The 57,671-nt window shown below is 50.7% G+C and carries 47 protein-coding genes, 2 tRNA genes and 9 pseudogenes (2 of these 58 running past the window's edge); 31 read left to right on the top strand and 27 right to left on the bottom strand.

Annotated features, from left to right (window positions below; genetic code table 11):
- From trpB to ACQ86O_RS18425, 3 genes are all read left to right on the top strand, one after another.
- Positions 1-859, top strand: partial view of a tryptophan synthase subunit beta gene (gene trpB / locus ACQ86O_RS18435; protein ID WP_431222307.1) — the 3' portion only. 332 nt of this gene lie to the left of the window's left edge; only the last 859 of its 1,191 coding nucleotides appear in the window; the start codon falls outside the window, past its left edge; it ends in the stop codon at positions 857-859.
- Positions 859-1,665, top strand: coding sequence for a tryptophan synthase subunit alpha (gene trpA, locus ACQ86O_RS18430; RefSeq protein WP_431222306.1), 807 nt, complete (start codon positions 859-861; stop codon positions 1,663-1,665). Before trpB ends, trpA begins: the two co-directional genes overlap by 1 nt.
- Before the next feature lie 226 nt (positions 1,666-1,891).
- The gene (locus ACQ86O_RS18425) at positions 1,892-2,206 is read left to right on the top strand and encodes a BON domain-containing protein (RefSeq protein WP_431222305.1); all 315 of its coding nucleotides are present in this window, start codon (positions 1,892-1,894) and stop codon (positions 2,204-2,206) included.
- A gap of 42 nt (positions 2,207-2,248) precedes the next feature.
- Here ACQ86O_RS18425 and ompW read toward each other — a convergent pair whose 3' ends face one another.
- Positions 2,249-2,890, bottom strand: coding sequence for an outer membrane protein OmpW (gene ompW, locus ACQ86O_RS18420; protein ID WP_431222304.1), 642 nt, complete (start codon positions 2,888-2,890; stop codon positions 2,249-2,251).
- 284 nt (positions 2,891-3,174) lie between these two features.
- On the opposite strand from ompW, the gene ACQ86O_RS18415 reads away from it, so the two are divergent.
- Entirely contained in the window at positions 3,175-3,615 is a 441-nt protein-coding gene (locus tag ACQ86O_RS18415) for a YkgJ family cysteine cluster protein (protein ID WP_431222303.1), read from the top strand.
- Between the two features lie 32 nt (positions 3,616-3,647).
- On the top strand, positions 3,648-4,400 hold the full coding sequence (locus tag ACQ86O_RS18410) for a YciC family protein (protein WP_431222302.1): 753 nt from the start codon (positions 3,648-3,650) through the stop codon (positions 4,398-4,400).
- Between the two features lie 47 nt (positions 4,401-4,447).
- Here ACQ86O_RS18410 and ACQ86O_RS18405 read toward each other — a convergent pair whose 3' ends face one another.
- Positions 4,448-6,151: a SulP family inorganic anion transporter gene (locus ACQ86O_RS18405; RefSeq protein ID WP_431222301.1), complete on the bottom strand. Its 1,704-nt coding sequence runs from the start codon at positions 6,149-6,151 to the stop codon at positions 4,448-4,450.
- 344 nt (positions 6,152-6,495) lie between these two features.
- Between ACQ86O_RS18405 and ACQ86O_RS18400 the strand changes: the two genes are divergently transcribed.
- Together ACQ86O_RS18400 and yciA are read left to right on the top strand one after the other, a co-directional pair.
- Complete coding sequence (locus tag ACQ86O_RS18400; protein WP_431222300.1) at positions 6,496-7,035, top strand: septation protein A; 540 nt, start codon at positions 6,496-6,498, stop codon at positions 7,033-7,035.
- 73 nt (positions 7,036-7,108) lie between these two features.
- Positions 7,109-7,537 (top strand): acyl-CoA thioester hydrolase YciA, encoded by a 429-nt coding sequence (yciA, locus tag ACQ86O_RS18395; RefSeq protein ID WP_431222299.1) that lies wholly within the window; start codon positions 7,109-7,111, stop codon positions 7,535-7,537.
- A 67-nt stretch (positions 7,538-7,604) separates the two neighbouring features.
- Here the strand turns inward: yciA and tonB are convergent, their stop codons facing one another.
- Positions 7,605-8,360, bottom strand: a complete 756-nt coding sequence (gene tonB, locus ACQ86O_RS18390; RefSeq protein ID WP_431222298.1) for a TonB system transport protein TonB — start codon at positions 8,358-8,360, stop codon at positions 7,605-7,607.
- Positions 8,361-8,687: 327 nt separating this feature from the next.
- On the opposite strand from tonB, the gene ACQ86O_RS18385 reads away from it, so the two are divergent.
- Positions 8,688-8,984: a YciI family protein gene (locus ACQ86O_RS18385; RefSeq protein ID WP_431222297.1), complete on the top strand. Its 297-nt coding sequence runs from the start codon at positions 8,688-8,690 to the stop codon at positions 8,982-8,984.
- Positions 8,985-9,101: 117 nt separating this feature from the next.
- Here the strand turns inward: ACQ86O_RS18385 and ACQ86O_RS18380 are convergent.
- Positions 9,102-9,658, bottom strand: a pseudogene (locus ACQ86O_RS18380) (TetR family transcriptional regulator).
- 121 nt (positions 9,659-9,779) lie between these two features.
- On the opposite strand from ACQ86O_RS18380, the gene ACQ86O_RS18375 reads away from it, so the two are divergent.
- Both ACQ86O_RS18375 and ACQ86O_RS18370 read left to right on the top strand, forming a co-directional pair.
- On the top strand, positions 9,780-11,252 hold the full coding sequence (locus tag ACQ86O_RS18375) for an MFS transporter (protein ID WP_431222296.1): 1,473 nt from the start codon (positions 9,780-9,782) through the stop codon (positions 11,250-11,252).
- A gap of 193 nt (positions 11,253-11,445) precedes the next feature.
- Complete coding sequence (locus tag ACQ86O_RS18370) at positions 11,446-11,937, top strand: Dps family protein (protein WP_431222295.1); 492 nt, start codon at positions 11,446-11,448, stop codon at positions 11,935-11,937.
- A gap of 84 nt (positions 11,938-12,021) precedes the next feature.
- Here the strand turns inward: ACQ86O_RS18370 and ACQ86O_RS18365 are convergent, their stop codons facing one another.
- Positions 12,022-12,198, bottom strand: coding sequence for a YciY family protein (locus tag ACQ86O_RS18365; RefSeq protein ID WP_004945296.1), 177 nt, complete (start codon positions 12,196-12,198; stop codon positions 12,022-12,024).
- Positions 12,199-12,433: 235 nt separating this feature from the next.
- Between ACQ86O_RS18365 and cls the strand changes: the two are divergent.
- Together cls and ACQ86O_RS18355 are read left to right on the top strand one after the other, a co-directional pair.
- Positions 12,434-13,891: pseudogene (gene cls / locus ACQ86O_RS18360) on the top strand (cardiolipin synthase).
- Positions 13,892-13,947: 56 nt separating this feature from the next.
- Complete coding sequence (locus ACQ86O_RS18355) at positions 13,948-14,271, top strand: HI1450 family dsDNA-mimic protein (protein ID WP_431222294.1); 324 nt, start codon at positions 13,948-13,950, stop codon at positions 14,269-14,271.
- Positions 14,272-14,330: 59 nt separating this feature from the next.
- Here ACQ86O_RS18355 and oppF read toward each other — a convergent pair.
- From oppF to ACQ86O_RS18320, 7 genes and pseudogenes are all read right to left on the bottom strand, one after another.
- Positions 14,331-15,328: pseudogene (oppF, locus tag ACQ86O_RS18350) on the bottom strand (murein tripeptide/oligopeptide ABC transporter ATP binding protein OppF).
- The gene (locus ACQ86O_RS18345; RefSeq protein WP_431222293.1) at positions 15,325-16,341 is read right to left on the bottom strand and encodes an ABC transporter ATP-binding protein; all 1,017 of its coding nucleotides are present in this window, start codon (positions 16,339-16,341) and stop codon (positions 15,325-15,327) included. The pseudogene oppF and the gene ACQ86O_RS18345 overlap by 4 nt, the downstream one beginning before the upstream one ends.
- An 11-nt stretch (positions 16,342-16,352) precedes the next feature.
- Positions 16,353-17,231: an oligopeptide ABC transporter permease OppC gene (gene oppC / locus ACQ86O_RS18340; RefSeq protein ID WP_431225769.1), complete on the bottom strand. Its 879-nt coding sequence runs from the start codon at positions 17,229-17,231 to the stop codon at positions 16,353-16,355.
- Between the two features lie 41 nt (positions 17,232-17,272).
- Positions 17,273-18,193, bottom strand: coding sequence for an oligopeptide ABC transporter permease OppB (gene oppB, locus ACQ86O_RS18335; RefSeq protein WP_431222292.1), 921 nt, complete (start codon positions 18,191-18,193; stop codon positions 17,273-17,275).
- A gap of 82 nt (positions 18,194-18,275) precedes the next feature.
- Positions 18,276-19,913: an oligopeptide ABC transporter substrate-binding protein OppA gene (oppA, locus tag ACQ86O_RS18330; RefSeq protein ID WP_431222291.1), complete on the bottom strand. Its 1,638-nt coding sequence runs from the start codon at positions 19,911-19,913 to the stop codon at positions 18,276-18,278.
- Between the two features lie 150 nt (positions 19,914-20,063).
- Positions 20,064-21,699 (bottom strand): annotated as a pseudogene (locus ACQ86O_RS18325) (ABC transporter substrate-binding protein).
- Between the two features lie 689 nt (positions 21,700-22,388).
- Complete coding sequence (locus tag ACQ86O_RS18320; protein WP_431222290.1) at positions 22,389-23,033, bottom strand: YchE family NAAT transporter; 645 nt, start codon at positions 23,031-23,033, stop codon at positions 22,389-22,391.
- A 533-nt stretch (positions 23,034-23,566) separates the two neighbouring features.
- Between ACQ86O_RS18320 and adhE the strand changes: the two genes are divergently transcribed.
- Entirely contained in the window at positions 23,567-26,254 is a 2,688-nt protein-coding gene (adhE, locus tag ACQ86O_RS18315) for a bifunctional acetaldehyde-CoA/alcohol dehydrogenase (protein ID WP_431222289.1), read from the top strand.
- 148 nt (positions 26,255-26,402) lie between these two features.
- On the opposite strand, the gene ACQ86O_RS18310 is transcribed toward adhE, so the two are convergent.
- On the bottom strand, positions 26,403-26,987 hold the full coding sequence (locus ACQ86O_RS18310) for a thymidine kinase (RefSeq protein WP_431222288.1): 585 nt from the start codon (positions 26,985-26,987) through the stop codon (positions 26,403-26,405).
- Between the two features lie 689 nt (positions 26,988-27,676).
- Between ACQ86O_RS18310 and hns the strand changes: the two genes are divergently transcribed.
- Positions 27,677-28,084 (top strand): histone-like nucleoid-structuring protein H-NS, encoded by a 408-nt coding sequence (gene hns / locus ACQ86O_RS18305; RefSeq protein ID WP_024486694.1) that lies wholly within the window; start codon positions 27,677-27,679, stop codon positions 28,082-28,084.
- 170 nt (positions 28,085-28,254) lie between these two features.
- Here the strand turns inward: hns and ACQ86O_RS18300 are convergent, their stop codons facing one another.
- The 5 genes from ACQ86O_RS18300 to rssA all read right to left on the bottom strand — a co-directional run bounded on the left by ACQ86O_RS18300 (position 28,255) and on the right by rssA (position 33,775).
- Entirely contained in the window at positions 28,255-29,265 is a 1,011-nt protein-coding gene (locus ACQ86O_RS18300) for an NAD-dependent epimerase (protein WP_431222287.1), read from the bottom strand.
- Between the two features lie 9 nt (positions 29,266-29,274).
- On the bottom strand, positions 29,275-30,618 hold the full coding sequence (locus ACQ86O_RS18295) for a UDP-glucose dehydrogenase family protein (protein WP_431222286.1): 1,344 nt from the start codon (positions 30,616-30,618) through the stop codon (positions 29,275-29,277).
- Between the two features lie 42 nt (positions 30,619-30,660).
- Entirely contained in the window at positions 30,661-31,578 is a 918-nt protein-coding gene (galU, locus tag ACQ86O_RS18290; RefSeq protein WP_431222285.1) for a UTP--glucose-1-phosphate uridylyltransferase GalU, read from the bottom strand.
- 169 nt (positions 31,579-31,747) lie between these two features.
- The gene (gene rssB, locus ACQ86O_RS18285) at positions 31,748-32,761 is read right to left on the bottom strand and encodes a two-component system response regulator RssB (protein ID WP_431222284.1); all 1,014 of its coding nucleotides are present in this window, start codon (positions 32,759-32,761) and stop codon (positions 31,748-31,750) included.
- Positions 32,762-32,866: 105 nt separating this feature from the next.
- Entirely contained in the window at positions 32,867-33,775 is a 909-nt protein-coding gene (rssA, locus tag ACQ86O_RS18280; RefSeq protein ID WP_431222283.1) for a patatin-like phospholipase RssA, read from the bottom strand.
- A gap of 146 nt (positions 33,776-33,921) precedes the next feature.
- Between rssA and ACQ86O_RS18275 the strand changes: the two genes are divergently transcribed.
- The 7 genes and pseudogenes from ACQ86O_RS18275 to ACQ86O_RS18245 all read left to right on the top strand — a co-directional run bounded on the left by ACQ86O_RS18275 (position 33,922) and on the right by ACQ86O_RS18245 (position 37,975).
- A complete protein-coding gene (locus tag ACQ86O_RS18275; protein WP_431222282.1) occupies positions 33,922-34,383 on the top strand; it encodes a YchJ family protein in 462 nt (153 codons plus the stop codon).
- Between the two features lie 37 nt (positions 34,384-34,420).
- A complete protein-coding gene (gene purU, locus ACQ86O_RS18270) occupies positions 34,421-35,269 on the top strand; it encodes a formyltetrahydrofolate deformylase (RefSeq protein WP_431222281.1) in 849 nt (282 codons plus the stop codon).
- Positions 35,270-35,431: 162 nt separating this feature from the next.
- Positions 35,432-35,516, top strand: a tRNA-Tyr gene (locus tag ACQ86O_RS18265).
- 213 nt (positions 35,517-35,729) lie between these two features.
- Positions 35,730-35,814 (top strand) — tRNA-Tyr (locus ACQ86O_RS18260).
- 231 nt (positions 35,815-36,045) lie between these two features.
- Positions 36,046-36,618 carry a TIGR00730 family Rossman fold protein gene (locus tag ACQ86O_RS18255; protein WP_431222280.1) on the top strand — a complete coding sequence of 191 codons (573 nt, stop codon included), beginning with the start codon at positions 36,046-36,048 and terminating at the stop codon, positions 36,616-36,618.
- 102 nt (positions 36,619-36,720) lie between these two features.
- Entirely contained in the window at positions 36,721-37,527 is an 807-nt protein-coding gene (gene xthA, locus ACQ86O_RS18250) for an exodeoxyribonuclease III (protein ID WP_431222279.1), read from the top strand.
- A 44-nt stretch (positions 37,528-37,571) separates the two neighbouring features.
- Positions 37,572-37,975: pseudogene (locus tag ACQ86O_RS18245) on the top strand (pyrimidine (deoxy)nucleoside triphosphate diphosphatase).
- Here ACQ86O_RS18245 and ACQ86O_RS18240 read toward each other — a convergent pair.
- From ACQ86O_RS18240 to ACQ86O_RS18220, 5 genes and pseudogenes are all read right to left on the bottom strand, one after another.
- Positions 37,965-38,249 (bottom strand): DUF1496 domain-containing protein, encoded by a 285-nt coding sequence (locus ACQ86O_RS18240; RefSeq protein WP_431222278.1) that lies wholly within the window; start codon positions 38,247-38,249, stop codon positions 37,965-37,967. The pseudogene ACQ86O_RS18245 and the gene ACQ86O_RS18240 sit on opposite strands and share 11 nt — an antisense overlap.
- On the bottom strand, positions 38,246-40,171 hold the full coding sequence (locus tag ACQ86O_RS18235) for a DNA topoisomerase III (RefSeq protein ID WP_431222277.1): 1,926 nt from the start codon (positions 40,169-40,171) through the stop codon (positions 38,246-38,248). The genes ACQ86O_RS18240 and ACQ86O_RS18235 overlap by 4 nt, the downstream gene beginning before the upstream one ends.
- Positions 40,171-41,267: pseudogene (gene mnmH / locus ACQ86O_RS18230) on the bottom strand (tRNA 2-selenouridine(34) synthase MnmH). Before mnmH ends, ACQ86O_RS18235 begins: the two are co-directional and overlap by 1 nt.
- Positions 41,268-41,287: 20 nt before the next feature.
- Positions 41,288-42,331, bottom strand: coding sequence for a selenide, water dikinase SelD (gene selD / locus ACQ86O_RS18225; RefSeq protein WP_431222276.1), 1,044 nt, complete (start codon positions 42,329-42,331; stop codon positions 41,288-41,290).
- Positions 42,332-42,496: 165 nt separating this feature from the next.
- Positions 42,497-43,048, bottom strand: a complete 552-nt coding sequence (locus ACQ86O_RS18220; RefSeq protein ID WP_431225768.1) for an NAD(P)H nitroreductase — start codon at positions 43,046-43,048, stop codon at positions 42,497-42,499.
- Between the two features lie 160 nt (positions 43,049-43,208).
- On the opposite strand from ACQ86O_RS18220, the gene sppA reads away from it, so the two are divergent.
- From sppA to ACQ86O_RS18200, 4 genes and pseudogenes are all read left to right on the top strand, one after another.
- A complete protein-coding gene (sppA, locus tag ACQ86O_RS18215) occupies positions 43,209-45,062 on the top strand; it encodes a signal peptide peptidase SppA (RefSeq protein WP_431222275.1) in 1,854 nt (617 codons plus the stop codon).
- A 92-nt stretch (positions 45,063-45,154) separates the two neighbouring features.
- Positions 45,155-46,170, top strand: a pseudogene (gene ansA / locus ACQ86O_RS18210) (asparaginase).
- 17 nt (positions 46,171-46,187) lie between these two features.
- Positions 46,188-46,820 carry a bifunctional nicotinamidase/pyrazinamidase gene (gene pncA / locus ACQ86O_RS18205; protein WP_431222274.1) on the top strand — a complete coding sequence of 211 codons (633 nt, stop codon included), beginning with the start codon at positions 46,188-46,190 and terminating at the stop codon, positions 46,818-46,820.
- A 231-nt stretch (positions 46,821-47,051) separates the two neighbouring features.
- Complete coding sequence (locus tag ACQ86O_RS18200; protein WP_431222273.1) at positions 47,052-48,332, top strand: glycoside hydrolase family 18 protein; 1,281 nt, start codon at positions 47,052-47,054, stop codon at positions 48,330-48,332.
- 42 nt (positions 48,333-48,374) lie between these two features.
- Here the strand turns inward: ACQ86O_RS18200 and ACQ86O_RS18195 are convergent, their stop codons facing one another.
- Positions 48,375-48,647, bottom strand: a complete 273-nt coding sequence (locus tag ACQ86O_RS18195; RefSeq protein ID WP_431222272.1) for a YeaC family protein — start codon at positions 48,645-48,647, stop codon at positions 48,375-48,377.
- Positions 48,648-48,711: 64 nt separating this feature from the next.
- Positions 48,712-49,125 carry a peptide-methionine (R)-S-oxide reductase MsrB gene (gene msrB, locus ACQ86O_RS18190; protein ID WP_431222271.1) on the bottom strand — a complete coding sequence of 138 codons (414 nt, stop codon included), beginning with the start codon at positions 49,123-49,125 and terminating at the stop codon, positions 48,712-48,714.
- A 347-nt stretch (positions 49,126-49,472) separates the two neighbouring features.
- Between msrB and gapA the strand changes: the two genes are divergently transcribed.
- Both gapA and ACQ86O_RS18180 read left to right on the top strand, forming a co-directional pair.
- Positions 49,473-50,468 (top strand): glyceraldehyde-3-phosphate dehydrogenase, encoded by a 996-nt coding sequence (gene gapA / locus ACQ86O_RS18185; protein WP_431222270.1) that lies wholly within the window; start codon positions 49,473-49,475, stop codon positions 50,466-50,468.
- Positions 50,469-50,548: 80 nt separating this feature from the next.
- Positions 50,549-51,424, top strand: coding sequence for a D-hexose-6-phosphate mutarotase (locus tag ACQ86O_RS18180; RefSeq protein ID WP_431222269.1), 876 nt, complete (start codon positions 50,549-50,551; stop codon positions 51,422-51,424).
- 121 nt (positions 51,425-51,545) lie between these two features.
- Here ACQ86O_RS18180 and ACQ86O_RS18175 read toward each other — a convergent pair whose 3' ends face one another.
- On the bottom strand, positions 51,546-52,310 hold the full coding sequence (locus ACQ86O_RS18175; protein ID WP_431222268.1) for a MipA/OmpV family protein: 765 nt from the start codon (positions 52,308-52,310) through the stop codon (positions 51,546-51,548).
- 433 nt (positions 52,311-52,743) lie between these two features.
- Here ACQ86O_RS18175 and yeaG point away from each other — a divergent pair, with 433 nt between their 5' ends.
- Both yeaG and ACQ86O_RS18165 read left to right on the top strand, forming a co-directional pair.
- Positions 52,744-54,678: a protein kinase YeaG gene (gene yeaG, locus ACQ86O_RS18170; RefSeq protein ID WP_431222267.1), complete on the top strand. Its 1,935-nt coding sequence runs from the start codon at positions 52,744-52,746 to the stop codon at positions 54,676-54,678.
- A 118-nt stretch (positions 54,679-54,796) separates the two neighbouring features.
- A pseudogene (locus ACQ86O_RS18165) lies at positions 54,797-56,064 on the top strand (YeaH/YhbH family protein).
- 243 nt (positions 56,065-56,307) lie between these two features.
- Here ACQ86O_RS18165 and ACQ86O_RS18160 read toward each other — a convergent pair.
- Positions 56,308-56,433 (bottom strand): annotated as a pseudogene (locus ACQ86O_RS18160) (DUF2612 domain-containing protein); the annotation flags it as partial.
- Positions 56,434-56,673: 240 nt separating this feature from the next.
- Between ACQ86O_RS18160 and ACQ86O_RS18155 the strand changes: the two are divergent.
- Together ACQ86O_RS18155 and nqrE are read left to right on the top strand one after the other, a co-directional pair.
- Positions 56,674-56,982 carry a hypothetical protein gene (locus ACQ86O_RS18155; RefSeq protein WP_431222266.1) on the top strand — a complete coding sequence of 103 codons (309 nt, stop codon included), beginning with the start codon at positions 56,674-56,676 and terminating at the stop codon, positions 56,980-56,982.
- Positions 56,983-57,281: 299 nt separating this feature from the next.
- A protein-coding gene (gene nqrE / locus ACQ86O_RS18150) for an NADH:ubiquinone reductase (Na(+)-transporting) subunit E (RefSeq protein ID WP_431222265.1) crosses the window boundary here: on the top strand, positions 57,282-57,671 show its 5' portion. 207 nt of this gene lie beyond the right edge of the window; only the first 390 of its 597 coding nucleotides appear in the window; its start codon is at positions 57,282-57,284; its stop codon lies beyond the right edge, outside the window.

Here is a 57,671-nt window from a genome sequence, read left to right as displayed (position 1 = left end):
TGGTCAACATGGTGTGGCTTCTGCGCTGGCCTGCGCGTTGCTTGGCCTGAAATGCCGTATCTACATGGGGGCCAAAGACATTGAGCGCCAGTCGCCCAACGTGTTCCGCATGCGCCTGATGGGAGCAGAAGTGATCTCGGTGCACAGCGGTTCCTCCACGTTGAAAGACGCTTGTAATGAGGCCCTGCGCGACTGGTCCGGCTCCTATGAAACAGCCCACTACATGCTGGGTACTGCGGCGGGCCCGCATCCATTCCCAACGATTGTGCGTGAATTCCAACGCATGATCGGTGAAGAAACCAAAGCCCAGATGCTAGAGCGTGAAGGCCGCCTGCCGGACGCCGTTCTTGCCTGCGTGGGTGGCGGTTCCAATGCTATCGGCATGTTTGCCGACTTTATCGATGATACCAGCGTGGGCCTGATTGGGGTTGAACCTGCTGGCCTGGGCATTGAAACCGGCCAGCATGGCGCCCCGTTGAAGCACGGCCACGTTGGCATTTACTTCGGTATGAAATCACCGATGATGCAAACCTCTGAGGGGCAAATTGAAGAGTCCTATTCGATTTCTGCCGGTTTGGACTTCCCTTCCGTCGGCCCGCAGCATGCCTATCTGAACAGCATCGGCCGGGCAGAATATGTGTCCATTACCGATGATGAAGCCCTTGAGGCTTTCAAAGCGCTTTCCCGCCACGAAGGGATTATCCCGGCGCTCGAATCTTCCCATGCCTTGGCGCATGCGTTGAAAATGATCCGTGAGACACCGCAGAAAGAACAGATTCTGGTGGTTAACCTGTCCGGGCGCGGTGACAAAGACATATTTACCGTTCACGACATTCTGAAAGCTCGGGGAGAAATTTGATGGAACGTTATCAGCAACTGTTCAAACGGTTGGAAAATAATAAAGAAGGTGCATTCGTCCCATTTATTACCCTGGGCGATCCGAACCCGGCACTGTCGTTACAGATAGTCGATACCCTGGTGGAAAACGGGGCAGATGCGTTGGAATTGGGGATCCCCTTCTCCGATCCTCTGGCCGATGGCCCAACCATTCAAAGCGCCACATTACGTGCCTTCGCCTCTGGCGTTACACCGACACACTGTTTCGAAATGCTGGCGGCAATCCGCCAAAAACACCCTACCATCCCAATTGGCCTGCTGATGTATGCCAACCTGGTGTTCCATCGCGGCATTGATGCCTTTTATCAGCGCTGTGCGGAGGTCGGGGTTGATTCGGTATTGATCGCCGATGTCCCGTTCGAAGAGTCTGCACCTTTCCGTGCGGCGGCAATTCGCCACGGCATCGCGCCGATCTATATTTGCCCGCCGAATGCCGACGATGATTTACTGCGCGAAATCTCTTCTCATGGCCGTGGTTATACCTACCTGCTGTCACGCGCCGGGGTGACGGGTACCGAAAGCCGTGCGCAGTTGCCGCTGCATCATCTGGTGGAAAAACTGCGTGAATATCACGCGGCTCCGCCGTTGCAAGGTTTCGGCATTTCTGAGCCTTCGCAGGTCAAGGATAGCTTGCAGGCTGGCGCTGCCGGGGCAATTTCCGGTTCGGCCATTGTCAAAATCATCGAGCATAATCTGGCTCAACCGACAGAAATGCTGGCCAAGCTGGGTACGTTTGTTCGTCAAATGAAAGCCGCAACCCGCGTTTAGCCCCTCCGTTGCCTATCACCGGAAATATCTTGATATCTCCGGTGATAACATCTTGTTTACCTTCAATGTTGTTACAGAAAGTTGCGCAAACAGTTTGAACAAACCGAAAACCTGTCCCACAATCATAGGGGTTGATTAAGTATCCTGTTATTCGGTGAGTGCACTCAGTTACCTGATTGAAAATCAGTGTTTAGTTTCAACATTAACATAGCAAGGAGAGTCATTAATGAAGCTATTTAAAACCCTTTCGGCACTGTGCATGGCGGTTGTTCTGGCAATGGCGGTTTCCGCCTGCGCTCCAACGGCGAAATCCGAAGGAACTGGCGGCTACATAGACGATACGGTGATTACCACCAAAGTGAAGTCTGCACTGCTGGCGGACAAAACCATCAAGTCCACCGAAATCAGCGTCGAAACCTTTAAAGGCCAGGTGCAGTTGAGCGGTTTTGTCAGCTCCAGCGCAGATGCTAACCGCGCAGTTCAGGTGACTCGCGGCGTGGCTGGTGTTAAATCGGTAGAAAACGCGATGCGCGTGAAGTAATTGCAAGAGGGAGGCGCTGAACAGCGCCTCCTTAATACGGACTTAGAAGCGATAACCCGCGCCAAACATAAATACCCATGGATCCAGACGAGTATCGATGCTCTGATGCTGATCGCCTGCGTCAAAGCGAACTTTGGTTTCGATATTCATCCACCATACCGACATGTTCAGCATCCAGTGCTCATCCAGGTTGTAATCCAGACCGGCCTGACCAGCCACGCCCCAGGAATCTTTCAGATCCAGATTGCTCAGACCCGCACTCTTACCGTTGTCGTTGAACTTCTCATCAAAGAAGGTGGTGTAGTTCACACCGATACCCAGGTAAGGACGCAGTTTGTCCTGCTTGTCACCGAAGTAATATTGCGCCATCAGTGTGGGTGGCAGCTGACGAACCGTCGCAATATCACCGTTAACTACACTACCGTTCAGTGAAACCTTATGGCGGAACGGTGTCGCAGCCAATAATTCCACACCGATATTGTCAGTCACCATATAACCGAAGGTCAGGCCCAACTGGGTGTTGTTATTTGCGTTGAAAGACCCTTGTCCCAGAACATTATCCGAACCCGCATTAGGACGCACCGTTGCAGTACCTGCACGGAACAGGAAATCACCGGCCTGATGCGCACTTGCCAACATAGGAGCCATCATAGCTCCCAATACCACCAGCGTTGTCTTTTTCATTATCCATTCCATTTGTGTGGTTTACAGTCTCGACGAATATACCTATTAACAGGTATTTATGATCCAATCGAGATCACATCTTATGTGTAAAAATTTAAATTCCCACCAAAAACAAGGATACCCAAGTGACTAATAAGTCTGGAATTGATCTGAATCAATAAATTCAGTTTGTTGCAAAATTGATGCATGTTTAGATTTCAGTTGCTAAAAAAATGAGTGCTGAGTAATTTCATTATTCATGTTGGTTTTGGTTGGTGGCCGGTAAGGAGTCGGTGGCAATCAAGATGAGCGAAATTCAAAACCCCTGTACCAGCTGCGGTGCATGCTGCGGCTATTTTCGAGTGTCATTCTATTGGGCCGAAGCAGAAGATGGCGGCGGTAACGTTCCTGTTTCTATTACTGAACCCCTGACCCCTTTCCTGCGCTGTATGCAAGGCACCAACAGCGGCTCCCCGCATTGCCTGGCCTTACAGGGCGAAATCGGCCAGGCCGTTTCCTGCTCTATCTATCACAATCGGCCAAGCCCATGCCGGGAATTTGAGCAGTCAGGTGAGAATGGCCAGCGTAATGAAGCTTGCGATCGTGCCCGTGAACGTTATGGCTTGCCGCCGTTGCCTGTTTTGCTGCTATTATCGATTCCAGATACGATAATTGCGGAAGAAATCAGCGCAGTGCATCTCACGGGGTGCCACAGCGGCGCGGAACAAGGTACAATCGCCCACTGATTTATCTTTGTTCTCGACGCCAAGGAGTCTGCATGCCAATCACGGCCAACACGTTGTACCGTGACAGTTTTAACTTTTTCCGTAATCAGGTTGCCAGCATCCTGTTGTTGGCACTGCTGACCGCATTTATCTCTGTGCTGCTTAATCAGGCCTTTAGCCCGGATATTGAGCAATTGAAGATCTTGAGTGCGACAGAAAGTGATTTCACCTCAACTGCCGGTATGGGGATCCAGGAAATCATTCAGCAAATGACGCCGGAACAGCAAATGGTGCTGTTAAAAGTGTCTGCCGCCGCGACCTTCTCTGCGTTAGTGGGTAACGTATTGCTGGTTGGTGGAACGCTGACGTTGATCCGTCTGGTTTCTGAAGGCCAGCGAACCAGCGCGCTGCGTGCTATAGGCAGCTCGGCACCCCAACTGTTGGGTTTACTGTTGCTGCTGTTTATCTGCACGTTGCTGATCCAGCTTGGCCTGACGCTGTTTATCGTACCCGGCGTGATCATGGCGATTTCGTTCTCGTTGGCACCGGTTATCTATTTTGCCGATCGTAAGGGCGTATTTGCTTCCCTGAGATTGAGTTGCAAGCTGGCCTTTGCCAACGCACGGGTGATCGTGCCTGCCATGATGTTATGGCTGGCCGCCAAACTGCTGGTGCTGTTTATGGTCAGCCATTTGTCGGTGTTGACACCTAACGTCGCCAGCGTGGTGCTGACCGCCTTGAGCAATCTGGTCTCGGCCCTGCTGCTGATTTATCTGTTCCGCCTGTATATGTTACTGCGCGGCTGATGATTGGCTAAGAAGTTAAAGGGCACGCCTTGGCGTGCCCTTTTTGCTTACTGCGCCGGGACTGGCTCGGCATGTTCCTTACTTTGTATCAGCTTCAGTGCCAGATAGAGATCGGGCACCAGGATCAGATCCTGATCGCGCCCAACCCGATTGATGCGAAACCACCGTGTCAACTCGGTACGCCGCCCGGCCAACACCAGCTTAACGTTACGCTGTAACAAATCACGTTTGAGTTCGTCAATCGCCGCCAGTACGCTGATATCTGCATGAGTAAAGCTGGCAACCGCATCAATCACCACCCAGCGCGGCTGGAACGGCGTGCTGTCCACCAGGTTAAGGATCCGCCGTTTGAAATAAGCCACGTTAAAATAGGTCAAGGGGGAATTAAAGCGATACATCATCACGCCCTGTACCGCTTTGATCCCGTTGTTATTCCCCATCGAGTGGATCATGCCCTCATCATTGACGCCCAGCAGTTGCTCCGTTGGGCGAAAGACGGTGCGTAAAAACTGCATCAACCCGAGTAATACCGCCAAACCGATACCGCTGATCACCCCTACCAACAGCACGCTGACGAAGGTAAATACCGCCAGACGAAACGCCTGGCTGTTGCGCCGACGCAATATCCAGATACCGCGGATATCGATCAATGACCAGGCCGCGTACATCAGAACAACACCTAATCCCGCAACCGGAATAAATTGCAATGGGGCCGTCAGGAACAGCAACACAATGCCGATCATCACCGCGGCAATAATCGACACCAACTGGCTCTTACCGCCGTTGGCATCGTTTACCGCAGTGCGTGAGTCAGCTCCGCTGATAGCGAAACCCTGCGATAGCGCAGAGACAATATTTACCAGCCCCAACGCCCGGAACTCTGCGTCTGCATTAACTTCATAACCATTTTTTGCCGCAAAACTGCGTGCGGTGAGCATCATGCTGACAAAACTGACCACCGCCAGGTTTAACGCCGGGATCACCATGTCACGCAGTAAACCCGGTTGGAAATCCGGCCACTGAACCACCGGCAACCTACCGCTGAAACCGCCCACGGTAATAATACCGTGCTGTTGTAAATTGCCAGCCCAGGTGACGAACGTCGCCAACACAATGGCAAACAGCGGAGCTGGCCAGTTAGGACGCAGTTTTTTAACGCCAACCAATGTCACCAACGTTAACAATGAAATGCCCATAGTCTGCCAATCGCTGTGCAGCAAATTACCGGGCAAAGCATAAATACGTTCGATCAGTTGCGCAGGTGGCATGCCAAATCCCAGCACTTTTCCTATCTGATCGACAATAATCGTTACCGCCACCCCGTTCAGCAGCCCACTGAGTATCGGGCGCGAAAGCAGATCGGCCAAAGCACCCAGCCGGAACCGGCTCGCCAACAGACACCAGGCCCCCGTCATTGCGGTCATCATGATGGTGAGCTGCCAATGCAACTCCATGCTTCCCGCTGCCAGCGGCGTTACGACCGCAGCGATCACCGCGCAGGTTGCCGCATCCGGCCCGACAATCAACTGGCGTGACGAACCAAAAATGGCATAGGCGATCATGGGTAAAATACAAGAGTAAAGCCCCACCACCGGGCTGACACCGGCCAACTCGGCATAGGCGATGGCGACAGGCAACGCGACGGCGGCCACCGACAATCCGGCACGGATATCCGGCTTCAGCCAACTGCGTTCATATCCTAATAAATGCGTCAAACCAGGCGTCAGGGTCTGGAGAGATTTCCACTGCATAGCTATTTTCCATGGTAAATTATCGGGCTATTATGGCGCTTAATATGCGATGTACAATACCCGTCGCCTTTCAAGCTGCAGCGTTGTTATCTGCTCCCACTCCCCCAACCACTGACTTAAGTGAGCGCCAGGGAATGAGTGAGCTGGGTACCAGCTGCAATTCGAAATTCATTGGGTATAACCGCACAAGCAATTAACAACGCTGGCAATCGTAAGTTTATGCAAATTCCTGCCTTGGCAGCGGAAATCTGGCAGATAAACGCCGATAATCAGCCCCTTCCTGCGGTACACAGATCCCGCCGAATCCGGTATAGTCGGCCGATGAACTTATGATGGATTGATTTATGAAGCAGTTTCTTGATTTTCTCCCACTGATTGTCTTTTTCGTTGTTTATAAGCTGTACGATATTTACGTCGCCTCCGGCGCCCTGATCGCTGCCACTGCCTTAACTCTGATCTTCACCTGGCTCAAATACCGTAAGGTTGAGAAGATGACGCTGATCACCTTCGCTATGGTGGCAGTGTTTGGTACGCTGACTCTGGTTTTCCACAACGATCTCTTTATCAAATGGAAAGTCACCGTGATCTACACCCTGTTCGCTCTGGCGCTGCTGATTAGCCAACTGGTACTGAAGAAGCCGCTGATCCAACGCATGTTGGGTAAAGAACTGACTTTGCCGGATAAAGTGTGGGGCACGCTTAACGTCGCCTGGGCCATTTTCTTCCTCGCTTGCGGCTTGGCGAATATCTATGTGGCTTTCTGGTTACCGCAGAGCGTCTGGGTGAATTTCAAAGTGTTTGGCCTGACGGTGCTTACGCTGGTATTTACCCTGTTGAGCGGTATCTATATCTACCGCCACATGCCGCAAGAACAGAAAAAATAGTTACGATTTGTCATGCCTGTAGCATTGGCTGCAGGCTGCATAAGTTGATCCTTTTTTGATAAAGCAGATTTTAATGACAGAACAACGACCTTTACCCAGCGGTGAGCTGGTGCTGCGCACGCTGGCGATGCCGGCAGATACCAATGCCAACGGTGATATTTTCGGCGGCTGGCTGATGTCACAAATGGATATTGGGGGCGCGATCCTGGCTAAAGAGATTGCAGAAGGCCGCGTAGTCACCGTGCGGGTAGATGGAATGACTTTCCTCAAGCCCGTAGCCGTTGGCGATGTGGTTTGCTGTTATGCCAACTGTATCCGTACTGGCCGTAGCTCCATCACCGTAAACATCGAAGTGTGGGTAAAAAAGGTTTCCTCCGCCCCTATCGGCCAACGTTACCGCGCCACAGAAGCCGTATTTACCTATGTCGCGGTAGATGAAGCTGGCGGCCCACGCGCCTTACCGGATGGCAAACTGAACTTCCATGCTGGCCTGGAAGAATAAGCCAACGCCAGATAGCAAAAAGGTCGCCAGTATGAGGCGACCTTTTTATTTATTGCAATAAACTCAATCAATTAACATTTGTTGAGCCATCTATTTTGAAGACGATAGTCTTCGTCAGATTTTGTGCGGTTTTTGCCTCATAACGCCATTTACGCATCACCTGTTTAACTTCACGCTCAAACATATTGCGTGGTTCAGCAGACAGAATACGCACGTTGCTCACCCGCCCATCGCTATCGATGTCATATTGCACTTTGACCTTGCCTTCAATCTGCAACGCCAATGCGCGAGGCGGATAAATCGGTTTCGCCAAACTCAGCGCTTTCGGCCCCAGCTCACGGGAATTACCTGGCACTGGCGCGGTTGGAGCCTGTTTGGCGAGTGCCTTATCGACTGGCTTGGCATCAGATTCACTTTTAAACGGTGAAGGCTCATGTGGCTCAGTTTTCTTCACTTCACGTTTGACCGGTTTCTCAACTTTTGGCTTCGGTTTTGGCTTCGGCTTGGGTTTTTCTGGTTCAGGTTTCGGGATCGCCACTGGGACCGGCAGGGGCGGCTCAGGCTCCGGGATCGGTTCAGGTTCAGGTTCAGGCTCCGGTTCAACCTGCGGCTCAGGTTCTGCCGCTGCTGGCGGTGGCGGTTCTGCCAACGCAACCATATTAACCATAGTGACGCTGATAGGGGCATCTTCCTGCTTGGGCAGCTCCATCACTTGCATGACAGAGGCATAGAGCAAGGCGGCCACCAGGGCGCTGTGTAAGCCAACGGAGAGCACAATTGGCACGGAAAAACGGCGAATAAGGAACATCTTTTTTTGCGGCATAATGATTCTGTTTCCTCTGGTCCGCCAAGTTTAAATGCAAATAGCAATCATATTCAATAACGAAAGACAAACTATCGCTCTTATCGGCATTACCAGGCGTTAAAACCCGCAAACTCATGGCGATATTAACTTTTACTTAGCGTTTCTCGGGTGCTTTCCACACGGATATTTAACCTTTGCTTCCCATCTGCCCAAAATAAAAAAGACCCTGTTGGGGGTTTTTCCCCGTTACCATAAAATAATTTTGTGCAGATTGCCGTTCCCTTGCCACGCGTTTTACGTTACTTTGTCCTTACCGTTCTATGGTAATGATTTTAAAGGTGAAATATGCTTTATTTGATCTACGCACAAGACGTACCCGGCACACTGGAACAGCGCCTGGCCGCCCGCCCGGCACACCTTGCCCGCCTGCAGGCGTTGCGTGATGAAGGCCGGCTGGTGATCGCCGGCCCCAACCCCGCCATCGACAGTAACGATCCTGGCCAAGCCGGGTTTACCGGTTCAACCGTTATTGCGGAATTTGCTTCGCTGGGGGCAGCACAGACCTGGGCAGAACAAGACCCTTATGTTGGCGCGGGTGTGTATGCCCAAGTCACGGTAAAACCCTTTAAACAGGTTTTCTAGGTAAAAAAAGCCAGCACGGAGGTGGCTGGCTAAAATAGTGGGTTTTTCGAGGGAATATTTTTTGTTTACTAACCATACTCGCCAGGCGTAATTGCCGCCATCTATCACTGCAATAGGTTAATCTTTGCTAGCAGAATCAGTAAGAACCCACTTTTGTATATCGGCAAACATGTCTTCCCATTCCTGCTGATTGATATCCATAAAACCAAAGAACCGCAGCATAAAAGCGCCTTCAGTTGCCAAGAATGCCAAACGCGCCTTTCTGTCCTGCTCGCTATCCAGATCCAGCCCGGCGATACGACCGCGATACCACTCCCGCGTGCTGTCCAGATGTTCTGGCGTCTGTATCAAAGTGGCCATCAATCCGGCAGCTTTGGCACTCGATGCCTGATCGGAGTTACGGGTAGCCTGCATATGCGCCTGGACAATCGTTAACGGTGCCGGGTCGCTGCCCGCAATACTGTCAAAAACCTGTTCATAGGCTTTCCCCCAGCGGTCAAACATGGCGTCAATCAAGGCATCTTTGCTGCCGAAACAGTATTGAACTCCCCCTTGGAGATCCCCATGGCTTTAGCCACCGAATCAATGGTCAATCCTGCTGCGCCTTGGGTCGCTACGATCTCCTCGGCGGTATCCAGGACTTTGTCACGATCGATACTCCGTTGACGGCCCATTGAGAAATCCTCTTTTCAATACGTACGTATGGATTTATATTATACCCGTCATTCATCAAAAACACGGGTGAATAACCGTAAGATGGCGCAGCCGCGCTGTCGGTTTACTAGGATACTCTTTATGCACGCCCAAAACCGCTGGTTGATCCTGGCCATGATCTCCAGTGCGCTATTTTTAATCATTACCGATATGACGGTACTTTATACCGCGTTACCCCGCCTGACCCAGGCACTGGATGCCAACGCCTCACAAAAGTTGTGGATCGTTAACGCCTATCCGCTGGTCGTAGCTGGCTTATTGCCGGGCGCGGGTATGTTAAGCGATAGAATTGGCCACAAGAAGATGTTTATTGCCGGGCTGCCTGTCTTTGCCCTGGCCTCACTGTGCGCCGCGTTTTCCCCCAGCGCGCAACTGTTGATTGCTTCGCGGGCTTTCCTGGCCATTGGTGCCGCGATGATGATGCCTGCAACGCTGTCTATCGTACGTCACGTCTTTACCGATGAACGCGAACGTGCGCTGGCTATTGGTATCTGGGCTGCAGTTGCAAGCGGTGCGGCCGCGCTCGGCCCGGTGGTTGGCGGTGTTTTATTGTCCTACTTCTGGTGGGGTGCCGTGTTTCTGATCAACGTACCGGTGGTGACGCTGGTATTACCGCTTGCCTGGTACTTTATCCCCCAATGTGGTGGCGACAATAAACGCCCTTGCGACTTTGTCAGTTCATTGCAAATCATGCTTGGTCTGGTGGCGTCTATCTATGCACTGAAAGAATTAAGCAAACCGCTTTTCTCTTTAAGCGATTTCGCCGTTGCTGCGGCTGTTGGAGCGCTGTTCCTGACCCTGTTTTTCCGCCGCCAACGCCGTATCCAACACCCGATGATTGATTTCTCACTGTTCCGCAATCGCCTGTTTACCAGCGGTGTGTCCGTGGCGATCGTTTCAATGATCGCTCTGGTCGGGGTCGAACTGGTGTTAAGCCAGCGTTTGCAGTTGGTGTTGGGTATGACGCCGTTGATGGCGGCACTGTTTATTTTGCCAATTCCCGTCGCTTCTGCACTTGCTGGCCCTCTAGCCGGCGCGCTGCTGCCCCGTTACGGTGAACGCTACATGCTGGTAGGCGGTTTTGTGCTCACCGCTTTAGGGATTGCCGGTATCGCCCTGCTGTATCAAGGCAATGTCATTATGCAACTGGTCTGTCTGTTTGTGGTTGGCTTTGGCCTGGGCGGTGCGATCACCGCCGCCTCTACGGCAATTATGCTAAATGCCCCCGAAGAGAAAGCGGGCATGGTTGCAGCCATTGAAGACGTCTCTTGGGAGCTGGGTGGCGTGCTGGGTATCACGCTATTGGGGGGATTAATGACGGCAGTTTATAGCCATAGTCTGGTATTACCGGCCAATTTACCCGCCGGAGAACTGGCCTATGACAGCATAGATGAAGCTTTAAGGTTGGCAGGCAATATGGGAGCAGACAGCGCGGAAAGGCTGATACACCTGGCTCGGAGCGCCTTCGATCAGGCATTTATTGCCGTGCTGGTCGCCGCAGCTTTACTAACCAGCCTGAGCGCCGGTGTTTTAAAATTGGCTCTGCGCCGCTGAAAGCAAAATTATTTTCACCGTTAAAGTATTGCGCATATACTTTTGTTGCTTGCTCAATGGGGCCATCGCTATTGGTTTTAACGATTAAATTAATGGTTTATATCGTCTTTAACTACCTGATGCGCCCAGCTAATCTGTTTGTATGGATATCATTTCATAGTGAATCGGAATAAATAATCAGGAGAAGATTATTATGGCAACGGCAAAGAAAGCAGCAAAAACACATATCGGTCTGGATACCAAACAATCGGCAAAACTCTCTGAAGCCTTGAACGCACTGCTGGCTAACTACCAGGTGCTGTACATGAATGTGCGCGGTTACCACTGGAATATTTCCGGCCCGCATTTCTTTGAATTGCATGTGAAGTTTGAAGAGACCTATAACGATCTGCTGACCAAGGTCGACGAATTGGCAGAACGCATTCTGACGTTAGGTTCACAACCACGCCACGCTTTCAGTGACTACCTGAAAACTGCAGATATTAAAGAAGATACTAACGTCACTGACGATAAAGGCACCCTGCGCGGCTTGTTAGACGGTTACGCCATCTTGTTACAGCAGCAGCGGGCATTGCTGACACTGGCAGCAGATGCCGGTGATGAAGGCACTTCCTCCCTGATGAGCGATTACATCAAAGAGCAGGAAAAACAGGTATGGATGCTGAACGCCTACCTGGGTAAATAAAAACTGCAGTTCTTCCAACCACCCGAAAACCCTGTTTGGGGTGGTTGTCATTCCTCTGACAGCCCCGATTGGGGCTGTTTTGCTTTACCACTCGTAAGCCACCACAAACAGTAATGCCCGACGGTGCTGGTCGTCCAGCCGCCGGCGCACACGAATAATATGCCGGTTACTGCATGACTGACGTTCCAGCCAACGGTGCCTACGGCGCTGGCTTTGGCGCAACATCCGCCAGCGACCCACTTCGTTTCTACTGCGTCTCATTTTTTGTTACCCATCAATGCCAACCGCGGGCATTATAGCCTTTTCAATCGGTGATCCAAGCGGCCAATCACCACTGCTTTTCGCCATTTCTGGTCAAAAAGTATGGTTTTCATTTATGGCAAGTGCCTTTCGTCAATCATTTTTATGTAACTTAACTACCGATAAAAGGTTTCACCTTTGTTGTTCTGTGCGTACACTCTTTATTGATCGTTTGCGAATGGGATTTTTCGCCTTTATGACAACATTTTATACCGTAATCAGTTGGCTCCTTGTGTTCGGCTACTGGCTGCTTATCGCCGGGGTGACATTACGTATTCTTATGAAACGACGTGCTGTTCCCTCAGCTATGGCCTGGCTGCTGGTTATCTATATTCTTCCCTTATTTGGTATCGTGGCTTATTTATCTTTCGGAGAGCTGCATTTAGGTAAACGCCGCGCCGAGCGGGCCAAAGCCATGTGGCCTTCTACCGCCCGCTGGCTGAATCAGCTCAAAGAAAGTGAGCGCATTTTTGCGACAGAATACAGCGACGTGGCCCGCCCACTGTTTCAACTTTGCCACCACCGCCAAGGCATTGACGGGGTCAAAGGCAACCAACTGCAACTGCTGACCACCACCGACTCGACCTTGAATGCTCTGGTGCGGGATATTGAGCTGGCAAGGCACAACATCGAAATGGTGTTCTATATCTGGCAACCCGGCGGGCAGGTGGATCAGGTCGCCGAATCTTTGATGGCGGCAGCGCGTCGCGGCGTGCATTGCCGCCTGATGCTGGACTCTGCGGGTAGCCTGCAATTTTTCCGCAGCCCTTATCCAGGCATGATGCGTAATGCAGGTATCGAGGTGGTTGAAGCTCTCAAGGTTAACCTGTTCCGTGTCTTCCTGCGCCGGATGGATTTACGCCAGCACCGTAAAGTGGTGCTGATCGATAATTACATTGCCTACACCGGCAGCATGAACATGGTCGACCCACGCTTCTTTAAACAGGACGCCGGAGTTGGCCAGTGGATCGATCTGATGGCGCGCATGGAAGGCCCGGTCTCCACCACCATGGGCATTGTTTATGCCTGTGACTGGGAGATCGAAACCGGGAAACGAATTCTGCCCCCCACCTGATGTCAATATCATGCCGTTCGAACAAGAGAGCGGCCACACCATCCAGGTGATAGCTTCTGGCCCGGGGTTCCCCGAGGAGATGATCCACCAGGCGCTGTTGACGGCGGTTTACTCCGCACGCGAGCAGTTGATCATGACCACCCCCTACTTCGTGCCAAGTGACGATCTGCTGCATGCCATCTGCACGGCAGCGCTACGCGGTGTTGAAGTGAGCATTATCGTACCGCGCGTTAACGATTCGATGATGGTGCGCTGGGCCAGCCGTGCCTTCTTCTCGGAGCTGCTGGAAGCGGGTGTGAAAATCTATCAGTTTGAAGGCGGTTTGCTGCATACCAAGAGCGTGCTGGTTGACGGCCAACTCAGTTTGGTAGGCACGGTCAACCTGGATATGCGCAGCCTATGGTTGAACTTTGAAATCACGCTGGTGATTGACGATGACGGTTTCGGCAGCGATCTGGCCTGCGTGCAAGATGACTATATCGCCCGCTCACAATTGCTGGACGCTAAAGAATGGCTCAAGCGTCCTTTCTGGCACCGTATTGTCGAACGTCTTTTTACTTTTTCAGCCCGTTGCTGTAAAAGCGGCAACGAGCATGGTTTAATAACGCCAAATTATTTGTTATCAGGGTTTTTATATGGACTTGAATAATCGCCTTACCGACGACGAAACACTGGAGCAGGCTTACGATATTTTCCTGGAGCTGGCTGGTGACAATCTGGATCCGGCGGACATTCTGCTGTTCAATCTGCAGTTTGAAGAACGCGGCGGCGCAGAGCTGTACGATCCGGCGGAAGATTGGCAGGAGCATGTGGATTACGATCTGAATCCAGACTTCTTTGCCGAAGTAGTGATCGGGCTGGCAGACAGCGATGGTGAACCAATAAACGACGTGTTTGCCCGCGTATTGATATGCCGCGAGAAAGAGAACAAACTTTGCCACATTCTGTGGAAAGAATAAGGCGGTTACCGGCTTAAAAAACCTGCCGATTGGCAGGTTTTTTATTGATAATCACCCAGTTAGAGCGGGTCGACCTTCAGGCAGGACACCGCGTGGCGGAAGCTCCCTCCAACAGCGGACGCGTCTTGGCACATTCTGGCCCGGCGATCGGGCAGCGGGTACGGAACACGCAGCCCGAAGGCGGATTGATCGGTGATGGCAGCTCACCTTCCAGCAACTGGATCTGCTTATTCTTTTCCTTGTCCGGATCCGGGATAGGGACCGCCGACATCAGCGCCTTGGTATAAGGATGCTGCGGGTTATGATACACCTCGTCATAGGTGCCCAACTCCACGGCATGCCCCAAATACATCACCAATACGCGGTCAGAAATATGTTTCACCACCGCCAGATCGTGAGCGATAAAGATCAGCGAAAGCCCCATCTCACGCTGCAGTTGCTGTAACAGATTGACGACCTGTGCCTGAATAGACACATCCAATGCAGAAACCGGCTCATCACAAATCACCAGCTTGGGCTCCAGGATCAAAGCCCGGGCGATACCGATACGCTGGCACTGCCCGCCTGAAAACTCATGAGGATAACGGTTGATCAGGTTCGGCAATAAACCTACCTTCAGCATCATCGCCTTAACCTTATCCTTCACTTCCTGACGCGGCATTTTAGGATTATAGGTGCGTAACGGTTCTGCAATAATCTCACCAATGGTCATGCGAGGATTGAGCGAAGCCAAGGGATCCTGGAAGATCATCTGGATATCACTGCGCGTTTTGCGCCAATCAGCATCGTTCATGCCCAGCAGATCGTTACCCAGCCAAGCCACACGACCACTGGTTGCCTTCACCAGGCCGATAATCGCTCGTGCGAACGTGGACTTACCACAACCCGATTCCCCCACCACCCCCAGCGTTTCACCTTCAAACAGACGCAAAGTGACACCATCAACCGCCTTCAGCGTTTTTGGTGCTTGCCAGAACCACTGTTTTTCATCATGAATAGCGAAGTGAACTTTCAGGTCTGCTACTTCGAGCAGCACTTTTTTATCCGTTGCTGTCATACCAACGCCTCCACCGGCTTGAAGCAGGCGCGCAGACGCCCTTCACCAAACTGCTCCAATGGCGGAGCGCTAGCACACTGTTCCATCGCATATGGGCAACGCGGCTGGAACGGGCAACCTTTCGGTAAACGCAGCAGGTTCGGTGGATTTCCTGGTATGGTCATCAGGGATTCGCCTTCGGCATCCAGGCGGGGTACCGCATTGAGCAGGCCGATAGAGTAAGGATGGCTTGGGTGATAAAATACATCACGTGCGCTGCCATACTCCATCGTCCGGCCAGCGTACATCACCAGCACCTTATTGCAGATCCCTGCCACCACGCCCAGGTCATGGGTGATCATGATGATCGCCGTATTAAATTCACGTTTCAGTTCATTGAGCAGCGTCATGATCTGTGCCTGTACGGTCACGTCCAGCGCGGTGGTCGGCTCATCGGCAATCAGTAATTTTGGCCTGCATAACAGCGCCATGGCGATCATCACCCGCTGGCGCATACCGCCTGAGAATTCATGCGGGTACATACGCATGCGCTTGCGGGCTTCGGGCATTTTAACCGCATCGAGCATGCGTACCGACTCTTCAAACGCCTCGCTTTTGCTCATTTTTTTGTGCTGCATCAGCACTTCCATCAATTGCTCACCGACACGCATGTAGGGGTTCAACGAAGTCATCGGGTCTTGGAAGATCATCGAAATCTCTTCTGCCCGCAGCTTGTTGAGCTGTTTTTCTGGCAGGTTGAGGATCTCACGACCGTTGAATTTCGCCGAACCGCCAATGCGGCCATTACTGGCCAGTAACCCCATCAACGCAAACGCGGTCTGCGATTTACCCGAACCGGATTCACCGACGATACCCAAGGTTTCACCTGCACGCAGATCAAAGTTGAGATCGTTAACGGCGGTGACATCGCCGTCCGGCGTACCAAAGGTGACACTCAAGTCTTTGACGTCCAGCAGCAGCGGCGCTGCGTTGCCGATGCTGGTTTGTAACTGAGGACTTTCAATAATGCTCATGATTGCACTCCTTAACGATCTTTCGGGTCGAGGGCATCACGCAAACCATCGCCGATAAAGTTGAAACAAAACAGAGTGACAACCAGGAAACAGGCCGGGAACAGCAGCAACCAAGGTGAAACTTCCATCGAGTTGGCGCCATCGCTCAACAATGCCCCCCAACTGCTCAATGGTTCCTGAGTTCCCAACCCCAGGAAGCTGAGGAAGGATTCAAACAGGATCATACTCGGCACCAGCAGCGAGGCATAAACCACCACCACGCCCAGCACGTTTGGCACGATATGCCGCAGAACGATATTGCGGGTAGAAACGCCACACACCAACGCCGCTTCAATAAACTCTTTACGTTTAAGGCTCAGCGTCTGCCCACGAACAATACGCGCCATATCCAGCCAAGACACCATGCCGATCGCCACAAAGATCAGCAGGATGTTTTGCCCGAAGAAGGTCACCAGCAGGATCACAAAGAACATAAACGGGAAGGAGTTGAGGATCTCGAGTAAACGCATCATCACCGAGTCGGTCTTCCCGCCCAGATAACCAGACAGTGAACCGTACAAGGTGCCAACCACGACGGCGACCAACGCCGCAGCCACACCTACCATCAGGGAAATACGACCGCCAATGGCTACGCGCACCAACAAATCGCGGCCCGAAGAATCGGTACCGAAATAGTGAGCAGATTCGAGATTCGGTGCTGCCGACATCATGGCCCAATCGGTGTCATCATAAGCAAATTGTGACAGCCAGGGGGCACAGACGACAAACAGGGTAATCAACGCCAACACGAACAGGCTGGTCACCGCCGCGCGGTTATGCATAAAGCGGCGGCGAGCATCCTGCCATAGGCTGCGCCCTTCAACTTCCAGCCTCTCGCTGAAGTTTTCCAGAGCTTCGCTATTTTTTTCGTCAACATCTTGCGTGCTCCAGCTTAGTAACGGATTTTCGGATCGATCACGGCATACAACACGTCAACGATCGCATTAAACAAAATGGTCAAGCCCCCAACCAGAATAGTCAGGCTCAACACCAGCGAATAGTCACGGTTCAATGCCCCGTTGACGAACAACTGACCAATACCGGGCAGACCAAAAATGGTCTCAATCACCATCGAACCAGTGATAATACCGACAAACGCTGGCCCCATATAAGACAGCACCGGCAGTAGCGCAGGTTTGAGCGCATGGCGGAAGATGATGTGGCGCATCGGTAAGCCTTTGGCGCGAGCGGTACGAATAAAGTTGGAGTGCAGAACCTCAATCATCGAACCACGCGTGATACGGGCGATACTGGCGATATAAGCCAGAGACAGCGCCACCATCGGCAGGATCATGAACTTCAGTGCCCCACCATTCCAACCGCCACCGGGTAGCCATTTCAACGTGATGGCGAAGATAAGTACCAGCAAGGGCGCGACCACAAAACTGGGGATCACCACGCCAGTCATGGCGAATCCCATCACCGTATAATCCCACTTGGTGTTCTGATTCAGTGCGGCGATCACACCGGCACTAACCCCAAACACCACCGCCAGCAGGAAGGCGGCAAATCCCAATTTGGCAGAGACGGGGAAAGAAGCCGCTACCAGGTCATTGACCGAATAATCTTTATATTTGAACGAAGGGCCAAAATCACCTTTCGACAGTTGTACCAGATAGTGCCCGTACTGTTTCCAGATTGGGTCGTTGAGATGATATTTGGCTTCAATGTTGGCCATCACTTCGGGTGGCAACGCACGCTCGCCGGTAAATGGGCTGCCGGGCGCGAGGCGCATCATAAAGAACGAAATAGTGATGAGAATAAATAGTGTCGGGATCGCCTCTAACAAGCGACGAAATATAAATTTAAGCATTGCCCTAACCCTGTGCTTGAGCCTGATAACGGCTTATATTCTTAAAATTGGCTGGCGACCGGTGCCGCCAGCCTTTACCGTATCAATGTTTGATGATGTACAGGTTTTTGTCGTACACGTTATCAAGTGGGTCTTTGCCGGTGTAACCGCCAACATAAGGTTTCACCAGACGGGCATTTACATAGTAATAAACCGGAACGATGGCAGAGTCTTTATCCAACTGAACTTCGGCTTGCTGATAGAGCCCTGCCCGCTCATCTTTGTTTTTGGCAGCGATGGCATCAGACATCAGCTTGTCGAATGCCGGGCTCTTATAGTGAGGGGTGTTACTGCTACTGTCAGACAGCATCATATTCAGGAAAGAGCTTGGTTCGTTATAGTCGGCACACCATGCCGCACGTGAGACATCATAAGTCCCCTGGTGACGGGTATCGAGGAAGGTTTTCCACTCCTGGTTCACCAGTTTCACATCCACACCCAGGTTTTTCTTCCAGATTGAGGCGGCGGCAATCGCCAGCTTTTTGTGAAGATCCGAGGTGTTATACAACAGTGAGAACGTCAAAGGTTTATCCGGGCCGTAACCGGCTTCGGCCAGCAGTTTTTTGGCTGCTGCGTTACGTTGATCCTGGGTCCATCCAAACCACTCAGGTGGTGTCAATTTCGCACCATCAGTGTAAGGCGGTGTGAAACCATAGGCGGGCAGATCGCCCTGGTTCTTCACTTTATTGGTAATAATGTCGCGATCCATCCCCAGCTTCAGCGCCTCACGCACGCGAGCATCGGTAAATGGCGCTTTCTGGTTGTTGATTTCATAGTAATACGTGCACAGATAAGGGTCGACATGCACCTGATCCGGAATTTCTTTCTTCAGCTTCTGGAACAGTTCGATCGGCATGTTGTTATAGGTCATGTCGATTTCGCCGGTGCGATAGCGGTTGACGTCTGTCACTTCTGAAGAGATCGGCAGGAAGGTGACTTTATTAATGATGGTTTTCGCGTTATCCCAATATTCCGGGTTACGTTCCAGCACGATACGTTCGTTAACTACCCAGTCTTTCAGCTTGTAGGCACCATTGCTGACGTAGTTTTGTGGCAGGGTCCATTTCTCACCAAACTTTTCTACTGCTTCTTTATATACCGGCTTCATGGCGTAGTGTGGCGTCATCTCTACCAGATAAGGTACCGGCTCGGTCAGAGTCACCTGGAAGGTATGATCATCAATGGCTTTTACGCCCAGGGTTGATTTGTCTTTTTTACCGGCAATGATGTCATCCACGTTCTCGACGTGGGCATATTGCAGATAGCTGGCGTAAGGAGAGGCGGTTTTCGGATCGACCACACGCTGCCAGCTATAGACGAAATCCTGCGCGGTAACTGGCTGGCCATTCGACCATTTTGCGTTTTTACGCAGGTGGAAAGTCCACACTTTAAAATCTTTGTTATCCCAGCTTTCTGCGACACCCGGGACAATTGAACCGTCCACGTCATTGTTCGCCAGGCCTTCTATCAAATCACGGGTAACGTTGTTTTCCGGTACGCCCTCAATTTTATGCGGGTCAAGAGATTGCACTTCGGAACCGTTGTTCTTAACGATTTCCTGCTTTTCTGCCAGTTGCACGCCCGCTGGCACTTCTGCCGCAAATGCACTTCCGGTTGTGGTAATGCCTAGCGCCGCAATAATGCCTGCCGCCAGCAATGTTTTTTTCGTGATGTTGGTCATTGTTAAACTCCAGTTTTTATTATCACAGAGCCATCGTGGGATCTGCGTTGCCCGTTGAACGGGGGTTGCATTGGCTGGACACCGTTGAACGAAACGGCGCTGCCTTTTCCTGGTATTACCAACCATTGTCAGCGTCAGTAATGCCGTTAATTACTGTTTTATGATGTAAAGGTTTTTCACATCGATGTAATCAAGGGATCTTTACCGGTAAATCCCCCAACCGTAGGTTTAACCAGCCGGGTACTGACCCGGTAATAAACCGGCACCATGGCGGAGTCCCGATCGAGCATCGCTTCCGCCTGCTGATATATGGCCGCGCGAGCAGCGGCATCGGGTGCCTTCAGGGAGCTGGCCATCAACGCATCAAACGCCGGATTTTTATAGAAGAAGGTATTATTGCTGCTGTTGGAAAACAGCATATTCAGAAATGCACTTGGTTCGTTGTAATCACCGCACCAGGTTGCCCGCGCAATATCAAACTGCCCTTCGTGACGGCTTTGCAAAGAGGTTTTCCACTCCTGGTTTTGCAAGGTCACCTCGGCACCGAGGTTTTTCTTCCACATAGAGGCGGCGGCGATGGCCTGCTGCTTATTCTGATCGGAAGTGTTGTACAGCAGCGTAAATTTAAGCGGTTTTTGCGCATTGTAACCGGCTTCGGCCAAGAGTTTTTTCGCCGTTAGGTTGCGTTTTTCCTGCGACCACCCTGCCCATTCAGGCTGGCTGAAAGAGCCGCCCTCAATAAAGGTTGGCGTGAAACCGTAGGCCGGGATTTGGCCCTGGCCCATGATCTTGTTGGCAATGATGTCGCGATCCAGCGTCAGTTTGACTGCAGCACGCACTCGCTTGTCGGTAAACGGCGCCCGCTGGTTGTTGATTTCATAGTAGAACGTGCACAGATAAGGGTTAACGTGCAGTTGCTCCGGGATCTCCCTCTTCATCTTCACGTACAGATTCGGTGGAATGGCGCTATTGGTGATATCGATTTCACCGCTGCGATAACGGTTAATATCGCTTACCTCAGAAGCTAACGGCAGGAAGGTGGCCTGCTCGATCACCGTTTTTTCATTATCCCAGTAGCTTGGGCTGCGTTCGAGGACGATATGTTCGTTGACTACCCATTGTTTTAAACGATAGGCCCCGTTGCCAACGTAGTTTTGCGGTAATGTCCATTTGTCACCAAACTGCTCTACTGCCGACTGCTTCACCGGCTTCATTGATGTGTGTGCGAGCATGCTGACAAAATATGGCACAGGTTCACTTAGCATCACCTTCAGCGTTTTATCATCTACGGCGGTGACGCCAAGCGACTGCGGTGGTTTTTTCCAGAAAGAATATCGTCAATATTCTCAATTTTGGCGTACTGCAGGTAGCTGGCATAGGGCGAACCGGTTTTGGGATCTGCCAGACGCTGCCAGCTGTAGACGAAATCCTGCGCGGTTACCGGCGAACCATCGCTCCAGACCGCGTCTGGGCGCAAATGAAAGGTCCAGCTTTGAAAACCGTTATTTTCCCAGCGTTGTGCCACCGCCGGTGCAAGGTGACCGTTGGCATCGGTGCTGACCAGCCCTTCGAGCAGGTTAAGAATAATATTACTTTCAGGCACCCCTTCTACTTTATGCGGATCCAACGAGGCCACTTCCGAACCGTTGTTGATCACGATGCTCTGCTGCGCTGCCAGTTGCCCCCCGGCAGGTATCTGCGCCGCCAGGCTACTGCTACTGACTGCCGCCCCCAACACTGCCGCAATGATGCCAGCCAGCGGCTGATACTTCGTTATTTGCTGCATTGTTCGAGCTCCTTTCACCAAATAGGGCGATATAGCAATAATTGTGAAATGTTTAACACCAGTTCTAAATAAGCTGATACCAGCAATAATCATTCCTACTTTACGCACCGAAGATCGGTTTTATTCGTCAGAAAGTTGCTCGGAAATTAGCAGAAGCAAAAATCCATAGCTAATAAATTTTACAAAAATGTTAAGCATTTCTCTTTTACTGCTTCACCGCACGTCAAACAAGACGGTACTTCACCTGCTTATTGAGAAAATAACTATCTGATTTGTCTATAAAATCAAAAAAGAATCTTCTCATAGGCCCTATAGCAATGGCATGACGCCTCAAAAGAAACATTCGGTTAACAAAAACACCATTAAAAGAATAAATACCTGCCTAGGGGTAGTTAATCACTAATATCACCTGTATGAAGCGGAGACAAGCCCTACAGTATTATGTGACTAAATTAACAGCAATTTTAACATCTAAGGAGAAAAACTCACAGGATGGCGGCTATGTGAAAGGTTGGAAATAACAAACAGGTGATTTATTAAGCGATGAAATGAGATTTGCGCCACAGAACGGTGCAATAGCGTAAAAAGCAGCCAGACTCTGCACTATATAAGGGAAAAACGAATTTGATTTTAATCATTAAAAAAGATTTAAAGCCGGGACAGAACTAATTCCCGGCTGTATACCCGGTTCAGAGCAGACCAGGGAATATGGCCTTAATGCCGGTAACAATAAATTCTATCCCTAAAGCCATCAGCAACAACCCCATGATACGTGTAATGACGTTGATACCCGTTTGCCCCAACAAGCGTACTAACAGCGGCGCAGCACGGAACAATAGCCAACAGCAAAACGCAAACAGGGCAATGGCCACTGTAAAACCTAACAGATTTTGCCAACTGTGATAACGGGAGCTCCAGACAATGGTGGAACTGATCGCACCAGGACCGGCCATCAACGGCAACGCCAAAGGAACCACACCGATACTTTCGCGGATCGCGCTCTCTGATTTTTCCTGCTTGTTCTGTTTGTCCTCCCCCAACTTGCCGCTGATCATCGACATGGCAATGGTGACCACCAGGATCCCGCCAGCAATACGGAACGAGTCAATAGAGATACCAAACACGCGCAAGATGGCCTCCCCCAAAAACAGCGAAGTCCATAAAATAATTGCCACCGACAGGTTTGCCGTCAGGTTGGTTTTGTTACGCCCTACTTCCGCCTGGTAACTGGTCATACTGATAAATACCGGCAGAATGCCGACCGGATTTACCAGCGCAAACAGTCCAACAAAGAACTTGATGTAGCCGGAAAAATCCAACAGAGATTGGCCCACGAAAAACTCCGCATTAATAGCTTTCAAAAGAGACACTGCCGATGCGCGCTAATGTAATAGAATTGCGCATGGTAATCCATCCGCCCAAGCAGCATTTTTCTCTAGCCCTACATAATGTTACAAAACAATTCTCCATTGTTAAGTTTTTGTATGGGCATTGATGTTTTAAGTGTCAAAGCTGAAGCAACATCTCAGTTGTTGATAATTACTCTCAACAAATAATTGCTGAAAGGTGTCAGCTTGCGATTTTTATGATGTAAATCACAAAATAACTACTCAGGAATAGGTAAGCTCTTAGTCGTAGTCAAAAGGTAGAACAAGCAGTCCAGACCGAGTAAGTCCTGTTTTTTGTTCCACTTTGTTTCCGATATCAGATCTCGCGCTTGGTAAAGCTCTTTAAGTAAATCAGCAGTATGAGTCGTTAAGTCTGGGAAGCGACGGTTGATTGACAGACGCCTTCTTCCCCTCTGTCTATACTAGTTGCTCGAACGGCTTATTTACTGAAAGAGTTTAACATTTATCAGGAGAGCATTATGGCTGTAACGAATCTTGCTGAATTGAACGAGCTAGTAGCGCGTGTCAAAAAAGCCCAGCGTGAGTATGCCAACTTCTCGCAAGAGCAAGTCGATAAAATCTTCCGCGCCGCTGCCCTGGCCGCTGCCGATGCCCGTATTCCGCTGGCCAAAATGGCCGTCGAAGAATCAGGTATGGGTATCATTGAAGATAAGGTCATCAAAAACCACTTCGCTTCTGAATACATTTATAACGCTTATAAAGATGAAAAGACCTGCGGTATCCTCTCTGAAGACGATACTTTCGGTACCATCACTATTGCAGAGCCTATTGGCCTGATTTGCGGTATCGTCCCTACCACCAACCCTACTTCTACTGCCATCTTCAAAGCGCTGATCAGCCTGAAGACGCGTAACGGGATTATTTTCTCCCCACACCCACGTGCGAAGAACGCCACCAACAAAGCTGCTGATATCGTTCTGCAGGCGGCTATCGCTGCTGGCGCACCAAAAGACATCGTAGGTTGGATTGATCAGCCAACGGTTGAATTGTCGAACCAGTTGATGCATCACCCGGACATTAACCTGATCCTGGCAACCGGTGGCCCAGGCATGGTTAAAGCGGCCTACAGTTCTGGTAAGCCAGCTATCGGTGTAGGTGCCGGTAACACCCCGGTTGTCGTCGATGAAACTGCCGACATCAAACGTGTTGTTGCCTCTATTCTGATGTCAAAAACCTTCGACAGCGGCGTAATCTGCGCATCTGAACAGTCCGTTATCGTGGTTGACTCTGTGTATGATGCAGTTCGCGAACGTTTCGCCTCCCACGGTGGCTATATGCTGCAGGGTAAAGAGCTGAAAGCCGTTCAGGACATCATCCTGAAAAACGGTGGTCTGAACGCCGCCATCGTTGGTCAGTCTGCACCAAAAATCGCTGAAATGGCGGGTATCAAAGTGCCAGCCAGCACCAAGATCCTGATCGGTGAAGTGAAGCTGGTTGATGAAACCGAGCCGTTTGCACATGAAAAACTGTCGCCTACCCTCGCCATGTATCGTGCAAAAGACTTTGAAGATGCCGTTAGCAAAGCCGAAAAGCTGGTTGCCATGGGCGGTATCGGCCACACCTCTTGCCTGTATACCGATCAGGACAACCAGACCCAACGTGTTGAGTATTTCGGCGACAAAATGAAAACCGCACGTATCCTGATCAACACCCCGGCCTCTCAGGGTGGGATCGGTGACCTCTACAACTTTAAACTCGCTCCGTCGCTGACATTGGGTTGCGGTTCATGGGGTGGTAACTCCATCTCTGAAAACGTCGGACCAAAACACTTGATCAACAAGAAAACTGTAGCGAAGCGAGCAGAAAACATGTTGTGGCATAAACTCCCTAAATCAATCTACTTCCGCCGTGGCTCACTGCCAATCGCGCTGGAAGAAGTGGCTACCGACGGGGCAAAACGCGCCTTTATCGTGACCGACCGCTACCTGTTCAATAATGGCTATGCCGACCAGATCACCAAAGTTCTGAAGTCGCACGGTATTGAAACTGAAGTGTTCTTTGAAGTAGAAGCTGACCCAACGCTGAGCATCGTACGTAAAGGTGCCGAGCAGATGAACTCCTTCAAACCAGACGTGATTATCGCACTGGGTGGCGGTTCACCCATGGATGCGGCGAAGATCATGTGGGTGCTGTACGAACATCCTGAAACCCACTTCGAAGACCTGGCGCTGCGCTTTATGGATATCCGTAAGCGTATCTACAAGTTCCCGAAAATGGGCGTGAAAGCGAAGATGATCGCCGTCACCACCACTTCAGGTACCGGTTCAGAAGTGACTCCGTTTGCGGTTGTTACCGATGACGCTACCGGCCAGAAATACCCACTGGCAGACTATGCTCTGACTCCGGATATGGCGATTGTTGATGCCAACCTGGTGATGAACATGCCTAAATCCTTGTGCGCCTTTGGCGGCCTGGATGCAGTAACTCACGCCCTGGAAGCTTACGTTTCCGTACTGGCAAACGAATATTCAGACGGCCAGGCGCTACAAGCCCTGAAACTGCTGAAAGAATACTTGCCTACCAGCTATAGAGAGGGCGCGAAGAACCCGGTTGCTCGTGAGCGTGTACACAACGCTGCCACTATCGCCGGTATCGCGTTTGCCAACGCCTTCCTGGGGGTGTGCCACTCAATGGCCCACAAACTGGGTTCAGAGTTCCATATTCCACACGGCCTGGCTAACGCCATGTTGATCTCTAACGTTATTCGTTATAACGCTAACGACAACCCAACCAAGCAGACCGCATTCAGTCAGTATGACCGTCCGCAGGCTCGTCGTCGCTACGCAGAGATCGCAGACCATCTGGGTCTGAGCGCTGCCGGTGACCGCACGGCTCAGAAGATCGAAAAACTGCTGAAATGGCTCGATGAGATCAAGGCAGAACTGGGCATTCCTACTTCTATCCGCGAAGCGGGTGTGCAGGAAGCCGACTTCCTGGCGAAGGTCGACAAACTGTCTGAAGACGCATTTGATGACCAATGTACCGGCGCTAACCCGCGTTATCCACTGATTGCCGAACTCAAGCAAATCTTGCTGGATACCTTCTATGGCCGCGAGTTCAGCGAATCCGAAGAAGAGACCGTGGTCGCAGCACCCGTTGCAGCCAAAGCGGAAAAAAGTCCAAGAAATAACCGTTCTCTGAGCTGACAAAAAACCCGTCGAAAGACGGGTTTTTTTATGTTCCGCTTATAGCGCACCTAACGGATTTTGCGCCTTTCAGATGACCACCCGACGTTACCCGAAGAGAGGCACCGCAAATGCGACAGAAGCCCACTGCTGGGCTCCAGTGAAGGTATTACTCTTGAGTCTTTATCGCTTCCTTGTAATGCTTGCGGCAGACGGATACGTAGCTTTCATTGCCACCGATAACGACCTGCTCCCCCGCATGCATCGCCCTGCCATCCTCCCCCAGCCGCAAAACCATATTGGCTTTGCGCCCACAGTGGCAAATGGTCTTCAGTTCAACCAGTTTATCTGCCCAGGCTAACAGATGGTGGCTACCCACAAACAGCTCACCAAGAAAATCGGTGCGCAATCCATAACACAGCACCGGAATATCCAGTTGATCTACCACCTCACAAAGCTCTTCGACCTGCCCTTTGGTCAGGAACTGGCTTTCGTCCACCAGAACGCAGTGTACCGGCTTCTGCTGGTGCTCCTGATTAATCATTGCATACAGTTGAGTCTGGTTATTATAAAGCTGTGCCTGCGACGAGAGCCCAATCCTTGAACTCACCTTGCCAACACCAAAGCGATGGTCGATCTCGGCGGTAAACACCAGCGTTCGCATACCACGTTCTTGATAGTTATATGAAGATTGTAATAGCGCCGTAGATTTCCCCGCGTTCATCGCAGAGTAATAAAAATAAAGTTGAGCCATAAGGCCGCGACTCCAGTGGTATAAGATATATTCAGTCAAAGATGCAGGCTGACAGTCTAGCATATCCCATAGGCAGACTCAGCCCGTGATCCACCCATTATCAGCAAGCGGGTAAATAGTCCGGCTTTCAAATGAAACGTCTTGCCGGCTCACTGTCCATTTTTACATCTATTTACAGGATGTACCGATTTCTTTGAACACTATTAATTATTGCTAATGATTAACCTAACTCATTAATGGTTATGTGAAGAGTGCCAGCAAGCGCCTTCCTAACGTTTACTGACCCTATTAAATGTAGTGATGACAATTCTGTTGAGGTTAATTGAAACCTTTACAACTCGGTCTTACCTGAGGTTATCTTTTCCCTATCTCCCCTTTTTTACAATGTTAGCCCTTGTCAGGTAGTGAGTAAGACCACAAATCCATCGTCACACTGTTATAGAACATAATTATAACGAGCTAACAAAATGACTTTTAGTTCCACGCATAGAGCACACCTGTTGAAAATTTAGCTTAAAAGCATGTAGCGTAATAGTTAGATTCACAGGCGATATTAGTCGGACAGTTCTCAATATCGGTTTTTTTAAAGGTAAATTTACTGACTCTTTCCAATTTGGCTATTGCAGAAAAGAAAAGAGCACTCTATTATTATCCAGACGCCCCCACCAATATAATTTGAGACTAGTATAATGAGCGAAGCATTAAAGATTTTGAACAACATCCGTACTCTACGTGCACAGGCAAGAGAATGCAGCCTGGAAACACTGGAAGAGATGCTTGAGAAACTGGAAGTTGTTGTAAACGAACGTCGCGAAGAAGATAGCCAGGCTCAAGCAGAAATTGAAGAGCGCACTCGTAAACTGCAGCAATACCGCGAAATGCTGATCGCGGACGGTATTGATCCAAACGAACTGCTGCAAACTATGGCTGCAACTAAAGCCGCTGGTAAAGCAAAGCGTGCTGCACGCCCAGCTAAATACCATTACAAAGATGAAAACGGCGAAATGAAAACCTGGACTGGCCAGGGCCGTACTCCAGCTGTGATTAAGAAAGCTATCGAAGAGCAAGGTAAATCGCTGGACGATTTCCTCCTGTAATAGCATTTTTGATTACCTTTGAAAGGCTCCTTACAGGAGCCTTTTTGTTTTGTAACGTCTTAAAATGGTGCAGTTTCCAGGTAGTTAATAGCGACGCTTAATGAAAATTCTTATGCTGCAGGAAACAAAAAGGGGCCAAAGCCCCTTTATTTATCATGTTTATCGTTCACTTACTGAACGTTATAAAATGCCTTATACCATTGCACAAAACGTTTGACCCCTTCACCTACGCTGGTTTCTGGTTTAAACGCGATAGTTTGGTAAAGTTCTTCGGTATCTGCACTGGTATCCATCACATCACCCGGTTGCATTGGCAGCATATTTTTACGTGCGGTGATGCCTAATGCCTGTTCCAATGCATGAATATATTCCATCAGCTTCACTGGGCTGCTGTTGCCAATATTATAAACATGGTATGGCGCAGAGCTGGTTGCTGGCGATCCCTCCTCCACCGTCCAATTGGCATTGGGTTGTGGCACGATATCCTGTAAACGCACCACTGCTTCGGCAATATCATCAATGTAGGTAAAATCACGATGCATTTCGCCGTGGTTATATACATCAATACTCTCGCCAGCCAACATCGCCTTGGTGAATTTAAACAACGCCATGTCAGGGCGCCCCCAAGGGCCATATACCGTGAAAAAGCGTAGCCCGGTAGTTGGGAGCCCATATAAATGTGAATAGCTGTGTGACATCAGCTCATTGGCTTTTTTAGTTGCCGCATACAGTGAAACCGGGTGATCGACCGAGTCATTGGTCGAAAAGGGAAGCTTACGGTTAAGACCATATACTGAACTGGAAGATGCGTATAACAAATGTCCTACTTTATTATGCCGACAACCTTCAAGGATGTTCAAATGGCCAATCAGGTTGGAATCAGCATAGGCTAGTGGGCGCTCTAATGAATAACGTACTCCAGCCTGAGCCCCCAGATGAATGACCCGCTCAAACTGCTGCTCCGCAAAAAGATCTGCAATACCTGTGCGATCGGCCAAATCCAGTTTGAAAAACTGAAATGCTGGCTTATTAACCAGCAGGTCGAGCCGGGCTTGTTTCAGGCTGATATCATAATAATCATTCAGGTTATCGATACCGACAACCTGATGCCCAGCGGCTAACAAACGCTCCGCGACGTGAAAACCAATAAACCCTGCCGCACCTGTGACCAGGAATTTCATGCTCACCTCTTAAATAACCGGCTTAATCGATGCACCGCGGCCAATACCATAATAAGTAAAGCCACGAGCTTGCAGGCGTTCTGGATCAAACAGATTACGGCCGTCGAAAATCACCGGTTGTTTCAGTGCCGATTTAATGGCATCAAAATCTGGAGCACGGAAGCTCTGCCATTCGGTACAGATAATCAGTGCATCAGCCCCCTGCAATGCGGCTTCTTTGGTGCCCATCAGCCTCAGATCGTCACGGTGACCATAGATGCGCTGGGTTTCCGCCATCGCTTCTGGATCATAAGCCTGAACGTTTGCCCCCAATTCCCACAATGTCTCCATCAGAACACGGCTGGAGGCCTCGCGCATATCGTCAGTATTAGGTTTAAACGCCAACCCCCACAGGGCAAATGTTTTACCTTTCACATCATTACCAAAATGCTGCTGAATAAAATAGGTCAGCTTATATTTCTGCTGAGAATTAACCTGCTCTACCGCTTGCAATAATTTTGGCTGATAACCAATTTGCTCTGCCGTGCGGATCAGTGCCTGCACATCTTTCGGGAAGCAGGAACCGCCGTAGCCACAACCTGGATAAATAAAGTGATAACCAATGCGCGAGTCAGAACCAATACCCTGACGCACTTTCTCAATATCTGCGCCCAGCATTTCCGCCAGGTTGGACATTTCATTCATAAAGCTGATTTTGGTGGCCAGCATGCAGTTTGCGGCATATTTCGTCAATTCAGCACTGCGGATATCCATCAGGATCATGCGGTCATGATTGCGGTTAAACGGCTCGTAAAGCTCACGCAGCGGTTCAATGACCTCTTTATTGTCAGTGCCTATAACAATGCGCTCAGGGCGCATGCAGTCTGCAACAGCGGCACCTTCTTTGAGGAATTCCGGGTTTGATACCACATCAAAAGCCAGAGTACTGCCACGCTTGCGCAATGTTTCACTCATGACTTCCCGTACTTTATCCGCCGTACCAACCGGTACGGTAGACTTATCGATCACCACTTTGCGATCTGTCATATGTTCAGCAATGGTGCGTGCTACTGCCGTCACATACTTAAGGTCTGCAGAACCATCTTCGTCCGGCGGAGTGCCTACGGCGATAAACTGGATGGTGCCATGGGCAACACCGGCCTTGGCATCCGTGGTAAAACGTAAACGACCGGCCTCGTAGTTTTGCTGTACCAACGGCGTCAGGCCTGGTTCAAAGATCGGGATATTGCCCTTTTTCAGGTTCTCGACCTTCTTTTCATCGATATCGATACACATTACGTCGTGACCAACCTCGGCCAAAACGGCAGCCTGCACCAGGCCAACATAACCAATACCGAAAACTGTTACTTTCATCGGAAAATCCTAGTTTTTCAAATTTATCAAAAAGTTAAGAAGCTATTTCTGTTTGCCCGCCACCAATTGTTGCAGCCAGACAGAGAATTCTTTACCCAGGCTGGCATGGCGCAATCCGTACTCAACGAAAGCCTGCATATAACCCAGTTTATTGCCACAATCATGGCTGACCCCTTTGAGATGGTACGCCTCAACGGGTTCTTTTTGCATCAGCATATCAATAGCATCGGTGAGCTGGATTTCATCACCCGCGCCAGGCGGTGTCTTGGCAAGCAGTGCCCAGATATCGGCTGACAGCACATAACGGCCAACGATGGCCAGATTCGACGGAGCTTCTTCTGGTAACGGTTTTTCTACCACACTGACCATTGCGGCACTTTCACCTGGCTGCAATTCATAACCTTCACAATCTGCGACACCATAATTTGCGACATCTTGGTGCGGCACAGGTTCAACCATAATCTGGCTGATCCCGGTCTGCTCGAACCGCTGTAACATGGCATGCAGGTTATCTTTTGTCAGATCACTACTGTATTCATCGAGGATAACGTCTGGCAACACTACCGCGACAGGTTCATCACCCACCAACGGATAAGCACACAGGATCGCATGGCCAAGACCTTTGGCAACGCCCTGACGCACCTGCATTACCGTCACCTCTTTCGGGCAAATGGATTGAACCTCATCCAGCAGTTGGCGCTTTACGCGTTTTTCCAGCATTGCTTCCAGCTCAAAGCTGGTATCAAAATGGTTTTCAATAGAATTCTTGGAGGAATGGGTAACCAGAACGATTTCGTTGATCCCAGCAGCGATACATTCATTCACCACATATTGAATCAACGGTTTATCAACTAACGGCAACATTTCTTTGGGGATCGCTTTGGTCGCGGGCAACATCCGCGTTCCCAGGCCTGCAACTGGGATAACTGCTTTTCTGATCTTGGTATTTAACGCAGACATATTTCCTCTCTCAAACGAGCTCAAATTATGAGCTTAATCTGCCATACAAAAAAACCCCGAAGTATACCAGCTTAAATCCGCCGAGCATTACTTCAGGTCTAAATAACAATAAATTAAGACTATTACCTAACCGAAAATTCTGAAGGAAATAGGCGATATGGCAGAGGATTTATTCCGCACTCAGCATCAGACGTAACCGGCCACCACTGCCCCATACTTGGCATTGCCAGGCTTCACAGCGCTGACTGATCTGATTCATGTAGGTTGTGCCCAGCGTGCCCAAAGGAACGCCATTACTTAATTGAATTTGATTATCGCCCGTATTTACATTGGCATGTAAACCGGCAGAAACCAAAACCAGATTTTTATATTCCGCATGATAGTAACCAACCAGCAAGGGGAATTGCCCCTCAAGCTTGCCCTGACGTAATAACTGATTAACTTGTTTTAACAATGCTGACATTTGCGGCAAACGATGCTGTTGATTAGCTAAATGATCTTGCAGTAAGCCATTGAATAAAGCCCGTAATAACAACGCCGCCATTACGCCGTTATCTCCCGCCCGGGTGACATCCAAACAATAAAACGCCAGATCCTTGTCCGATAAGGCCGCAATATCCAACACCAAGCCGGGATTCTCACCAGTGGTCAGTTGACGATAATTGATACGGCAACCGGCAACGGTCTGCTGCACCGGCGGTTGTAATTGCTTGAGCAGCCTCGCTGCTTCTGAGGGATTCTGGCTTAACGCGCTCCAGTCCTGGAGCAATTCGGCCTCTTCGATTGCCTGGGAGGTAAACATATTGGGATAAAGACATGCCAGCACCGCCTCACGCAACCGGTTCAGATCGGTCAGCGGCTTGAGCAGAACGTCCTGAACCCCCAACCGCAAAACCTTGGCGATATCAGCCATTTTATCGGTAGCCGAGATAACCAGTACGGGGATCTGCACACCTTGCAGGCGCAGATGTTCGACGAACTCGATACCATCCATTTCCGGCATGGCGAGATCGCACAAGATCAGGTCGGGATTCACCTCTTCGACTGCACTCAATGCCTGCAGGCCATTAGTTGCCTCACTGGTTTGTGCCCCCAAGGATCCCAGATAACCAACAAGCACAGAACGAAAAACCTGTTCGTCCTCAACGATTAAGATGCGCTTGTTTATCAGTGGTAATGCCATCGACCGAGCCTCTTCCCTTTTGATGATGTAATAGTGGCTCATAATGGTCACTTGTGCTTGCCGAAAATCACCCCAACAGCATCATTCCACCCTAAGAACCTAGAATCATTTATTTTTTATCAGTGGTGCCAAGATATCTATCTGTTTCTCGACCGCCAGACGCCCTGCCTCTATGGCTTCGCTGGCGCGGTGGAAATCCAGCGTCGATATTTGCGGGCAATAGGGCTGTATCAGCACATCCGGCGGATCGCTCGCCATGCGGGTTCTTTTCACTCGATTCTCCAGCATCTGGATTGAGGTACTCATGATTTCCATGGCGGTAGGTGTAAAATTGGTTTTCTTCAGCGTGATACTGTTGATGCGTTCCCGCAAACGCTCACGCCAGTTGCCGGGATCTGCACTGTTGGCTGGCTGGTGATCCTGTTCGCTGTGTACTGAAAACAAATCCTGCTGCATCAAGTGTGCATCATGTTGTAAATCCACAGCAATAACAATATCTGCTCCCATCGCCCTGGTCAGCGAAATGGGCACCGGGTTTACCAGCGCGCCATCCACCAGCCAATAACCTTCATGCCAGACCGGTGCCAGCAAACCCGGCATGCTGCAGGAAGCACGAATGGCTTGATGGATATCGCCTTTGGTCATCCATAATTCACGACCGGTGCTGAGGTTGGTGGTCACCGCGCCAAATTTTAGCGCGCATTCGGCAAAGTCATCGACTTTCAGCAACTGTCCGACCGCATTAAAGACACGCTCGCCGCGTAATAACCCACCTCGTTGCCAGGACAGGTCCATCAGCTTGATCACATCCCAATAGCTGAATGAACGCACCCATTGTTCCATCACTGGTAGCCGATGGCTGGCAAAAGCAGCCCCCACCAGCGCACCCACCGAGCAACCCGCCACAATATCGGCCTCAATACCTAGCTTGCGCAGTGCGTTGATCACGCCGATATGCGCCCAGCCCTTGGCGGCCCCTGCCCCTAATGCCAACCCAATTTTAACTTTACGCATTAATCCGACTGTCCTTTGCACGGTAAATTTTTGAACCCTGAACGCAGGGTACATTGCCACTAACGAAAGAGGTTAGGTAACATATGCGTTAAATTCATTTTAGCTCAGCTTTACTTCGTGCGAGCTAACCACTTCGAGGCATTATTTTGATCGAGTTATGCCCTTGCGGCAGCGGGTTGGAATACCGCGCTTGCTGCGAGCCCTATATAACAGGTAATCAGCCTGCCCCAACACCGGGCCAACTGATGCGTTCCAGATATACCGCCTATGTGAAACACGACGTCGATTATCTCATCGCCACCTGGCACCCCGACTGCCGGGCGGAAGAGTGGCGTAGCTCTATCACCGGGAGTTTTGGCAACACCGAGTGGATTGGCTTGACCCTGGTAGAAGAATCAGCAGGCAATAGCGCGGATGTGGGGTTCGTCGAATTTATCGCTCATTTCACCGATAACAATACCCAACGCGGCGCAATGCATGAACGTTCGCGCTTTCTTCGCCTTCAACAACGCTGGTACTATATCGACGGAACCAAACCTCAACCGGGCAGAAATGCCATTTGCCCCTGCGGTTCAGGCAAAAAATATAAAAAGTGCTGCGGGCAATAAGCCTGCACGTCAAGTATCAGACAGGACCCACACGCTTATGCCACACCAAAATGTACAAAGAAAAATTCTGCGCACCATCTGCCCTGACGCAAAGGGGCTGATCGCCAAAATCACTAATATTTGTTACAAGCACGAACTGAATATTGTTCAGAACAATGAGTTTGTTGACCACCTCACCGGGCGTTTTTTTATGCGCACCGAACTGGAAGGGATCTTCAATGATGCTACGCTGCTGGCCGATCTCGATAGCGCTCTGCCAGTGGGCTCCGAGCGCGAACTGCACAGCGCCGGACGCCGCCGTATTGTCGTCTTGGTGACCAAAGAAGCGCACTGCCTGGGTGATTTGTTGATGAAAAGCACTTACGGTGGGCTGGACGTTGAAATTGCCGCCGTTATTGGCAACCATACTACCCTGCAAACCCTGGTCGAGCGCTTTGATATTCCGTTCCATCTGGTCAGCCACGAAGGCCTGACGCGTGAGCAGCACGATCAGAAAATGATTGAGCAGATCGATCAGTTCCAACCGGATTATGTGGTGCTGGCTAAATATATGCGCGTTCTCACCCCTGCTTTTGTGCAACATTATGCCAATCAGGTCATCAACATCCACCATTCGTTCCTGCCGGCATTTATTGGTGCCCGCCCTTACCACCAGGCTTACGAACGTGGTGTGAAGATCATCGGCGCTACGGCCCACTACGTCAACGACAGTCTGGATGAAGGCCCAATCATCATGCAGGACGTTATCCATGTCGATCATACCTATTCGGCAGAAGATATGATGCGCGCTGGACGTGATGTTGAAAAAAATGTTCTGAGCCGCGCACTGTATCGAGTACTGGCACAACGCGTGTTCGTCTATGGTAACCGCACGGTGATCCTGTAACTGTTCAAGAAAGCGGTGTCTTTCGTTCACGGAAGCACCGCCAAGAATAAAAAATCGGCAAACGCTTCATTTTCTGCATTTCAATGCTTTACACACGCGCTTCATTTGATATGATGCGCCCCGCTTACCGAGACAGACGTTTCGCAAGCTTGCAAGGCCAGTGGTGGGGTTCCCGAGCGGCCAAAGGGAGCAGACTGTAAATCTGCCGTCACAGACTTCGAAGGTTCGAATCCTTCCCCCACCACCATATTTGACCTTGAATACGAGGTCACATCGAATAGCAATGTCGATACCAGCGCTATGCGGTGATGGAAAAGAACCTTCGACAAGGTTCGAGCCTCACAAGCACTTGCGCAGTTCTTCTCCACCACCGGACAGTGGTGCGAACTGTAGAACTCGGCAAAGCAACAAAGGAATTTAGCCCATTCCTTGTTCAACATGAGTAAGCCATAACTACTATGGTGGGATTCCCGAGCGGCCAAAGGGAGCAGACTGTAAATCTGCCGTCACAGACTTCGAAGGTTCGAATCCTTCTCCCACCACCATCCTGATATCTTCACTCCCCGGTTTAACGCCCGTTTGCACTTCCATTGAGTACCAAACCGCGCAGCCCAGTCGGCCTGAATAGCCTATACCTCCCCTCTCAAAATTTTAAATTTAAATCCCAGTTCTTACCCTACACATCAATGCTCCATTCAATAATCCAATTCCCCCTTGAACTGGACCCGGCAATTCGCTATACCACTGGCTTCTTTTTAATGCAGTAAGGGAAGAACATGCGTAACAACATTTGCGTCTTTTGTGGTGCCAGCGAAGGCAACGATCCAGTTTATGCTGAAAGTGCGCGTAAATTAGGGCATACGATTGCCACACAGGGACGCCGTCTGGTCTACGGTGGTGGCAAGAAAGGATTGATGGGCATTGTAGCCGATGCCGTGCTTGAAGCCGGTGGTGAAGTGGTCGGCATTATTCCACAGCGCCTGGTTGAAGCGGAAACAGCCCATCGCGGCTTGACCGAACTGGAAGTCGTATCTGACATGCATACCCGAAAAGCACGTATGGCTGAACTGGCCGACGGTTTTGTCGCCCTGCCTGGCGGGATCGGTACGCTTGAAGAGCTATTCGAGATCTGGACCTGGGGGCAAATTGGTTACCACAGCAAGCCGGTGGGATTACTCAACATCAATGATTTTTACCGCCCGCTAACCCAGTTCCTGCAACAGGTCGCCAATCAGGGGTTCATGCGCCAAGACTACCTGGATACCCTGCATATCAGTGATTCACCGCTGGCGTTAATGCAGCAGTTCGATGATTATCAAGCAACAAATTACGACCGCTGGGCGAAATAATCCCCTGACGATCAGCGGCAAACCGCCGCTGGTCTACGTTACATTTCCGGCTGAAATCTGCTACTATCTCAACACATTTTCCTGGTAAAAACGGCATCGCTCATGAAGTTTGTCTCTTTTAATATCAATGGACTGCGTGCACGTCCGCATCAACTGGCCGCAATTATTGAACAGCACCAGCCCGACGTAATCGGCCTGCAGGAAACAAAAGTTCACGACGATATGTTCCCGCTGGAAGACGTCAGCCAACATGGCTATCACGTCTTTTATCATGGGCAGAAAGGCCACTATGGTGTTGCACTATTGACCAAAGAAGAACCTATCGCCGTTCGCCGGGGGTTCCCTACTGACGAAGAAGATGCACAACGCCGCATCATCATGGCCGATCTTGCTACGCCGCAGGGAACCCTGACGGTGATTAACGGTTATTTCCCGCAGGGAGAAAGCCGTGACCATCCAATCAAATTCCCCGCCAAGACCCGCTTCTACCAAGATTTACAAAATTATCTGCAGCGGCAACTCTCGGCACAATCTCCGGTATTGGTCATGGGTGATCTGAACATTAGCCCAAGCGATCTTGATATCGGCATCGGTGAAGAAAACCGTAAACGCTGGCTGCGCACTGGCAAATGTTCCTTCCTGCCGGAAGAGCGTGAATGGATGGGTAACCTTCTGAACTGGGGTCTGGTCGATACCTACCGTCATGCCAACCCCGAGCGCAATGATGAATTCTCCTGGTTTGATTATCGCTCTCGTGGTTTCGATGAGAACCGGGGCCTACGCATTGACCTGCTGCTGGCCAGCACACCACTGGCTGCCCGCTGTAAAGCAACCGGCATTGACTACCTGATCCGTGGAATGGAAAAGCCCTCTGATCATGCTCCTGTCTGGGCTGAGTTCACCTTGTAATCACCCTGCCCTGGTAAACACCGGGGCATCATTGAATGTCTGCAATGAAAACCATTGATGTCGTAGCCGCCATTATCGAAAAAGACGGTAAAATTTTGCTCGCACAGCGTGATAACAGCAGCGATCAGGCGGGCCTGTGGGAGTTTCCTGGTGGCAAGGTCGAGGCGAATGAGAGCCAGCCACAGGCACTGGCGCGGGAGTTGCTGGAGGAGTTGGGCATTATCGCCAATGTGGGGGTTTTGTGGCCAGCAATCAGTGGCCACAAGGTGAGAGAATTATCCGCCTGCACGCCTGGCGGGTCGCAACCTTCAATGGCGAATTGCAGGCACATTGCCATTGCGCCTTTGCCTGGGTTACACCGCAACAGGCCAAAAGCTATCGGTTAGCCCCTGCTGATATCCCGCTATTGGAAAGTTATATTCTCTTATCAGGCAACATCACTGTTTAAGACGGATCCAGATTAACGGGTTGGTACCGGTGACGTTAGGATCCCGTGCGCACTGCAATAGCTCACTCCCCACTTTCAGCACTGCGCCTTCTGAATAGTTCTGATTCTGATAGATGCAGCAACGACTGCAAGGCGGCGGTGTCGTAGTGGTACGCTCGGTTCCCCATATTTCAGGGGAAACCGGCACCACCACATCGACATTGCCGCGATTGGCCAAGCTGGCAGTTGAAAGCAGCGCCAGACTGCCAATGATCAGGGTCAACCTGCGATTCATTCACTTTTCTCCTGTGCCTTACCGGCACTTTTCTTACGCTTTTTCGCCCCGGACGACGGTGAAGGCGGCAAGCCACGAAACGCTATGCTGGCCCGGCTCTGCTTAGCCTGGTAAATCAACTCCTGTAACGTGCCTTCCAGCGGTTGCATAAAGTCCTGATAGCGGCAGGATTTCTCACTGATTTGCGTCAGTGTTGCTTCCCATTGCGCCGTCATATCAGGGCGGGCAGCCAGATCAGGCAAAGAGTGAATCAATGCCCGTCCGGTATCGCTGGAGTGAATATAGCGCCCTTTCTTGTAGAGAAACGCACGTTTGAACAACAGTTCAATAATGCCTGCGCGCGTTGCCTCGGTCCCTAAACCATCGGTCGCTCGCAGGATTTTCTTTAGCGCTTTATCCTGAACAAAACGCGCAATACCGGTCATGGCTGAAAGCAGGCTGGCATCGGTAAAAGGCCTTGGCGGTTGAGTCTGGCGTTCAACAACCTCGCCGCGTTCACATAGCAGTTCATCCCCCTTGGCAACCACTGGCAACGGTGCCCCTTCATTTTCCTCATCGCGCTCTTTGCTGCCCAGCAGAGTTCGCCAACCCGCCTCGGCCAGGAAGCGCGCCTTGGCGATAAACTTGCCACCAGCAATATCCAGTTCGATCACACACTTGCGGAACATGGCATCCGGGCAGAACTGCATCAGGTATTGCCGGGCCACCAAACCATAAACGTTCAGTTCATCTTGGCTCAGGTTGGCCTTGGCGGCCCTTGCCGTAGGAATAATGGCGTGGTGCGCATCCACCTTTTTATCGTCCCAGCAACGATTACGGCGTTCGCTGTCGATCACCGGCTGAGGGTACAGATCGGGCTGATGCACGCTGATGGCGTTCAACACCGCATGGCGCCCGGCAAAATGCTCCTCGGGAAGATAGCGGCTGTCAGAACGGGGATAAGTGATCAGCTTATGGGTTTCATACAGACGCTGGCACACATCCAGCACCTGCTGAGCGCTGAGGTTGAAGCGCTTGGCGGCTTCAATCTGTAACGTGGAAAGCGAAAACGGCAGCGGTGCCGTATCTGATTCCCGTTTATCATTATATGAAGTAACCAGCGCTGGCTGGCCTTCAATACGTTTAACCACATGCTCGGCCAGTGGCCGGTGAAGTAAACGCCCTTCTTCATCCTGATAAGGCTCACAAGAATCGCTCGGCTGCCACAGCGCAACAAAGCGTTCCTCTTTGGGGGTGACGATATGTGCCTTCACCTCAAAGAAGTCTTTCGGGATAAAATTCTCAATATCTTCGTCACGCCGCACCACCAACCCCAGCACCGGTGTTTGTACCCGTCCGACCGACAGCACACCGTCATAACCCGCATTGCGCCCTAACAGGGTATAGGCGCGGGTCATGTTGATGCCATATAGCCAGTCTGCACGCGCACGGGCCAGAGCAGAAACACACAGCGGGACAAAATCCCGGTTATCCCGCAGGCGTTCTATCGCACGCTCAACCGCCTGAGGATTCAGATCGTTAATCAGGCAACGGCGCGCATTCTGCCGTTTCTCTGGCGTCAGTGCCAGGTAATCGAGCACTTCATCAACTAACAGTTGCCCTTCTCGATCCGGGTCACCCGCATGGATCACTTCGTCGGCTTCCGACAGCAGCTTTTTTATCGCGTTCAACTGCTTGCTGACCGAAGGGCGCGGTTGCAATAACCACTTCTGGGGAATAATGGGCAAATCGGCCAGCGACCAACGGGCATAGCGGCTATCGTAAGCATCTGGCTGCGCCTGCTCCAGCAGGTGCCCAACGCACCAGGTCACCACATCGTTGCTGCCACAGGCAATGAACCCATCACCTCGACGATGCGGCTTGGGTAATACATCAGCAATGGCGCGGGCCAAACTCGGTTTTTCGGCTATAAACAGTCGCATTATTCACCGTTACTCTGGCTGTACGTCATCAGGAATTCTCTTACTTGAGCATAGTTGCCACGAAAGATAGTACGCTGGGTTTTTTCTCTAATTGATAGCGATACATCGGATCGTAATAGTGTTGCAACAACGGCACCAGCCATTGTTGATGGGCATCGCTATTACCGCTGACAAGTTGTTGCTGCAATGCCAGTTCCAACCACTGCGTCAGTTGCTGGAACCTCTCCAACCCCAAACGGCGGCGAATGGCAAACAGGCCATGGTGCAGGTATTCATCATAATGCTGCCAACCCTCCTGCTCGCCATAGGCTTGCTCAAAGGCGATACGCATCTGATCGATATACTCGTCCTGCAAGCGGGCCAGACGCACGTCAAAGGGATCGTCAATGACCACCAGGGGCGCTTGCTGCATACCGCTGAACAAACTCAACGGCAGATTATTGGAGCCAATGATCCGGCTTTCATCTTCCAGCACCCAATGGCGGCAGCCACCGTGCTGTTTTTTCAGCATCTGCACCGCTAATCGATTCTCAAAATCGATCTGAGTATGCTGCTTAACCAGCGTTCGGCCAAATGATGAACCGCGATGGCGGGCCACGCCTTCCAGATCGATACCTGCCACCAGTTCATTAATCAGCAACGTTTTGCCACAGCCGGTATTGCCGCCAATCACCATCATCGGCAACTCGCTGGCAGACTCAAGCGTTCCAAGCAAAAAATTACGTAGCGCCTTATAACCGCCAACAACACGCGGATAGTCAACACCAGCCTCTCGCAGCCACTGCTGCACCAGTTGCGAACGCAGCCCGCCACGAAAACAGTAGATATAACCTTCCGATTGCCGGGCACACTGTTCGATCCAGGCCACCGTGCGTCGTTGGCGCTCTTTACCACTGACCAGGCTGTGCCCCAGCGCAATAGCCGCCTGTTGGCCTTGCTGTTTGTAGCAGGTTCCTACCGCCTGGCGTTCGCTGTCATTCATTAGCGGCAGGTTAACCGCAAAGGGAAATGCCCCTTGCTGAAACTCTTGTGGTGCCCGCACGTCTATCAGCGGTACATCCTGCAGAAAAAGGCGTTGATAATCTTCCGTGTCCATCCGAGTCTGCACCGTTAACACTAGGCAACCTCGATCAGCGCTTTACCTGGCTGCGCAGTCTGCAATTCACCAATAGCATTCAGCGTAATGCCGTGACGTGCCGCTATCGCCTGCACTTCATCCTCTGCTTGCGGTAACACTGCCAGCAGCAGACCACCAGAGGTTTGTGGATCACACAAGAGTTGGCGTTGCAGGTCGGTCATGCTGCCAATCAGATGGCCATAGCTTTCATAGTTACGCCCGGTCCCACCCGGCACACAGCCTTCAGCGATATAACATTCGACATCAGGCAGCTTAGGTATTTGGTCAAACCACAGGGTCGCTTGCAAATCTGATCCCTGGCACATCTCACTCAGATGCCCAAGTAAACCAAAACCGGTCACATCGGTCATTGCGGTAACCCCTGCCACCTCAGCAAAATCAGCCCCGGGTTTGTTCAACTGGCACATCACCTGCGTTGCCAGCCCTTGGTGTTCTGGCCGCAGCTTGCTTTTCTTCTCTGCCGTGGTCAGCACGCCAATACCCAGAGGTTTGGTCAGGAACAGTTTAGTGCCTGGCTGCGCCGCACTGTTTTTCTTCACCCGCTCAGTGCTGACGATCCCGGTCACTGCCAAGCCAAAGATGGGTTCTGGAGCATCGATAGAATGTCCCCCTGCCAATGCTATACCGGCCTGTTGACAAGCATAACGCCCACCGTCAATGACCTGTTGCGCCACCTCGGCAGGCAGTTTGGCGATTGGCCAACCTAAAATGGCAATCGCCATGATCGGCTTGCCGCCCATCGCATACACATCACTGATGGCATTCGCTGCCGCAATGCGGCCAAAATCAAACGGGTTATCGACGATAGGCATAAAGAAATCGGTGGTGCTGATAATGCCAACGCCATTACCAATGTCATATACCGCCGCATCATCTCGGGTTTCGTTACCCACCAATAAATGCGGATCAATAAATTTTTCCTGCTCGCTATGCAGTATCGTTTCGAGAACTTTTGGTGAGATTTTGCAGCCGCAGCCAGCGCCATGGCTGTACTGGGTTAATCGAATGGCCGGCGAAGTCATAATCCACTCCTCTAAGTAACAAACGTCAGGATATCATAATGGGGATAGGGTAGCGCTTGCCGAGGAGATTGATAAGAGCAGGTTGGCATTATGCGTGCGACCTGCTCATAAACAGTACAAAACTGTGGGATATTATGCCTTTTTGCCGTGCTCCCACCGTCACGATCAGAAGTAACGAACGAAAGGCGTACTGTCTGGGGCCACAACCTTGGTCGAGGCTTTCAGTTGCGGTGTGCCGAGATAAAGGAATCCAACAATTTCATCCTGATCACGGCAGGCGAAGGCTTCACGAACCAACGGATGCTCCGTCCAGGCGCCGGTACGCCAAATACCATTAAACCCTTGTGCCAACGCCGCCATCTGCATCGCCTGAACCGCACAACCGGCAGAGACAACCTGTTCCCAACGCGGGACCTTCGGGTTTTCACTGCAATAGGCAATCACAGTGATAATCAATGGCGCACGGAAAGGAGCCTGCTTCGCCTTTTCAATAGCGCCGTCATCCAGTTCATCCTGCCTGGCAGCAGCTTGTAACAATTCACTGAAGCGCTCCAGGCCCTGGTCCTCAATCATCACAAAGCGCCATGGCTGCAATGCACCATGATCGGGCGCACGCAGGGCGGCGTTGATAATGTTCTGACGCGCTTCACCCACAGGGGCAGGAGCAGCCAGGCGTGACGCCGAACGGCGATTGAGTAAGAGATCCAGTGCATCCATCATTAACTCCTGATAACAATTTTCATTTAAAGCACGTTAACATAGCTCATCAGGGAGTTACAGCCTCTGCAATACTGTCTGTGACAGACGATTTAAAGCTGACATTTTCCCGGCTGCTCATTAGGATAGCGGGACATTCTCGACTCTTGTTGGAGAGCACATGCGCACATTGTGGCGAATTATTACTGGCATTTTCAGATGGACATGGCGTCTGCTGAATTTTATCAGGGAACTGATCCTTAACCTGTTCTTGATCCTGCTGATCCTGGTTGGGGTTGGTATCTATCTTTCATTCCAAAGCAATACCTCGGTGGAACCCACTCGCGGTGCATTGCTGGTTGATCTCAGCGGTGTGGTGGTCGACACCCCTTCCGTGAACAACCGCGTTCGCCAATGGGGCCGCGAGCTGTTGGGGGCTTCCAGCAATCGCCTGCAGGAAAACTCGTTGTTTGATCTGGTAGACACCATTCGTAAGGCCAAAGACGACAAAAATATCACCGGTATGGTATTGCAACTTAATGACTTTGCCGGTGCCGATCAGCCTTCTCTGCACTATATCGGCAAGGCTCTGCGCGAATTCCGCGACAGTGGCAAACCGATTTTTGCTATTGGCGACAGCTATAACCAGACACAATATTATCTGGCGAGCTATGCCAACAAGATTTACCTTTCCCCACAAGGGGCGGTAGACCTGCATGGGTTTGCTACCAACAACCTTTACTACAAATCACTGCTGGAGAAACTGAAGGTCACGACCAACATTTTCCGGGTAGGGACTTACAAATCTGCTGTAGAACCGTTGATCCGTGACGATATGTCACCCGCAGCGCGTGAAGCGGATAGCCTCTGGGTTGGCGGGCTGTGGCAAAACTATCTTAATACGGTTGCTGCCAACCGCCAGCTTACTCCTGAGCAGTTGTTCCCCGGTGCCGAGACTATCCTTGGTGGTTTAAAAGCTGCCGGTGGTGATACGGCGCAGTTCGCCTTGAACAGCAAACTGGTGGACGAACTGGCTTCCCGTACCCTGATTGAAAGCCAGTTGGTGAAAACCTTTGGTTGGGATAAGCGGAGCAATGATTACAATGCGGTCAGCATCTACGATTACCAGCCAAAACCTACGCCGGATCAGGGTGGTGAGATCGCCGTAATCTTTGTCAATGGCGCAATCATGGATGGCCAGCAGACACCCGGTTCAGTCGGTGGCGATACCACTGCCGCACAATTGCGCCAGGCACGGCTGGATCCGAAAATCAAAGCCGTGGTATTGCGTGTCAACAGCCCTGGTGGCAGCGTAAGCGCATCTGAGGTGATCCGCTCTGAATTGGCTGCGGTGCGCGCTGTGGGCAAACCCGTGGTGGTGTCCATGGGCGGAATGGCCGCATCCGGCGGTTATTGGGTTTCAACCCCGGCGGATTACATCATCGCCAGCCCAAGCACCCTCACCGGCTCTATCGGTATTTTTGGGGTTATCAGCACTTATGAGAATACGCTTGAGAGCATCGGCGTACATACCGATGGCGTGGCCACATCACCCTTGGCCGATCTCAGTATCACCAAAGCGCTGCCACCAGAGTTCTCACAGATGATGCAGTTGAACATCGAGAACGGTTACAAGAACTTTATCGGTCTGGTGGCAACCGCCCGCAAAATGACGCCTGATCAGGTCGATAAGATTGCTCAGGGCCACGTATGGCTGGGTAATGATGCCAAGAAAAACGGCCTGGTGGATCAATTGGGTGATTTTGACGACGCAGTGCAGAAAGCGGCTGAGTTGGCCAAGCTGCCAACCTGGCAGCTCAACTGGTTTATCGATACTCCGAGCCTGGCGGATATGATCTTCAGCCAGTTTGGCGTTTCTATCCACGCCATGTTGCCAGCCGCTCTTCAATCAATGCTGCCTGCCCCACTGGCTTCGGTCGCCATGGCGGTTAAAGAACAGCCTGGCCTGTTCAATAATCTCAATGATCCCCAGCACCGTTATGCCATATGCCTGACCTGTGGAGAGGTTCGTTAACAAATTAAATCTCTGGCCCGGCAACCGCCGGGCTTTTTTCTGCTGTCATCCCCCTATAATTCAGCCCATCTGAAAGCCATAAGATTTACGTCATGCAAAAGAAATCTATTTATGTCGCCTATACCGGTGGAACAATCGGTATGCAGCGCTCTGAAAACGGCTATATTCCTGTTTCCGGCCATCTGCAGCGCCAACTGGCGCTTATGCCCGAATTCCATCGGCCAGAGATGCCGGACTTCACCATTCATGAATATGCGCCACTGATTGATTCTTCAGATATGACGCCTGAAGATTGGCAGCATATCGCCGACGACATTAAACAGCACTACGCCCAGTACGACGGTTTTGTGATCCTGCACGGCACCGACACCATGGCGTTTACCGCCTCGGCGCTCTCTTTTATGCTGGAAAACCTGGATAAGCCGGTTATCGTGACAGGCTCACAGATCCCGCTGGCCGAACTGCGTTCCGATGGCCAGACCAACCTGTTGAACGCGCTGTATCTGGCGGCCAACCATCCAGTCAATGAAGTCAGCCTGTTTTTCAACAACAGACTGTTCCGTGGCAACCGTACCACCAAGGCTCACGCCGACGGCTTTGATGCCTTTGCCTCGCCCAACCTGCCTGCTTTGCTGGAAGCCGGGATCCACATCCGCCGCCAAACGGGCATCCCCTCGCCGGTTTGCAACGGCGAGTTGATAGTGCATAACATCACCCCACAGCCCATCGGCGTGGTTACCATCTACCCGGGGATCTCTGGCGCGGTAGTGCGTAACTTCTTGCTGCAACCGGTAAAGGCTCTGATCCTGCGCTCCTACGGGGTGGGTAACGCCCCCAGAAAGCTGAGTTGGTGGATGAATTGCGCGACGCCTCCAAGCGTGGCATCGTAGTCGTCAATCTGACCCAATGCATTTCAGGAAGGGTTAATATGGAAGGCTATGCCACCGGCAATGCCCTGGCTCATGCCGGGGTAATCAGCGGTTTTGATATGACAGTGGAAGCGGCATTGACCAAGCTGCATTACCTGTTGAGCCAGCCCCTGACGCCGGAAGAGATCCGTAGCCTGATGCAGCAAGACCTGCGTGGTGAACTGAGCGCCGCGGGTTAACCGACCTTGGAACCGAAATGAAAACTGCCCTGTTGTTGATTGATTTGCAAAATGACTTCTGCCCCGGCGGCGCGTTGGGGGTCGCAGAGGGCGAGGCTACCATTGCTGTCGCCAATCAGGCGATCGAAGCTTGCCTTTCCCGTAACGAGATAGTGGTAGCCAGCCAGGACTGGCATCCGGCGAACCACCGCAGTTTTGCGATTAATTCCAACGCAGAAGTTGGCACACTTGGCGAGCTGGAAGGCTTACAGCAAGTTTGGTGGCCAATACACTGTGTGCAGGAAACCTTTGGCGCCGAACTGCATCCTCAGTTACAGCGGCAACATATCGCTGCAGTTTTCCGCAAAGGCGAAAACCCGGATATCGACAGCTACAGTGCGTTCTTTGACAATGGCCACCGGGCGCAGACGGCGCTGCATGGTTGGTTGAAAGAGCACGGCGTTACCCACCTGGCCATCATGGGGCTGGCAACAGATTACTGCGTGAAGTTCAGCGTATTGGACGCCTTGCACCTGGGCTATCAAACACAAGTGATTATCGATGGGTGCCGTGGCGTCAACTTGCAGCCACAAGACAGCCAGCAGGCTTTGGCACAGATGCAACAATCCGGGGCAGAATTAGTTACACTGTCACAATTTATCCGGCGCTAATATTCTCTGGGGGCAATGCCCCCCAATTAGCCTCTAAGGTTATTTTCGACACCGCTCACAATCTCACCTTTCTTCTGCGTTAATGCATTGTCCCCTCCCTGCTCTTTTGCTGTTATGGCAGTTGATGCATTGGCATCAACCAGTTATACGCATCCGGGGCCAACTGAGCCCGGCTTTATTGATACCGCCACAGGCGGTTCAGGTCAGCCTTGCTGACCAAAAGGAGATAACATGGCTTTAACCCGTAAACTGCTGCCTTGGCTGGTAGCGGTGCAAATCTCTATGGCTGGTGCAAGCATAGCGCACGCTGCCCCTTACCTTTCTGTCGGTTATTTTAATGGCGGCGGTGATGTCACCGCAGGGCCAGGCGGAGATATCAACAAACTGGACGTCACCCAAATCACCCATCTCAATTACTCTTTCGGCTTGATTTACAATGGCGAAAAAGAAGAAACCAACCCGGCGTTAACAGATCCTTCCCGCCTTCACCAAATCTATCTTTCACCCAAAGTGGAGGCAGATTTAAATCTGCTACCGGTGTTACGCCAACAAAATCCAACGTTGAAAGTTTTGCTTTCCGTCGGCGGTTGGGGAGCCCGCGGTTTTTCCGGGGCGGCAGCGACACCAGAAAGCCGCGCGGTGTTTATCCGCTCAGTACAAGACGTGATAGCCAAATACCGGTTGGATGGTATCGATCTGGATTGGGAATATCCGGTTAACGGAGCTTGGGGGCTGGTAGAAAGCCAACCTGCCGATCGTGCCAACTTTACTTTGTTGCTCAGTGAGCTGCACCAGGCGCTGGATAAAAACAAATTGCTGACCATCGCCGTTGGCGCCAACGTCAAAAGCCCGCAGGAATGGGTAGATGTGAAAGCTATCGCGCCCTATCTGGATTACATCAACCTGATGACCTACGACATGGCGTATGGCACCCAGTATTTCAACTCCAACCTTTATGATTCAAACAAATGGCCCACGGTGGCCGCTGCCGACAGATACAGCGCTGACTATGTCGTGGACAACTATCTGGCCGCCGGGTTGAAACCTGCCCAGCTTAATCTGGGCATTGGCTTCTATGGTCGGGTTCCAAAGCGTGCAACCGAGCCAGGCATTGACTGGGATCTGCCCGATGCCGCCAAACACCCTGTCACCCAGCCCTATTTCACCGAACGCGAGAAAAACATCTTCAAATCGCTGGGCGTGGATTTGGATAAAGACAGCTACGTCAAATACAACGATATCGTTAACAATATGCTCAACGACCCACAGCGGCGTTTTAGCGCCCATTGGGATAACGAAGCCAAAGTGCCCTACCTGATGATCGATTCCGGTGAAGGGAAGCCGCTGTTTGCCATTAGCTATGAGAACCCACGCTCGGTGGCGATCAAGGCGGAATATATCAAGAGCAAAGGATTGGGCGGAGCCATGTTCTGGGAGTATGGTGCCGACGATAATAACCGCCTGGCCCATCAGTTGGCCGAAACGCTAGGTATCAACCCACTGAAAAAATAACGCCATCAGGGCGATGCCGGCATCGCCCTGTTATCCTGGGCTTTATTGCGGCTTCAGTTTGACCAGGGGCTCGGCAACAAATTGTTGCTTTAGCTCCTGCTTGCTTTTCATCACGATTTGCCCGTCAGTGCCAATGCTCATATGTTGTGGGTCAACATTGTTCATCGACTGCCAGAGCATCACCGCCTGCAGGCTATGTTCCTTCTGTTCAGGCGTCAGGGCGATGCCGTCCGGCCACTTGCCCAGCTCAACGGCTTGCACCAGCCGCTGATAGATTTCCGGCGTCATGGCCGCAATCAGATCTTTTACTTCCATCAGAGCGTTTCCTCACTCACGGATGAATAATTAGCTGAATCGATTTTGTTGATCTATTTACTACTTAACCTGCCGTTTGCTCACCGCTCTGATCATCAGTGAAACTCAGCGATGCCGAATTGACACAAAAACGTTCTCCGGTGGGTTGCGGGCCATCGGGGAACACATGCCCCAAATGTGCATCACAGTGACCACAACGGATCTCGACACGATGCATATTATGTGAGTTATCATCAAGATAACGGATTGCTTCATCAGAAACCGGTTGATAGAAGCTTGGCCAGCCACAGCCGGAATCATACTTGCTGTCAGAGTAAAACAGCGGTGAATTACAGCATAAGCAATGGTACACACCCTCGCGCTTATTGTGCAGCAATTTACCCGAATAAGGCGCCTCGGTGCCACGTTCCTGTGTCACATAACGTTGGATTTCATTCAGTTCCGTGACCGATGAATTGGAGGTTGTCTCTTTAGCCATTAGTGCGATCCTCGGAATAGGGATAATGTCAACGAAAACAATGAGTAATAATAACAAAAAATTAACAACGCTGCAGGCATTTTTGGCCTAAACTGTACCGCATAAAGGTCACCTCGTGGTTATATGTGATCTTGATCACGTATCTTGCACATACGGACTTTATACTTGGCGGTTTGCCCCCATATCAATCGGAGGCCAAACGTAAATGGAATGTGTAAATAACGTGCAAAACAGGCCCTCTGGTTTGACTTGCCGCAAGAATTGACACGATTCCGCTTGACGCCTGGTAAGGTTTTTGTAATTTTACAACTAACCTTTTATTCACTAACAAATAGCTGGTGGAATATATGACTATCAAAGTAGGTATCAACGGTTTTGGCCGTATCGGTCGCATTGTTTTCCGTGCTGCTCAGGAACGTTCTGACATCGAAATCGTTGCAATCAACGATCTGTTAGACGCTGATTACATGGCTTACATGCTGAAGTACGACTCTACCCATGGCCGTTTCAACGGTACTGTCGAAGTTAAAGACGGCCATCTGGTTGTTAACGGTAAAACCATCCGTTGTACCTCAGAAAGAGATCCGGCTAACCTGAAATGGAACGAAGTCAACGTTGACGTCGTTGCTGAAGCGACTGGCCTGTTCCTGACTGACGAAACTGCACGTAAACACATCGCTGCAGGTGCTAAGAAAGTTGTTCTGACTGGCCCGTCCAAAGATGACACCCCAATGTTCGTTATGGGTGTTAACCATAAGTCGTATGCTGGCCAGGAAATCGTTTCCAACGCTTCTTGTACCACCAACTGCCTGGCACCGCTGGCTAAAGTTATCAACGACAAGTTTGGTATCGTTGAAGCTCTGATGACCACTGTACACGCGACTACCGCAACTCAGAAAACCGTTGATGGCCCGTCTCACAAAGACTGGCGCGGCGGCCGCGGCGCATCCCAGAACATCATCCCTTCTTCTACCGGTGCTGCTAAAGCAGTGGGTAAAGTCATCCCAGAACTGAACGGTAAACTGACCGGCATGGCGTTCCGCGTTCCTACTCCGAACGTGTCTGTAGTTGACCTGACTGCTCGTCTGGCAAAACCAGCGTCTTACAAAGAAATCTGTGCTGCTCTGAAAGCCGCTTCTGAAGGCGAGCTGAAAGGCGTGCTGGGCTACACCGAAGACGAAGTTGTCTCTACCGATTTCAACGGTGAGAAACTGACTTCAGTATTCGATGCTAAAGCCGGTATTGCTCTGAGCGACACTTTTGTGAAACTGGTTTCCTGGTACGACAACGAAACAGGTTACTCAAACAAAGTACTGGACCTGATCGCACACATCTCCAAGTAATGGCATGATGCGTAGTTGATTTAAGAGGGCGACATTCATTGTCGCCCTCTTTGTTTTTGCGGCGAAAAGAAGGCAACAACATGAACGAAAAAATCTTCACCCTACCCGTTACCGAACAAATCACTCCGTTTATCAGCCAGCGTCAACTGGACGAACTGCCTGTTGTGGTGGTATCTCATCCCAAAGTCCGTGCAGCCATTACGTTGCAAGGTGCCCATCTTTTGGCCTGGCAACCGAGCGGCGATAGCCCTGTGATTTGGCTGAGTAATAACACGCCATTCAAAGAAGGTGTGGCGATCCGTGGTGGCGTACCGATTTGTTGGCCTTGGTTTGGCCCGGTTGGTAGCCCATCTCACGGTTTTGCCCGCAATCAATCCTGGCTGCTGACCGCCCACGACGAAGATGAAAACGGCGTGATACTGACCTTTACACTGAAGGATAACGAGCAGACCCGCAAACTGTGGCCACATGCTTTTACCCTGATTGCCCGTTTCAAACTGGGCGAAGAGTGTGAGATTGAACTGGAATCGCACGGTGATTACCAGGCAACAGCCGCCTTGCATACCTACTTCCAGATTGGGGATATCGGCCAAGTTAAAGTCGCCGGTTTGGGTGAGCACTTTATCGATAAAGTCGCAAAAGGCGTGGAGGCGCACCAGGTTGGCGAGCTGGAGTTTACCGGGCAGACCGACCGTGTTTATACCCAAGCGACAGCCTGCAGCCTGATCAAAGACCCAGTACTGCAACGCACCATCGAAGTTAACCACCAGCATATGAGCGACGTGATCGCCTGGAACCCAGGTGTCGAGCTTTCCTGCAGCATGGCGGATATGCCGAACGACGGCTATAAAACCATGGTGTGTGTAGAAACCGGGCGCGTGTCAAAGCCACTGGTTGCCGCAGGGGAGCAGCCTGCCCGCCTGGCGGTCAAAATCCGCAGCATTAAAAGTAACTGATTCAGCAGTGGAGAAGGTGTTCCCTTTCTCACGTCTATCAGCCATGCACCACAGATGTGCAAAAGGGGCGTTGCCGCCCCTTTTTAATGCGCTGTATGCACCTAAATAGTGCGTAATGCCATTAGAAACTGTAAGTCACACCCGTCCACAGCATGCCAGTGTAAGATTTATCAACCATTGGGCTGTCTTTCACTTCGCTTGCCAATCGGCTGTAGCGGCCCATAAAGAAGGCATTCCAGTTGGCATTAATATTGTAGTTGGTGGTCAGTTCCAAGTATGGCGACCAGCTATCGCCTGGCTTATAGCTGTCAAAAGTACTACGGCGGGATTCATCACCGCTGATGCCATAGTAGTATTTATTCTGGTTTTCACTGTTCCAGTTAACCCCAATACCAGGAGCAAAGCTCCACGAACCTGCCTGGAACTTATAGAGATAGGCAACATCCCCCACCAGGCCGTTACTGTTATCCAGAATATCGCCAGAGAAAGCAGTGCGGATTGTCCCCCACTCGGCATTATGTGAAAAAGCCACACCGGCCATCATGGTGCTACGGCGCTTATCTAACTGCTTCATGCGATCGTCGTCGCTGTCACCTGGCTTATAATGCAACGGCGAGTAGTAAGTGATCAAACTCAATTGATTTTGCTTATCTTTCCAGAGGTTATAACCAGCCAACAGCGTATGGAAATAGAAATCATCGCCATCATAATTGATGATTGGAACAGGATATACGCGATCCTGGTAACCACGATAAGGATCAGGGCTTACCAGCGCTGAAGCACCGAGTGACCAGCTTCCTGCTTGGGCACTTTGCGCACAAACCATTGCGGAAGCGATAATTGCTAGCGTTTTGAGTTGAGGAATCTTCACTGGTTCTTTTTCCATAAATAACTAGGGGTAAATGATGCGGATAGTTTATGTGAAAATGTGATCTCATGCCGGATCTTTACAATAGAAAATGATGAAGATCGAATAACTTAGAACGGAAATATGAATTATTGATGGCGAAATCATGACGTTTTTTGCCGCAACCCGCGCCAGATAAGGTACTGACCTGCCACAGTGATAACTGAGTCATTGAAATGACTTAAAAAAGCCTTTTCTCTTGCAGGAAATTTTCCAGTATGCAACTACGCTTAAATCAGAAGAAGAATTTATCCTGAGCCCAGTGGCAATACAGCGCAACTCGCGATAATAAGCGCAACAAGTTGGCATACGGGTTGCTGCACTCAGTCATAACTTCTCTCTTTCGGGAGCCAGAATACAAACACCAGCTCCTTTTTTAACCTGTGCTAATAACGAAAGGACGGGCATCGCCATGAACATATTTGACCACTATCGCCAGCGCTACGAAGCTGCCAAGGACGAAGAGTTCACACTGCAGGAATTCCTTACCATTTGCCGGCAAGATCGCAGTGCATATGCCAATGCGGCGGAACGTCTACTCATGGCTATCGGTGAACCGGTCATGGTGGATACCGCGCTTGAATCGCGTATGTCTCGCCTGTTCTCCAACCGCGTGATCGCACGCTATCCGGCATTCGAAGAGTTCTACGGCATGGAAGAAGCTATTGAACAGATAGTCTCTTACCTGAAACACGCCGCTCAGGGCCTTGAAGAGAAGAAACAAATTCTTTATCTGTTGGGCCCGGTGGGTGGTGGTAAATCATCGTTAGCAGAACGGCTGAAAGCGTTGATGCAGCGAGTGCCAATTTATACTCTGAGCGCCAACGGTGAGCGCAGCCCGGTCAATGACCATCCGCTGTGCCTGTTCAATCCGCAGGAAGATGCCAATATTCTGGAGAAAGAATACAACATCCCGACGCGGTACCTCGGCACCATTATGTCGCCGTGGGCGGCCAAACGCCTGCATGAGTTCGGCGGTGACATCACCAAATTCAAAGTGGTGAAGGTTCGCCCTTCCATACTTGAGCAGATTGCCATCGCCAAAACCGAGCCGGGCGATGAAAACAATCAGGATATTTCCGCGCTGGTCGGTAAAGTGGATATCCGCAAGTTGGAAAACCACGCGCAAAACGATCCGGATGCTTATGGCTACTCTGGCGCCCTGTGCCGTGCCAACCAGGGGATCATGGAGTTCGTAGAGATGTTCAAAGCGCCGATCAAGGTGCTGCATCCACTGCTGACCGCCACGCAGGAAGGTAACTATAACGGGACTGAGGGCATCTCTGCCTTGCCGTTCAGCGGTATTATCCTGGCACACTCAAACGAATCGGAATGGGTGACTTTCCGTAATAACAAAAATAACGAGGCCTTCCTTGATCGTGTCTATATCGTCAAGGTGCCTTACTGCCTGCGGGTGTCGGAAGAAATCAAAATCTACGACAAGTTGCTGGATCACAGTGAACTGACTCATGCCCCTTGCGCCCCTGGCACCTTGGAGACGCTGGCACGCTTTACCGTGTTGTCACGGATGAAAGAACCGGAAAACTCCAGCATTTACTCCAAAATGCGTGTCTACGACGGTGAAAGCCTCAAAGACACCGATCCGAAGGCCAAGTCATATCAGGAATATCGTGACTATGCCGGGGTAGATGAAGGCATGAACGGTCTGTCGACGCGATTTGCTTTCAAAATTCTATCCCGAGTGTTCAACTTTGATCATGCCGAAGTCGCGGCCAACCCGGTACATCTGTTCTACGTACTGGAACAACAGATCGAACGTGAGCAATTCCCGCAGGATCTGGCAGAAAAATACCTGGAGCACCTGAAAGGCTATCTGATCCCGAAATACGCCGAGTTTATCGGTAAAGAGATCCAGACCGCTTATCTGGAGTCCTACTCAGAGTACGGTCAGAACATTTTTGACCGCTACGTGACCTATGCTGATTTCTGGATCCAGGATCAGGAGTACCGTGACCCAGATACCGGTCAATTGTTTGACCGCGAGTCGTTGAACGCTGAACTGGAGAAAATCGAAAAACCTGCGGGGATCAGCAATCCGAAAGATTTCCGTAACGAAATCGTCAACTTTGTCCTGCGCGCCCGCGCCAATAACAGTGGCCGGAACCCGAACTGGACCAGTTACGAGAAGCTGCGTACGGTTATCGAGAAGAAAATGTTCTCGAACACCGAAGAGTTGCTGCCAGTCATTTCCTTTAATGCTAAAACCTCAACGGATGAGCAGAAAAAACACGATGACTTCGTCGACCGTATGATGGAGAAAGGCTACACCCGTAAACAGGTTCGCCTGCTGTGCGAATGGTATCTGCGGGTGAGAAAATCTTCATAAGGTAACGGGAGTGGCGTCGTAGATAGCCTGTATATCTGATGGCTTTCGGGTTGTAGCGATCCTGCTGCAACCTGAAAGGCTCAGGTAGCGAAAGTTGGCAACGTTGTTTGGGGGATGTATGGCGTATTTCATTGACCGACGGCTGAACGGTAAAAACAAGAGCATGGTGAATCGCCAGCGCTTCTTGCGCCGCTACAAGTCGCAAATCAAACAGTCGATTGCCGAAGCCATCAACAAGCGTTCGGTCACCGACGTGGACAGTGGGGAGTCCGTCTCTATCCCTTCTGGCGATATCAACGAGCCGATGTTTCATCAGGGCCGTGGGGGAACACGCCATCGCGTTCACCCAGGTAACGATCACTTCGTACAGAATGACCGTGTTGAACGCCCTCAAGGGGGCGGCGGAGGCGGTGGCGGCCAAGGCAATGCCAGCCAGGACGGTGAAGGTCAGGACGAATTCGTCTTCCAGATTTCTAAAGATGAATATCTCGATTTGCTGTTCGAGGATCTGGCGCTGCCTAACTTGAAAAAAATCAGTACAAACAGCTTACCGAATTTAAAACCCACCGTGCCGGATATACCGCCAATGGCGTGCCGGCCAATATCAGTGTCGTACGTTCGTTACAAAACTCGTTGGCGCGCCGCACTGCCATGACCGCCGGCAAGCGGCGAGCATTGCATGAGCTTGAGGACAGCCTCAGCCAGTTGGAAAACACCGAACCGGTACAACTCTTGGAAGAGGAACGGTTACGTAAAGAGATTGCTGAACTGCGCAAGAAAATTGAAAGTGTCCCCTTTATCGACACCTTCGATTTACGCTACAAAAACTATGAGCGTCGTCCCGAGCCTTCCAGCCAGGCAGTGATGTTCTGCCTGATGGACGTTTCGGGTTCCATGGACCAGGCGACCAAAGATATGGCCAAGCGTTTCTATATCCTGCTGTATTTATTCCTCAGCAGAACCTATAAAAACGTCGATGTGGTGTATATTCGCCATCACACCCAGGCTAAAGAGGTGGATGAGCAGGAATTCTTCTATTCACAGGAAACCGGTGGGACCATTGTTTCCAGCGCTTTAAAACTGATGAGCGAAGTGGTTGAAGAACGTTACGACCCAGCACAGTGGAACATTTATGCAGCCCAGGCTTCTGACGGTGATAACTGGGCGGATGACTCACCGTTATGCCACGAACTGTTGACCAAAAATATTCTGCCAGTGGTTCGTTATTACAGTTACATTGAAATCACCCGCCGTGCGCACCAAACGCTGTGGCGGGAGTATGAGCACCTGCAAGCAACCTATGAAAATTTCGCAATGCAGCATATTCGCGAGCCAGATGATATTTATCCCGTCTTCCGGGAATTGTTCCATAAGCAGACGGCGTGAAAGGCACAATTAACCAAGATAAACAGTCAGTTAACCATGGTTTTCTGGCTGTTTTTTTATGAGATTGAGTAGCGCTATAAATCATTATCGATCAATGCATTGCGTTTATTTTGGGGAAGGATTCCGGCTATCACGGATTAAAACGCCGACATGAGATGTCGGGGGTCGGAGGTTCAAATCCTCTCAAGCCGACCAAAATTTTATAAAAAAGCCAACCTAAGTCACTCCGTTATTAAACCTCAGTCACTCAAGGGTTTCCGTGATGCCATCCCAGTGGTTCGCCGCAATTTTGGCGCGCAAAATGGTGCGATAGGCGTCATCATCAAGCTCGGTAAGGCCGCCTGCGTCGAATTCACCTTGCCAAACACTCTGATCAAGCCCCCCTCGACATCAAGTGAAAAGCAGCTGTCTGGTTCTTACCCTTAATCAGATGCGTGACCAATTTTTTTCCTGCAATACAGCAAATTTTCAGTGAAAACACTCTGCATTGTGTCCGATTTCTTCTACATGGCACCGCTAGCAAAAATATCTTCAATAAACTCCGGTTCAAAATTGGATGTTTCCAGATACCGCACTAAGCTTATCAGTTAATTATCTTAGGGAGGTTGCATGAAATGGCATGTTATTGATGTATTGGTATTAAATTCATCCAGTAACCAGTACGCTCTGATCCTTAACGGTGATCCTGCAATCACTTTACTTGCCCAGACTCGTTCCGCTATTGCTATCAGGCCAGGTGATATTCTTTACCCTGTATTGGATGCAAAATACTGCGTTAATCGCGATAGAAGCAGGAAAATAAAGGTAACAAATGTCACAAAGTTTTGCCTTAAGCAATGGGAGTGGTTGAGAGAAAAACAGAGTAATAGTCTGCATAGCAATAAAAGAATTAATTCTATCAGTGTCACACTGGCATAATATTATTTACTGGTGGTTTCCTTACGCCAGCGGAACAGTCAGAGGGTCGTGGCTCGGGAGTCTTTCGGGCCGCCAGCACCTGTTATGAATGGGGTCGGCCTGGCTTCCCCCTCCCCATTACGTGTCCATTAAATAGTGACTTAGGCAGCGATATCGGTACTTTCCAGGATCCAGGCAGAAGGCCTATTTGTCCATTCGTGTGACATGTTTAACGTAATAGCAGTAAAAACAATGAGTAACATCAAAGTCATAATTGTAACCATATGTCACAATGTGTGTCTTGTTTTTATGGAGACACTATGGAAAATTTACTGCATATCTTCCTTCGGGCCGTGTTTGTTGAAAATATGGCACTTAATTTTTTCTTGGGTATGTGCACCTTTTTGGCCATATCTAAAAAGATAGATACCGCATTTAAACTTGGTGTCACAGTTACGTTGTTGTTGGCTATCGCCACCCCGTTAAACAATCTGATCTACAACTACCTGCTCAGAGAGAATGCCATTGTCGATGGTGTGGATCTCAGTTTCCTCGATTTCATCACCTTTATTGGTGTCCTGGCGGCTTTAGTACAAATACTTGAAATGGCGTTGGATAAGTATTTCCCCTCTTTGCACCACACTCTGGGGGCTTTCTTGCCCCTGCTCACCATCCACTGTGCAATTTTTGGCGCAACCATTTTCATGGTT

This window comes from Serratia sp. L9 (assembly GCF_050632285.1).
GTDB lineage: Bacteria > Pseudomonadota > Gammaproteobacteria > Enterobacterales > Enterobacteriaceae > Chania.
The sequence above is the reverse complement of the archived record's forward strand: the minus strand, read 5'-3'. Positions and strand labels throughout refer to the sequence as shown.

What these genes read in the sequence shown, in the direction of transcription:
- trpA (WP_431222306.1), top strand. Translation starts at nt 859, where the DNA reads ATGGAACGTTATCAGCAACTGTTCAAACGGTTGGAAAATAATAAAGAA.
- ACQ86O_RS18425 (WP_431222305.1), top strand. Translation starts at nt 1,892, where the DNA reads ATGAAGCTATTTAAAACCCTTTCGGCACTGTGCATGGCGGTTGTTCTG.
- ompW (WP_431222304.1), bottom strand. Translation starts at nt 2,890, where the DNA reads ATGAAAAAGACAACGCTGGTGGTATTGGGAGCTATGATGGCTCCTATG.
- ACQ86O_RS18415 (WP_431222303.1), top strand. Translation starts at nt 3,175, where the DNA reads ATGAGCGAAATTCAAAACCCCTGTACCAGCTGCGGTGCATGCTGCGGC.
- ACQ86O_RS18410 (WP_431222302.1), top strand. Translation starts at nt 3,648, where the DNA reads ATGCCAATCACGGCCAACACGTTGTACCGTGACAGTTTTAACTTTTTC.
- ACQ86O_RS18405 (WP_431222301.1), bottom strand. Translation starts at nt 6,151, where the DNA reads ATGCAGTGGAAATCTCTCCAGACCCTGACGCCTGGTTTGACGCATTTA.
- ACQ86O_RS18400 (WP_431222300.1), top strand. Translation starts at nt 6,496, where the DNA reads ATGAAGCAGTTTCTTGATTTTCTCCCACTGATTGTCTTTTTCGTTGTT.
- yciA (WP_431222299.1), top strand. Translation starts at nt 7,109, where the DNA reads ATGACAGAACAACGACCTTTACCCAGCGGTGAGCTGGTGCTGCGCACG.
- tonB (WP_431222298.1), bottom strand. Translation starts at nt 8,360, where the DNA reads ATGCCGCAAAAAAAGATGTTCCTTATTCGCCGTTTTTCCGTGCCAATT.
- ACQ86O_RS18385 (WP_431222297.1), top strand. Translation starts at nt 8,688, where the DNA reads ATGCTTTATTTGATCTACGCACAAGACGTACCCGGCACACTGGAACAG.
- ACQ86O_RS18375 (WP_431222296.1), top strand. Translation starts at nt 9,780, where the DNA reads ATGCACGCCCAAAACCGCTGGTTGATCCTGGCCATGATCTCCAGTGCG.
- ACQ86O_RS18370 (WP_431222295.1), top strand. Translation starts at nt 11,446, where the DNA reads ATGGCAACGGCAAAGAAAGCAGCAAAAACACATATCGGTCTGGATACC.
- ACQ86O_RS18365 (WP_004945296.1), bottom strand. Translation starts at nt 12,198, where the DNA reads ATGAGACGCAGTAGAAACGAAGTGGGTCGCTGGCGGATGTTGCGCCAA.
- ACQ86O_RS18355 (WP_431222294.1), top strand. Translation starts at nt 13,948, where the DNA reads ATGGACTTGAATAATCGCCTTACCGACGACGAAACACTGGAGCAGGCT.
- ACQ86O_RS18345 (WP_431222293.1), bottom strand. Translation starts at nt 16,341, where the DNA reads ATGAGCATTATTGAAAGTCCTCAGTTACAAACCAGCATCGGCAACGCA.
- oppB (WP_431222292.1), bottom strand. Translation starts at nt 18,193, where the DNA reads ATGCTTAAATTTATATTTCGTCGCTTGTTAGAGGCGATCCCGACACTA.
- oppA (WP_431222291.1), bottom strand. Translation starts at nt 19,913, where the DNA reads ATGACCAACATCACGAAAAAAACATTGCTGGCGGCAGGCATTATTGCG.
- adhE (WP_431222289.1), top strand. Translation starts at nt 23,567, where the DNA reads ATGGCTGTAACGAATCTTGCTGAATTGAACGAGCTAGTAGCGCGTGTC.
- ACQ86O_RS18310 (WP_431222288.1), bottom strand. Translation starts at nt 26,987, where the DNA reads ATGGCTCAACTTTATTTTTATTACTCTGCGATGAACGCGGGGAAATCT.
- hns (WP_024486694.1), top strand. Translation starts at nt 27,677, where the DNA reads ATGAGCGAAGCATTAAAGATTTTGAACAACATCCGTACTCTACGTGCA.
- ACQ86O_RS18300 (WP_431222287.1), bottom strand. Translation starts at nt 29,265, where the DNA reads ATGAAATTCCTGGTCACAGGTGCGGCAGGGTTTATTGGTTTTCACGTC.
- ACQ86O_RS18295 (WP_431222286.1), bottom strand. Translation starts at nt 30,618, where the DNA reads ATGAAAGTAACAGTTTTCGGTATTGGTTATGTTGGCCTGGTGCAGGCT.
- galU (WP_431222285.1), bottom strand. Translation starts at nt 31,578, where the DNA reads ATGTCTGCGTTAAATACCAAGATCAGAAAAGCAGTTATCCCAGTTGCA.
- rssB (WP_431222284.1), bottom strand. Translation starts at nt 32,761, where the DNA reads ATGGCATTACCACTGATAAACAAGCGCATCTTAATCGTTGAGGACGAA.
- rssA (WP_431222283.1), bottom strand. Translation starts at nt 33,775, where the DNA reads ATGCGTAAAGTTAAAATTGGGTTGGCATTAGGGGCAGGGGCCGCCAAG.
- purU (WP_431222281.1), top strand. Translation starts at nt 34,421, where the DNA reads ATGCCACACCAAAATGTACAAAGAAAAATTCTGCGCACCATCTGCCCT.
- ACQ86O_RS18255 (WP_431222280.1), top strand. Translation starts at nt 36,046, where the DNA reads ATGCGTAACAACATTTGCGTCTTTTGTGGTGCCAGCGAAGGCAACGAT.
- xthA (WP_431222279.1), top strand. Translation starts at nt 36,721, where the DNA reads ATGAAGTTTGTCTCTTTTAATATCAATGGACTGCGTGCACGTCCGCAT.
- ACQ86O_RS18240 (WP_431222278.1), bottom strand. Translation starts at nt 38,249, where the DNA reads ATGAATCGCAGGTTGACCCTGATCATTGGCAGTCTGGCGCTGCTTTCA.
- ACQ86O_RS18235 (WP_431222277.1), bottom strand. Translation starts at nt 40,171, where the DNA reads ATGCGACTGTTTATAGCCGAAAAACCGAGTTTGGCCCGCGCCATTGCT.
- selD (WP_431222276.1), bottom strand. Translation starts at nt 42,331, where the DNA reads ATGACTTCGCCGGCCATTCGATTAACCCAGTACAGCCATGGCGCTGGC.
- ACQ86O_RS18220 (WP_431225768.1), bottom strand. Translation starts at nt 43,048, where the DNA reads ATGGATGCACTGGATCTCTTACTCAATCGCCGTTCGGCGTCACGCCTG.
- sppA (WP_431222275.1), top strand. Translation starts at nt 43,209, where the DNA reads ATGCGCACATTGTGGCGAATTATTACTGGCATTTTCAGATGGACATGG.
- pncA (WP_431222274.1), top strand. Translation starts at nt 46,188, where the DNA reads ATGAAAACTGCCCTGTTGTTGATTGATTTGCAAAATGACTTCTGCCCC.
- ACQ86O_RS18200 (WP_431222273.1), top strand. Translation starts at nt 47,052, where the DNA reads ATGGCTTTAACCCGTAAACTGCTGCCTTGGCTGGTAGCGGTGCAAATC.
- ACQ86O_RS18195 (WP_431222272.1), bottom strand. Translation starts at nt 48,647, where the DNA reads ATGGAAGTAAAAGATCTGATTGCGGCCATGACGCCGGAAATCTATCAG.
- msrB (WP_431222271.1), bottom strand. Translation starts at nt 49,125, where the DNA reads ATGGCTAAAGAGACAACCTCCAATTCATCGGTCACGGAACTGAATGAA.
- gapA (WP_431222270.1), top strand. Translation starts at nt 49,473, where the DNA reads ATGACTATCAAAGTAGGTATCAACGGTTTTGGCCGTATCGGTCGCATT.
- ACQ86O_RS18180 (WP_431222269.1), top strand. Translation starts at nt 50,549, where the DNA reads ATGAACGAAAAAATCTTCACCCTACCCGTTACCGAACAAATCACTCCG.
- ACQ86O_RS18175 (WP_431222268.1), bottom strand. Translation starts at nt 52,310, where the DNA reads ATGGAAAAAGAACCAGTGAAGATTCCTCAACTCAAAACGCTAGCAATT.
- yeaG (WP_431222267.1), top strand. Translation starts at nt 52,744, where the DNA reads ATGAACATATTTGACCACTATCGCCAGCGCTACGAAGCTGCCAAGGAC.
- ACQ86O_RS18155 (WP_431222266.1), top strand. Translation starts at nt 56,674, where the DNA reads ATGAAATGGCATGTTATTGATGTATTGGTATTAAATTCATCCAGTAAC.